The 57,671-nt window shown below is 57.4% G+C and carries 38 protein-coding genes; 16 read left to right on the plus strand and 22 right to left on the minus strand.

The features are described from left to right. Positions 1-653: 653 nt before the first annotated feature. The 5 genes from ACZBJS_RS23545 to ACZBJS_RS23565 form a co-directional block, all read right to left on the minus strand. Entirely contained in the window at positions 654-2,075 is a 1,422-nt protein-coding gene (locus tag ACZBJS_RS23545; RefSeq protein WP_463439287.1) for a M20 family metallopeptidase, read from the minus strand. 74 nt (positions 2,076-2,149) lie between these two features. Then, complete coding sequence (locus ACZBJS_RS23550) at positions 2,150-2,869, minus strand: aspartate/glutamate racemase family protein (RefSeq protein ID WP_463439288.1); 720 nt, start codon at positions 2,867-2,869, stop codon at positions 2,150-2,152. 278 nt (positions 2,870-3,147) lie between these two features. Beyond that, positions 3,148-4,200, minus strand: coding sequence for an extracellular solute-binding protein (locus ACZBJS_RS23555; protein ID WP_463439289.1), 1,053 nt, complete (start codon positions 4,198-4,200; stop codon positions 3,148-3,150). A gap of 424 nt (positions 4,201-4,624) precedes the next feature. Then, a complete protein-coding gene (locus tag ACZBJS_RS23560; protein ID WP_463439290.1) occupies positions 4,625-5,590 on the minus strand; it encodes a 2-hydroxyacid dehydrogenase in 966 nt (321 codons plus the stop codon). Positions 5,591-5,662: 72 nt separating this feature from the next. Beyond that, positions 5,663-6,841 (minus strand): M24 family metallopeptidase, encoded by a 1,179-nt coding sequence (locus tag ACZBJS_RS23565; protein WP_463439291.1) that lies wholly within the window; start codon positions 6,839-6,841, stop codon positions 5,663-5,665. Positions 6,842-7,527: 686 nt separating this feature from the next. Here ACZBJS_RS23565 and ACZBJS_RS23570 point away from each other — a divergent pair. Continuing rightward, positions 7,528-8,004 (plus strand): Lrp/AsnC family transcriptional regulator, encoded by a 477-nt coding sequence (locus ACZBJS_RS23570; RefSeq protein WP_463439292.1) that lies wholly within the window; start codon positions 7,528-7,530, stop codon positions 8,002-8,004. A gap of 853 nt (positions 8,005-8,857) precedes the next feature. Here ACZBJS_RS23570 and purU read toward each other — a convergent pair. From purU to ACZBJS_RS23595, 5 genes are all read right to left on the minus strand, one after another. Further along, complete coding sequence (purU, locus tag ACZBJS_RS23575; RefSeq protein ID WP_463439293.1) at positions 8,858-9,706, minus strand: formyltetrahydrofolate deformylase; 849 nt, start codon at positions 9,704-9,706, stop codon at positions 8,858-8,860. Positions 9,707-9,776: 70 nt separating this feature from the next. Continuing rightward, positions 9,777-12,284, minus strand: coding sequence for a GcvT family protein (locus tag ACZBJS_RS23580; RefSeq protein WP_463439294.1), 2,508 nt, complete (start codon positions 12,282-12,284; stop codon positions 9,777-9,779). Positions 12,285-12,292: 8 nt separating this feature from the next. Then, entirely contained in the window at positions 12,293-12,541 is a 249-nt protein-coding gene (locus tag ACZBJS_RS23585) for a hypothetical protein (RefSeq protein ID WP_463439295.1), read from the minus strand. Positions 12,542-13,297: 756 nt separating this feature from the next. Then, entirely contained in the window at positions 13,298-14,239 is a 942-nt protein-coding gene (gene folD, locus ACZBJS_RS23590) for a bifunctional methylenetetrahydrofolate dehydrogenase/methenyltetrahydrofolate cyclohydrolase FolD (protein ID WP_463439296.1), read from the minus strand. Between the two features lie 1,797 nt (positions 14,240-16,036). Beyond that, entirely contained in the window at positions 16,037-16,237 is a 201-nt protein-coding gene (locus tag ACZBJS_RS23595; protein WP_463439297.1) for a cupin domain-containing protein, read from the minus strand. 884 nt (positions 16,238-17,121) lie between these two features. Between ACZBJS_RS23595 and ACZBJS_RS23600 the strand changes: the two genes are divergently transcribed. The 5 genes from ACZBJS_RS23600 (at position 17,122) to ACZBJS_RS23620 (ending at position 23,416) form a co-directional block, all read left to right on the plus strand. After that, the gene (locus tag ACZBJS_RS23600) at positions 17,122-18,222 is read left to right on the plus strand and encodes an ABC transporter substrate-binding protein (RefSeq protein ID WP_463439298.1); all 1,101 of its coding nucleotides are present in this window, start codon (positions 17,122-17,124) and stop codon (positions 18,220-18,222) included. A gap of 54 nt (positions 18,223-18,276) precedes the next feature. Continuing rightward, the gene (locus tag ACZBJS_RS23605; RefSeq protein WP_463439299.1) at positions 18,277-19,398 is read left to right on the plus strand and encodes an ABC transporter ATP-binding protein; all 1,122 of its coding nucleotides are present in this window, start codon (positions 18,277-18,279) and stop codon (positions 19,396-19,398) included. 1 nt (position 19,399) lies between these two features. Further along, the gene (locus ACZBJS_RS23610) at positions 19,400-20,290 is read left to right on the plus strand and encodes an ABC transporter permease (protein WP_463439361.1); all 891 of its coding nucleotides are present in this window, start codon (positions 19,400-19,402) and stop codon (positions 20,288-20,290) included. Next, the gene (locus ACZBJS_RS23615; protein ID WP_463439300.1) at positions 20,287-21,078 is read left to right on the plus strand and encodes an ABC transporter permease; all 792 of its coding nucleotides are present in this window, start codon (positions 20,287-20,289) and stop codon (positions 21,076-21,078) included. The genes ACZBJS_RS23610 and ACZBJS_RS23615 overlap by 4 nt, the downstream gene beginning before the upstream one ends. Positions 21,079-21,694: 616 nt before the next feature. Beyond that, entirely contained in the window at positions 21,695-23,416 is a 1,722-nt protein-coding gene (locus ACZBJS_RS23620) for an MFS transporter (RefSeq protein ID WP_463439301.1), read from the plus strand. A gap of 835 nt (positions 23,417-24,251) precedes the next feature. On the opposite strand, the gene ACZBJS_RS23625 is transcribed toward ACZBJS_RS23620, so the two are convergent. From ACZBJS_RS23625 to ACZBJS_RS23650, 6 genes are read right to left on the minus strand one after another with little or no spacing between them, the layout of a single operon-like run. Then, complete coding sequence (locus ACZBJS_RS23625) at positions 24,252-25,268, minus strand: FAD-dependent oxidoreductase (RefSeq protein ID WP_463439302.1); 1,017 nt, start codon at positions 25,266-25,268, stop codon at positions 24,252-24,254. Further along, entirely contained in the window at positions 25,265-25,987 is a 723-nt protein-coding gene (locus ACZBJS_RS23630) for a class II aldolase/adducin family protein (protein WP_463439303.1), read from the minus strand. The genes ACZBJS_RS23625 and ACZBJS_RS23630 overlap by 4 nt, the downstream gene beginning before the upstream one ends. Position 25,988: 1 nt before the next feature. Further along, positions 25,989-28,661, minus strand: a complete 2,673-nt coding sequence (locus ACZBJS_RS23635; RefSeq protein ID WP_463439304.1) for an SUMF1/EgtB/PvdO family nonheme iron enzyme — start codon at positions 28,659-28,661, stop codon at positions 25,989-25,991. Between the two features lie 19 nt (positions 28,662-28,680). Continuing rightward, positions 28,681-29,295 carry a hypothetical protein gene (locus tag ACZBJS_RS23640; protein ID WP_463439305.1) on the minus strand — a complete coding sequence of 205 codons (615 nt, stop codon included), beginning with the start codon at positions 29,293-29,295 and terminating at the stop codon, positions 28,681-28,683. A 5-nt stretch (positions 29,296-29,300) separates the two neighbouring features. Next, complete coding sequence (locus ACZBJS_RS23645; RefSeq protein WP_463439306.1) at positions 29,301-30,257, minus strand: 2-hydroxyacid dehydrogenase; 957 nt, start codon at positions 30,255-30,257, stop codon at positions 29,301-29,303. A gap of 15 nt (positions 30,258-30,272) precedes the next feature. Then, the gene (locus ACZBJS_RS23650) at positions 30,273-31,043 is read right to left on the minus strand and encodes an iron-containing redox enzyme family protein (RefSeq protein ID WP_463439307.1); all 771 of its coding nucleotides are present in this window, start codon (positions 31,041-31,043) and stop codon (positions 30,273-30,275) included. A 1,717-nt stretch (positions 31,044-32,760) separates the two neighbouring features. On the opposite strand from ACZBJS_RS23650, the gene ACZBJS_RS23655 reads away from it, so the two are divergent. Beyond that, entirely contained in the window at positions 32,761-33,333 is a 573-nt protein-coding gene (locus tag ACZBJS_RS23655; protein WP_463439308.1) for a GNAT family N-acetyltransferase, read from the plus strand. Between the two features lie 817 nt (positions 33,334-34,150). Further along, a complete protein-coding gene (locus tag ACZBJS_RS23660) occupies positions 34,151-34,660 on the plus strand; it encodes a ParB N-terminal domain-containing protein (RefSeq protein ID WP_463439309.1) in 510 nt (169 codons plus the stop codon). A 203-nt stretch (positions 34,661-34,863) separates the two neighbouring features. Here the strand turns inward: ACZBJS_RS23660 and ACZBJS_RS23665 are convergent, their stop codons facing one another. Together ACZBJS_RS23665 and ACZBJS_RS23670 are read right to left on the minus strand one after the other, a co-directional pair. Continuing rightward, positions 34,864-35,958, minus strand: coding sequence for a KamA family radical SAM protein (locus ACZBJS_RS23665; protein WP_463439310.1), 1,095 nt, complete (start codon positions 35,956-35,958; stop codon positions 34,864-34,866). Between the two features lie 677 nt (positions 35,959-36,635). Next, positions 36,636-37,535, minus strand: coding sequence for a TauD/TfdA dioxygenase family protein (locus ACZBJS_RS23670; RefSeq protein WP_463439311.1), 900 nt, complete (start codon positions 37,533-37,535; stop codon positions 36,636-36,638). Positions 37,536-39,085: 1,550 nt separating this feature from the next. Here ACZBJS_RS23670 and ACZBJS_RS23675 point away from each other — a divergent pair. Continuing rightward, entirely contained in the window at positions 39,086-39,580 is a 495-nt protein-coding gene (locus ACZBJS_RS23675) for an avidin/streptavidin family protein (protein WP_463439312.1), read from the plus strand. Positions 39,581-41,320: 1,740 nt separating this feature from the next. Here the strand turns inward: ACZBJS_RS23675 and ACZBJS_RS23680 are convergent. The 3 genes from ACZBJS_RS23680 to ACZBJS_RS23690 form a co-directional block, all read right to left on the minus strand. Beyond that, on the minus strand, positions 41,321-43,582 hold the full coding sequence (locus ACZBJS_RS23680; RefSeq protein ID WP_463439313.1) for a di-heme-cytochrome C peroxidase: 2,262 nt from the start codon (positions 43,580-43,582) through the stop codon (positions 41,321-41,323). Positions 43,583-43,650: 68 nt separating this feature from the next. Continuing rightward, positions 43,651-45,021 carry a hypothetical protein gene (locus tag ACZBJS_RS23685; protein WP_463439314.1) on the minus strand — a complete coding sequence of 457 codons (1,371 nt, stop codon included), beginning with the start codon at positions 45,019-45,021 and terminating at the stop codon, positions 43,651-43,653. Positions 45,022-45,129: 108 nt separating this feature from the next. Continuing rightward, positions 45,130-48,330 (minus strand): hypothetical protein, encoded by a 3,201-nt coding sequence (locus ACZBJS_RS23690; protein ID WP_463439315.1) that lies wholly within the window; start codon positions 48,328-48,330, stop codon positions 45,130-45,132. Between the two features lie 617 nt (positions 48,331-48,947). On the opposite strand from ACZBJS_RS23690, the gene ACZBJS_RS23695 reads away from it, so the two are divergent. Further along, positions 48,948-49,262 (plus strand): GrlR family regulatory protein, encoded by a 315-nt coding sequence (locus ACZBJS_RS23695; protein ID WP_463439316.1) that lies wholly within the window; start codon positions 48,948-48,950, stop codon positions 49,260-49,262. Between the two features lie 923 nt (positions 49,263-50,185). Here ACZBJS_RS23695 and ACZBJS_RS23700 read toward each other — a convergent pair. Next, positions 50,186-50,827, minus strand: a complete 642-nt coding sequence (locus ACZBJS_RS23700; RefSeq protein ID WP_463439317.1) for a dethiobiotin synthase — start codon at positions 50,825-50,827, stop codon at positions 50,186-50,188. A 784-nt stretch (positions 50,828-51,611) separates the two neighbouring features. Here ACZBJS_RS23700 and ACZBJS_RS23705 point away from each other — a divergent pair. The 6 genes from ACZBJS_RS23705 (at position 51,612) to ACZBJS_RS23730 (ending at position 57,102) form a co-directional block, all read left to right on the plus strand. Beyond that, positions 51,612-51,971, plus strand: coding sequence for a Dabb family protein (locus tag ACZBJS_RS23705; protein ID WP_463439318.1), 360 nt, complete (start codon positions 51,612-51,614; stop codon positions 51,969-51,971). Positions 51,972-52,089: 118 nt separating this feature from the next. Beyond that, positions 52,090-53,487, plus strand: a complete 1,398-nt coding sequence (gene pabB / locus ACZBJS_RS23710) for an aminodeoxychorismate synthase component I (protein WP_463439319.1) — start codon at positions 52,090-52,092, stop codon at positions 53,485-53,487. After that, a complete protein-coding gene (locus ACZBJS_RS23715; RefSeq protein ID WP_463439320.1) occupies positions 53,484-54,068 on the plus strand; it encodes an anthranilate synthase component II in 585 nt (194 codons plus the stop codon). Before pabB ends, ACZBJS_RS23715 begins: the two co-directional genes overlap by 4 nt. Positions 54,069-54,538: 470 nt before the next feature. After that, the gene (locus ACZBJS_RS23720) at positions 54,539-54,781 is read left to right on the plus strand and encodes a hypothetical protein (RefSeq protein ID WP_463439321.1); all 243 of its coding nucleotides are present in this window, start codon (positions 54,539-54,541) and stop codon (positions 54,779-54,781) included. 58 nt (positions 54,782-54,839) lie between these two features. Further along, positions 54,840-55,388, plus strand: coding sequence for a hypothetical protein (locus ACZBJS_RS23725; protein ID WP_463439322.1), 549 nt, complete (start codon positions 54,840-54,842; stop codon positions 55,386-55,388). A 1,357-nt stretch (positions 55,389-56,745) separates the two neighbouring features. After that, a complete protein-coding gene (locus tag ACZBJS_RS23730) occupies positions 56,746-57,102 on the plus strand; it encodes a hypothetical protein (RefSeq protein WP_463439323.1) in 357 nt (118 codons plus the stop codon). Positions 57,103-57,671 lie beyond the last annotated feature (569 nt).

Raw genomic sequence — 57,671 nt, forward strand, 5'->3', positions numbered from 1 at the left:
CGAGATCACCCCATCACCGCGCAACGGCAGCGTCAATCATCCCAACCGCGCTATCCAGAGCATTCCGCGCAAGTCAAGCCCGGGCACCGGTGATCCCTTCGTGACGCTCACCTAACATCAAACGTTCGCTTTACTGCGCTCGGGCGCCTTGGATGCACCGATAGCTGCCTATGTGACGGGAAGTGTGGGGGACCACGTTGTCGATCCCCTCACGCTGGCCTACTTCTCAATCAACTGCGATTGCCCGCTAGTAAAGTGATCCGGCCGCAACTCCCCCGGGAGTTAGGCTGCTCCTCCGCATGCTTCATCGCCGCGCTAGCGGACACGCGCTGGCTCGATCGCCGGCGCATTGAGCGCGATCCCGCGAAAGCGCCAGCAGCCGGGAAAGACGCTCGCTGCCTTGGAGTTCACGCCGTGCCGGCGATATCCAGGGCACAGGCCGCGGCCATCGTCGTTAGCGATAGGCCGGAAGCACGACATTTTGCCGCTGTTCGGCTCGCCTGAAGGCGACACGGGCCATTGACAAAAATTGCTTATTCATTCGCGCATTGATAGTCTGTCGGACAATTCGCCTAATTACAGCAATTCGCTCGAGTTCGTTGCCCGCCTGTGAGGCGCGCCGTTGCAGATTAATTGCGCATTCTAACCGCGCATCAACGCGCGGCTATCTCAAGTGGCAGCACAACCTCTTCCGTAATGGGGTTTTTGAATGGGTTCTTTGCGCGAAACGCTTTAAACTCGCGCTTGGCTGCAGCCAGAAGGCCGATGTCGCTGAAAATATCGACAGCAACACTTGCCATGGCTTTCGCGGCGTGTGTCAATCCCTTGTGTGCCGCCGGCATCTTGCCCTGCGCCACAAGTTGCCAGGAATGTACTGGCGTTCCTACCGCAAAACAGGCCACCCGACACTGCACCGTCGGCACAACCCAGCTGACGGTGCCTACATCCGTCGAGCCGACCAGATGTTCGCCAACATAGTCGAGCGGAAAGATTCTTTCGCTCAACGATTCACCTTCTTGTGGGTTCATGCCATAACGAGCGTACGCAGTCCGCATGTCCTCAGCAGAAAATGTCTTCTGGACTTGCGCGGCATAGGCACGATCAGCTGCATCGAAGCCCGGCCCGCCAAGCCGAAGGAGGTTAGCCTGCATAATCTCCTCGAGCGGACGGTTACCAACAAGATTTGCCTCGCCTGAGAGCTGCTTCACCTCGACGCGCGTTTCCGTCATGAGTGCGGCGCCCTGCGCAATGTTTTTTACCCTGCCGACTAGATCCCACATCTCATTGAGGTTGATCGCCCGAATGAGCTGGCGCACGGAAGCGCGAGCCTGCACGACGTTCGGCGCGTTGCCGCCAGTATCAGTGACCGCGTAGTGGACGCGCGCCGACGATGGCATATGCTCTCGCATGTAGTTTACGCCGACATTCATTAACTCGACCGCATCGAGCGCGCTTCGTCCCAGATGCGGCGCCACCGCCGCATGTGAGGCCCGGCCATCGAAAGTGAAATCTATTTCAACGCAAGCCAGCGATGTCGGCTTGAATACTCCCGTGAAATCGGCCGGGTGCCAAGATATTGCTACGTCGACATCAGAAAACACGCCAGCTCGCACCATGAACCCTTTACCTGAGCCATTTTCCTCCGCGGGACATCCGTAGTAGCGTACGCGACCCTTCTGGCCTGTTGCCGCCAGCCAGTCCTTGATTGCTGTGGCTGCAAGTAAGGCCGCTGACCCGAGCATATTGTGGCCGCATCCGTGCCCATTGCCTCCAGAAATCAGTGGCTTGTGAACCAAAGCCCCAGCCTCCTGACTCAACCCGGGAAGTGCGTCGAACTCGCCCAGAATGGCGACAATTGGACCATCTTTACCGGCTTCGCCCATTATCGCTGTTGGTAAGCCGGCAACATTGGTTTGAACTCGAAAGCCCTGCGCCCGCAGTATTTCCTCGTGCGCCGCCGAGGCAGCACGTTCCTGATAGTTCAGCTCTGGTTTTTCCCAAATATCGTCACTGAGCTTATGGAACGCGGGGGCCTTGTCCTCCGCGATGCGCCAGATGGCATCGGAATTTCTCATTTTCGTCCGTCCTTGGCTTTGCCCACTTCCAACCGCGGCGCAAGAAAAAGCCGGCTTCCTTGTTAATTCGTTTCCTAGGCTGCTAAATTGTAGCCGCTCATCAAGAGTTTGGCGTTCGTTACGGCATCATACACGGGCAATCCCGTCTGCTCGCGTACCTCCTGCGCCACAACTGGAAATCCCGTGCATTCAAATAGTATCGCTTCAATGCCGTCATGTTGCGTACGTATAAGCGCGATTGCAGCTAGCAGATCTTTGGTCAGTTGCGGAACCGTGTAGTCATTCTCCGGTCGCGACATTGCTTTCCATGTTTCAGAATTTTCTATGCCCGCGACCACAATGCGCTCACACGAGCGGAGACCGGCAAGCATCAGCAAATCGGAAGTCAATGGCCGGGAGTCGAAGGTCAAAATCCCAATACGTCCTTTGATCGACGCATCCAGATAGGGCAGCAGTAGCAAGGAGGACATCGACACCGGTACCGACAATGCGTGCGCCATTGCTTTTTGGTACTTGATCGTAAATCCGCAATTGCTCGTGATCGCAATTGCGCCATCACGCACCAAGTCTCTCGCCGCGCTTATGTACGCGGCTTCCAATTTGTCGTCTTCACCGCCAAAAACGACATTCTTGGTCCAAGCGCCCGAAACCTGGCGGCAAATCGTCGGAAATGAAAACGTAGCTGGATTGCTGAGCGATCCGGCCATGGTCTGTGGAGTATTCTGTAACTGCAGTATGCCGAGCGCACCGATTTTCCTTGTCATGTACTTTGCTCCGAGCATTTCAATTTCCATGACACTTTCAATCCAAACGTGTCATCTCTCGGCCCGGATATTAACGGAGCCTCAGATCTAAATCTAACCAATACAGTGCGTCGCTGGCAGGGATTCTGCACAGGATCGGCCAAATGCGAGGCTTTCATCTCATCGACGGCCAAGTAAGGAGCAGAAACAACGCATTGGGACGCTTGTCACGCCAAGAACATCACGGTTGCCGGGTCCCAGCCGTTAGCGCCGCCACGCGCACTACGATAATTGCACGGACGCGAGGCGCTGCCTAGCAGCCCACCCGCTTAGCTTCGAACTATCTTATTGAACTGCTCGATCCGCGCGCTGCGGGTTGCGATCCACTTGTCCCATTCGACTTTCCTTTTCAAGGCATTGCGCGCAGGCGAGTTGAAAAGGAGGTCCTTGCTAAGTTCTTCCGTCAATTTGACGTCGGTCGTTACACCATACCGAAGCGCCTCGGGTAGGCCCAGCATGCCTTGTTCGGAGAGTAGTTGCTGAGCGAACGCATGTGCAGCTTCCAGATGCTTCATTCCTTTGACAATGTTGATATAGACGTTGACCGAGTATACACCTTTGGGTGGGACAACGGTGACGATGGGAACGCCCTTCGTGCGCAATTCATGGGCGCGACCGTCCCAGAAGATGCCCGCATGCGCTTCTTCGTTTTGAAACATCTGCAGCTCGGCGACGGTTGTCTGCGCAAGCGCGACAATGTTCGGCTTCGCGGCGGCCAATATCTTGAATGCTGGCTCGATGTCCGAAATCGAGCCGCCATTTTCGTCGGCCATGGCAAGAAGGTATAGGCTCGCGGTGTCGAGGGTCGCAGTCGGAATGACCGCACGGCCAGCCAAATCTGCTCGGGCGATATCCGAATACGACGTGAGCGGCTGTTTAATGTATTTTGAGTTGTAGACGGGAACGACGGAGGAGACGCTGAATGGCACACCGTAATCGCCGAATTCGCGAAACCCAGGAAGAATCCGTTTGATGTTTGGAACGTCAGACGCCTTGACCTCTTCGATGATGCGGGCCTTAAGCAGCTCGACCATGTAAGCACTGTCCGCCATAAAGATGTCATATGGCGGATTTTCCTTATTCGCGACCAGCTTGACGAGATCCGCTGCTTGGGTGCCGGCGATGAACTGAACTTTTAGTCCGTACTTCTCTTCGAGAGGCGCGGCCACACTCTTTGTGAGGACTGCATCCCAGGCGCCGCCGTACCCATTTACACGCAATGTAATACCGGCAAATTTCTTCGACTGAGCCTTGACTTGAGGTGCGGTCAGAACGCTAGCCGCAGCCGCAGCCGCGGATACTAACAGTTTTCGCCTTTTCATTACCCGATTTCCTCTCTTCTGCTGCCCCTCATGAAGAGGAGGGACGAATACTGGACAGACGCGTGTGCCAGGACAATGAGCAATAATTTCCAATCTCTTGTGTCGGAGCGAGCCCAAAGGACCGGAATCCACTCAAGCGCCGCCTTGCCGCTGGCTGCCCCTCCTCGTGTGCCTTGTGCCGCGCATGTTCGATGCGGAACTCGTAGCCTCACATGCACCATGAAACATGAAACGCAGAAACAGCGCTACTCTCGTTCCGACGAACGACAGCGCCCCCTGATGGCAGGAGGCGTTCAACATCTATTGGTAGGTTTACAACGCTCCACAGCTTCCGCTCATTTCGATTCTGGAGGATTTAGCCAGCCCTCCCCTCTAGGTAGCTTCCCGACGCCGTGTGCCTGGTATTAACTTTGGCGCGCGCGGGTCAATACCCCCGCTTGCGATCGACGACGTTCTCCAGCGCGCCCCCGGCCTCGAAGCGCGCGATCTGCTGGGCGACGTATTTTGAGATCTCGTCGGCGTCGGTGTCGGCGGCGTTGTGCGGCGTCAGCACCACCTTCGGATGGCTCCAGAACGGGCTCGCCTCGGGCAGCGGCTCGGCCTCGAAGACGTCGAGCGAGGCCGCGCCCAGCGTGCCGTCGTCGAGCGCGCGCAGGATCTCGGCCTCATTCTGCAAGCCGCCGCGGCCGGCATTGATGATGACAGGCGCGCCGAGCGGGCTCTGGCGGTTCAGCTTCGCGAACGCGTCGCGGTTGAGCACATGCCTTGTGCCCGGCGTCAGCGGCAGCAGGCAGACCAGGATGTTGGTCTCGCGCAGGAATGCGTCGAGCCCGTCCGCGCCGTGATAGCAGGCGATGCCGTCGATCCGCTTCTCGCTGCGGCTCCAGCCGACGATGCGGAAACCGAGCGCGCGCAGCGCACGTGCCGCGGCAGCGCCGAGCGTGCCGAGCCCCATCACGCCGACCGTGATCGCGTTCGCCGCCCATTGATGGTCCGGCGCCCAGCGCTTCACTCGCTGCGACTCACGCAAGTAAAGCTCCTGGCGATGATGCATCAGCACATGCAGCACGACATATTCGGTCATGCGGTTGGTGAGGTCGGAGACCGCGACCCGCACCAGCGGCACGTCGGGCAGCGAGCGATCGGCCATCAGCGCGTCGACCCCGGCGCCGAGATTGAAGATGACGCGCAGGTTCTTGAATGCCGCGAGCTCGCCCGGCTTCGGCTTCCACACCGCGGCGTAATGCACCTCGGCGGGATCGAGCGCGCCGTCCGGCAGCAGCACCACGCGGCGGTCCGGGCAGACCGCGTCGAACCGCGCCTTCCAGCGCGCCGACGACCAGTTTTCCGAGCCGCCATTGATCAGCAGCGCGAGCGCGCCCTTACCCATCCCGATGTCTCCAACCTCAACCGGCAGCAGGATTGCCGCCGAATACTGCGCCATCGAGCGACATTTAGTGCGCTATTTAATGAACAGGATGCGCGGTGTCGAAGTCAAAGGTTCGTAACCCGTTTCAGTCACAGCAAAAGGCTGCGTTACGGCTACGCTCCTATCGTCCATCCAAAGACCAGGCATCATATGGAAACACATGCCTGGCTGAAGAACTGTTTCATCTCCCTTGCGAAGATTAGCAGTGCGCTCTGCTACCGATGGCGGGTAACCAATTCCAATCGGGTAGCCGAGCCTCCCCTCCTTCTCAAGTCCATGACGGGCGAGTACCTGCGCAAAGGCACCGTGGACTTCCGAGCAGGTGCGACCAGGACGGACACTTTCGAGGCCCGCATTCAGGGCTTCGATGGCGATCTCGGAGAATTTCTCGTAGGCGGAGGACGGCTTTCCGATGCAAATCGTTCGGCTTACATTGATCTGGTAGCGAAGCCGATTCCCATGAACTTCGACGTTGATTGTTGTAGACTCTGGCAGCACCTTGTCTGTCCACGCGGAATGCGGCGCGAGAGCGCGTTCCCCAACACAAAGATGCAGGGCCGAAGAATCGTAGCTGCCTCCGAATTCTGGCGTACCTGAAATCTGCTGGTGATAGACGGCAGCCGCAAGGTCGCATTCGCGTACGCCGGGCTCTGCGGTGTCAATCGCCCGCTTTAGCATCGCATCGCCGATCCGACCGGCTTGACGCATGAGAGACACTTCCGCTGGACTCTTCGTGAGGCGAATCCAATTGACTAGCAAGTCGGCGTCTACGAACTCTGCCTGCGGCAGTGCCCTGACAAGGTCGGCATGTGCGCGCGCGGAGTAGTAGAAGCCTCCCATCTCCACGCCGATTTTCGCCCTTTCATGACCAATTTCCTTTACGACGTCCGCCATGAAGTCATACGCCGACAAGGTGGCCGAGTTTACATACTCATCCGGGAAGGCCCTGATGTTATCTTCTGCGAGATAAGTCGTTATTTTTGCCGAGATGCGGTCCATGAACCGCGTGATAAAAATGGGTTCATCGTGATTGAGCGCGACGATCGCGATTTGTGGGGTATAGAAAGAATAGGCATCGTAACCAGTTAGATAATTCAGATTGGGGGGCTCGGACACGAGCAGAATATCGATACCACGCTTGGCCATCGCTCCTTTCACGGCCGCAACCCGTGCGTCGAATTCGGTTCGCTCAAAGTGCAGTATTTTTTCCATGCTGATTTACCTCAGGGGCGTTGACTGTGTATGCGCGGTCAGACCACGACCTTCCAAGCGCGCGGGATAGCGTTCCGACTGCCTCCCGTCCACGAGCCTCGCGGATCTGTATTTAGATCTCAGGCTATCGCATAGCCTCGCCGTTTTCCTGCTTGCAGGAGGGTGAGCTCGCATAATTTCTGCGTTGTTTTCAATTGCCCAGCAGCTTGCGGCGTAAGATAGATACTAATCGCTCTGTCAATGCGCCTTGCACAGACGAGCTGCGGCAACGGAGCTTCTTCGGGCCTAGCGTTACTCGCGCCGCGCTGCACAAGTCGCTCCAACCCGCCTCTACTGGGCAAGGCGAGCATTCTTTCATCGGTGGCACAGAGCTCCCAACTGGCGCTTCCACATGGTCGAACGGTCGCCGATCGTTTTTGAGGGAGCGCCGCGGCAACTTTGCCAATGCTGGCCGGCCGAGCGTCAAGGCGCAAGAATTGGCCGATACGTGCGTCAAATTTGGATCGTAACGATTCGAAGACACTCGACGCCAGCCTTAACCAGAAATCTGACGTCGCCCCGTTGAAATTACCTATTTATTCGGGATACTGGTGTCACAAAAGGATTTGCGTCGCAGTTTTCTGCCGTTCGGACGATTTCCTGCATTCGGCAGGATATTTTGAGACGAGTTTCGCCTGGAGGCGATTATGCAATACGATCGGATAGATGCCCGCATCCTTGAGCTCGTGCAAAAGAACAACCGTCTAACTTCCGAGGTAATCGGCGAACTGGCCGGGCTCTCTGCTACCGCTTGTCAACGACGACTGAAGAGGCTCCGTTCGGATGGAATCATCGAGGCCGACGTCTCGATCGTTTCCCCGAAGGCGGTAGGAAACCCCATTCAAATGCTTGTGCTGGTGAGCTTGGAGCGGGAGCGCGCAGATATCATCGATAGGTTTAAGAAGGCCATCAAATCTTCGGCTGAAGTCGTCAACGGATTTTACGTCACCGGCGACGCTGACTTCGTCCTCTACATTACCGCCCGCAGCATGGAAGATTACGAACAGTTCACTCGACGATTCTTCTATGAGAATCCGGACATAAAGGGGGTCAAAACGATGGTCATAATGGATCGCGTTAAGGCCGGCTTTGCCGTTCCAATTGAAGTTCCGTCAGAAGGTTGACGCACTTCATCCATCGCACGTGCGTTCGCGCACTTGTTCATCTCTCTCCTATAAACGCTTCCCACACACGGTCTGTCCTCGATGCTGCTGTCGAGCTTTGAGCTGAGAGAGTTCTCCTCGTAGACATTCCAATGGGATTGAGGCCTACGAATCTCGCGCTTCATTCAGTTGCACGCCCCATCCTCCCTGATGGGAACGTCCAAGCCACAGCAGCTCGGCATTCAAGTGACTCAGCTGAGGGTCCGCTGATGAAAAGCGAACTTACCTCGCCCTCGACCACCGTCAGTGCCGAGTTTTATCGCGCTTACGCGAGCGCCAGCAATTTGAACAGGACTACTAGTCGAGTGGAACATCTCTCGTAGCTGATCACGGCGAACTCACGCATGCCCCCGGGACGTCACCGAAGAAGACTCACTCTGAGCAGATGGCCTACTGCGCTTAATCGGTGTGAGCGATGCGTTGAGCCTGCAAATTCCAAGCTGAGATTCGAGAATGCGCTGGCAGTGTGGTCTGACAAGCTGGCCGGAACACCGAAGAGCCGGCTTTCCTGTCGATGTTATTGAGCTTCGCGGCGCAAAGTGGGTTCAGATGGCAGCCACACATCAGCCACCTCGTCGAAACGAGCGACCGGCTAGTTGCCTCCTGCACCGACGGCCATATCGCTCGACATGCAAAGGCGCCCACTCCACCATTGAAATCGTCACCTCCGTGAAGATTGCTAGCGCTCTGTGGCCTCGGTGCCGTGTATCAAGCCGCTCGCAATATATATATACCTATCGCCCGGCGCGTCTCGAAGAGTTGAGCTGCAGCATCAGCGCATCGGCAGGGCAAGCTGGGAGGTCAAAGGCTCCGGTCAGCCGGTGAAGACGACAGTCTTCTTGCCATTCAGCACCACGCGATCTTCGAGATGATGGCGCACGGCGCGGGCGAGTACGCGCCGTTCTATATCACGGCCTTTCCGGATGAGATCGTCCGGCGTGTCACGATGCGAGATTCGTTCGACGTCCTGCTCGATGATTGGCCCTTCGTCGAGGTCGGACGTTACATAATGCGCGGTCGCACCGATCAACTTGACGCCTCGCTCGTGAGCTTGGTGATACGGCTTGGCCCCTTTGAACCCCGGCAAAAACGAGTGGTGAATGTTAATGCAGCGGCCCGACAACTTGGCTGAGAAACCGTCCGACAGAATCTGCATGTAGCGCGCAAGGACGACGAGATCCGTATTGGTCTCCTGCACGATCTCCCAAATTCGTGCCTCCTGCTCCATCTTCGTCTGCTTGGTGACTGGTAGATGGTGAAACGGCAGCTTGGTCAGATCGGTGGAGACGAGATGCTCGCGGTTGTGGTTAGAAATGATCGCCGTTATCTCCATCGGCAGTTCGCCTATACGCCAGCGATAAAGCAAATCGGCCAGGCAATGATCGAATTTGGAAACCAGGAGCATCACACGTTTTTTGGCAGAGCTTCGCCGCAAGGTGAATGTCATGGCGAAACGCTTGGCGAGCTCCTCGATCGACACAGCAATTTCTACTTCTGATCTCGCTTGCTCAAGGCGATCGAAAACAACGCGCATAAAAAAGTGATCGGTTTCGGTATCGTCGAACTGCTGAGCATCGAGAATATTGCAACCGGCGTCGAACAGAAGGCTCGAAACCGCCGATACGATCCCTGGACGATCAGGGCAGGACAAGGCAAGGATCATGGAACGGTCGCACATAGCAGTCACCGCCCGGCGCTGCCTTGTAGGCTGCTCAGAAGGCAGGAGGTAATAGTCATGCCTGAGACCGCGCTCTGAGCAGCTCCGGGGCGACGAGGTCTTCAGTGTTGCGCCATTCGCCCTTAACTCGGGTGCGATTCGTATCGTAGAAGCCGCGAAGGGATGCGATGGCAGCGTGTCTTTCGCCGGCGATTTCTATCTCAAAAGTTCCCTGAGACAGCCATTCGGCACTTACTCCGCTCTCGGAGTGGAGATACCCCATGCCGACGCCACAGCCCAAGGTGTGGCCGAAACCGGCCGAGCGCAGGTAGCCCACGAGCAACCCATTGCGCCAGACTGGCTCTGTTCCGAACATGAGGGGCACCGCCCGGGGCGCTGCTAGCTGCACTAGGCGCCGGAGCGGAATCTTCCCACGCTGTGACTCGAGGACCCTCCGCCCGATAAACTCCTCAGCCTTGTTCCAGGCGATCGTGAATCCCAGTCCCGCTTCGAGCGGCGAATCTTCGTCACTCACGTCGGCGCCCCAGTCGCGGTAACCCGCCTCAAGGCGCAACGTGTTGAGCGCTACGTAGCCGGCGTGGCACAGATCGAGATCGCGTCCCGCGGCGATCAGCGCATCATAGACACCCAGAGCCTGATCGGTCGGGATGTGCAGCTCCCATCCCAGTTCTCCGACAAAGGTCATGCGGAAAGCGAGAGCCATGCCATAGCCAATCTCGATTTCTCGGGCCGTCGCGAAGGGAAATGCAGCGTCAGAGAAATCCGCCGGGCTCACGCGCATGAGCAGCTCTCGCGAACGCGGCCCCATGACGGACAGGCACGCGTAGCCCGACGACACGTCAGTGACAAACACATGGCCCACACGCCTAGCCTGCATTCGCAGCCAGGCGAGATCCCGGATCCGCTGCACAGCCGCCGTGACCACCAGGAACTCCTCCTCGCCTGTTCGTGCGATGGTGACATCGGACTCCATGCCCCCTCGCTCATTGAGCCAAGGGGTGTACACGACACGGCCCACTGGAACGTCAACGTCATTAGTGGAGAGGTGCTGAAGAAAGGAGAGCGCATCAGGGCCCTGCACCAGCAGATGCGCGAAGGAGGTTTGATCAAATACCGTGACCTTGGAACGGGTCGCCTCGTGCTCCGCACCGCTCGCCTTGAACCAGTCGTCGCGAGCAAATGTGGCATGGGCATTCGCCGGCGCCTCAGAGGCGCCAAACCATTGCGCCCGCTCCCACCCAGCGGCCTCGCCAAACTTCGCACCGGCAGCTGCCAGCCGATCGTGTAGCGGCGAGACGCGCACATTACGGGCTGTGACAGGCGATTTGTGAGGCCAGTGCAAGGCGTAAAGGAGCCCAACCGCCTCGCCCGTTCGATCGCGCAAATATCGACGATTGCGCTGGAATGGCATCGCGCGTCGGACGTCCATTTCCCAATAGTCACTGGCGGGCATGCCGGTTGACATCCACTCGGCCATGACTTTGCCCGCGCCCCCGGAGGACTCGATGCCACACGAATTGAAGCCCGAGGCCACATAGAGGCCGTCGATATCGGGTGCAGGCCCTAACAGGAACCGATTGTCGGGCGTGAAACTCTCCGGACCATTGAAAGTCAGCTGCAGCCCCACGTTTTCGAGGGCCGGCATGCGCCGCAGAGCATTGGCGAGGTGAGGCTCAATATGCTCCAAGTCGTCAGGCAGTGAATCGAAACTGAACTCGCGGGGGATGCCCTCCATACCCCAAGGCTTGCCGTTAAGCTCAAAGAAACCGACCAGCAATTTACCCGTGTCTTCTTTTGCGTAGAAGCACGCGTCAAGGTCACGCACGGTGGGAGTATCGTGCGATAAACCTGCAATGGATTCTGTCACGACGTAAAAATGCTCTGCCGCGTGCAACGGCACTGTCCAATTGAGATCGGCAGCCAAAGACCGGCTCCACATCCCCGCGCAGATGACGACTTTTTCGGAGCGGACGTTGCCGTACGCGGTCTCAACGCCGGCGATTCGCCCCTTCTCGGTCATGATGCGCGTCACCGGCACGCGCTCCACGATTTTTGCTCCCCCTTGCCGCGCGCCGGCCGCGAACGCGCGCGCCGTGTCCACCGGATTAGTCTTGCCATCGGAGGCGATCCATGCCGCACCAAGCACATCTGCCACATCGAGCAATGGTACACGTCGCTTGGCTTCTGCGGCATCGATGATCTCGACATCGAGACCAAAGGAGCGCCCCATCGATGCACCTCGCTTCAGCTCCTCAAGCCGGGCAGGTGTCGCCGCAACGGTGATCGACCCACATTGCCGAAAGCCGGTGTGCTGGCCGGTCAGCTCTTCGAGTTCTCGGAACAATCCTGCGGTGTACTGAGCCAGCTTCGCCATATTCTCGTTGGCTCGAAGCTGGGTGACAAGTCCGGCCGCGTGCCAGGTTGTGCCGCAGGTCAGCTGATCGCGTTCGAGCAGCAGAACGTCGCGATGTCCAAGTCGCGTGAGATGAAAGGCAATGGAAAGACCGATAATACCACCACCGACAACGACGTATTCCGCATGGGAAGGCAGCTTGCTTTGCATTAAACTACTCAGAAGAATGACTGCAGGTGGGCCTGAGCGCGGCCCAGGATCAGCTTGTAGAAATGCTTGACGCAATCGATTCGAGATTGGCGACGCGATTCATCACGCAACGTTCGATCCGGATGCTGTTTTCGACGCGCACGCGACGAGCTATTCGCGCGAACTCGAGCACCATTGGCACGCCTTTGCTGATAGCTGATCCCGCTTTCCACTGAATCATGCGTGATAGGGCGCTTGGAGTGCACGAAACTCTGCAAGTTTGCTCTTCCTTCGCGCATTTTGATCCGCGACCGTGATCGACAGGGCACTTCCATCTTTCGCGCGTATATTATCGATCCCTAGATCTGAAACTAACCAAGATTGACCATCGCGGAGCTGAAATTCTGCACCAGGCCGTCAAAGCGCGATGCTTTGTGCCCTCAACCTCGGCCTAACGTGAGCAGTCCAGGCGCGCGAGGAGAGAGAGAGAGAGAGAGAGAGAGAGAGAGAGAGAGAGATCTAGAAGCGGCTTGCACGCGAACGATGGCCAATCGCCCATTCAATGGAAGCGGACATAAATATTGGGCTCGCGGAATCGACAGAAACGTGACTTCAGAAAATGATTGTAGGGGCGGCGATAACAATCATCGAACGTTCGATAGTTACCGAACGCCGATCGTGCATTCTGAGAGGCTTTTGCAGCACAGACTTTACTGCAATCACGCGGTACAGGAATTTTAGCGTATGCATGATGGCCATTTGGCCGCCGTAGCCTAACCCAAACGGGCGGACGTTCTTCGCGGCACGAAAGTAAATTAGAGCGTCTTTTCGCTCGTTGAGTGGCTAGTCATACTTCGTATGCGTTGCATCAGCGGCGATTGCACCAGTAGTTCGGTTTGATGAGTGTTTCAAACGCGACGAAGTTGGCCGGCAACCGCAATCGCGAAAGCAGCGAGATGCGCAAAGGCAAGCGGATTAAGACGCCGACGGCCCCGCTGAATGGTGGCGACGTTCAGATCCTTCCGACTTCCCAGCTAGAAATTGACATGCAGGACTTTGCTGGCTGATCCAGCATGGCTGAATTCGGCCTCAGGATTGACCACCAACGACAAACCGCGGCGCGAAACTGCTGCACTTATGGTGTTGGTGAGCAAGTACGCAACAGTCATGGGCCCGACACCACCAGGTACCGGAGTTATGTAACTTGCGCGCTTACTCGCTTCCGCGAAGGCCACATCCCCGACAATTTTGGCAGCGCCGGTCGATTCGATCGCACGATTAACGCCGACATCAATGACAATCGCGCCTGGCTTGATCCAATCACCCCGGACCAGTTCCGGGCAACCAGCGGCAGCAATGACAATGTCGGCTTTTCGACAGAGGTCCGGAAGGTTGCGCGTCTGGAGCTGCGCACCCGTCACAGTGCATCCGGCATCGCCGAGCATAAGCGCAAGAGGTTTTCCAACGATATTCGAGCGGCCGATGGCGACGACGTCAAGCCCGTTCATGTCATTCACGACAGTCTTGATGAGATGGACAACCCCAAGCGGAGTGCAGGGAGCAAGAGCTGGCCGACCCGCTGCTAACCTTCCAGCATTGTAAGGATGAAATCCGTCCACATCCTTTGCTGGATTGATGGCCTCCAACACGCGCCAACGGTCGATGTGCTCGGGCAGCGGAAGCTGAACGAGGATGCCATCGATGGAATCGTCAACGTTAAGATCCTCGATCAACTCAAGTAGCTCGAGTTCGCCAACATTGTTCGGCAGCAAGAATTGCTCAGACTTGAAGCCAACGGCCTGGGCCTGTCTGACCTTCGCTTTCACGTAAACCGAGCTGGCCGGATCCCTGCCGACCAGCACTACGGCCAAGCCTGGGGTAACATTGCGTTCGGCCCGCAGTATAGCCGCGTCCCGCGCGACGCTAGCCCGCAGGTCCTGGGCGATGGCTTTTCCATCAATTCGGATAGCATTCATGACTGATTTCTCGAGCGTTTATCGAGGTAAGTTGGTGAGTTATCGACGAAGTCAGGATGTCAAGGATTACTACATAACTCCAACGATCGCCGGTCAGGTCGCGCGACGCTTCACTTTTGCTGCATGAACACGGAGAAATCATCAACTGTCGGAAACATCCGGGCTCAACTCGCGAAAAGGATTGTATAGTGAACACGAGCCCGCAGAAACCGCTAGCGCAGATGAGACTAAGGCTTCGTGCGCGTGACCATGCACGTGCAAGCATCCTGTTGTGCTGTCATCGACACAGTTCATCCGTTTCCTTGGTGCTGATCTTCCCTTTCATTCGAGAAGCGTCGGATCGACTTAAGCCTTTCGCGCAAAGATCCACTAAGAGCCACGACGACAACATGGTCGGATTTGCGTTTCGGATTATTTTTATCTCTGGCGCAGAGAATACCGAATACCTAAAGCCGAATTTCCATATTGTTATTACGATCGGCTTCGAAATTCTGCGGCCATTTGGAAAAATTCGTCGTCTCTTTCATTCAGCCCTCCTTTTACTGATGTACGCGGGCAAGGCACGAGAGAGGATGCCCCTTCCAGGGCCCCCTCAAGGAACGGGCGCACCACGGCGCAAATCGCTGCTCGCCAATGTGCACCGTGGTCGGATTAGCGACGGCAGCGCCAAGTCGCTTGTGGTAAGACATGGCGTGCCGGCGGCGAGAGATGTCCGTCACTGGTGTCTAAGCGGGTATCGCCATTCATGCTCAGGCGCAACACAGCGATGGAGCTACTGCAAGCGGGCGTCGATTGCTCGGTAATTGTTTTGTGGCGCGGTCATGAATCGATCCGAACGATGCAGGACCTACCTGATGCCCAATCTCGCATCAACGAAGAAAATTCACAAGCTCAGGCCGTACACTCACCGCAAGCGACCCCACTTCCAGCCAGGTGGCCGCCTGCTCGCCTTCCTTTGGGGGCGCTCCAAGACGCCAGACTAACGCCGAATGGAACCGGGACGACCACCGCTCGACCAGCCGGCGCAGCTCGGCGCCCCTCTCAAACTTGAAAATTGGATCGACCATGATCGACCCGGCTACATGGCCCCACGGTCGGAAGGCAGGGCATGATCGCTGGAGCCAAGAAAGCCATCGCGTCCGTGTTGCTGATTTCGAACCGTCCGGCGGCTTGTCCTTGTCGTAGGCATTCATTGTCGCAAAGACTTGAGATGGCCCCCCGCAGTCGAAGCTGTCGGCCCGAGCAACTTGAATTGTCAAGGCGCGGCTTCTTCCAGGTCGATCTTTCGATGAGGCCCCGATGGGAGAATTCAATGGACGAGAGCGATGATTCGTCATCACGCTCCAGTAAAAACGACCATGGCGCGAATCTTCGACATCTCGCCGGTGTACTCGTCTTCAGTGATGTTGATCCTGGCCACCTTCCCGTAGGCCCGAAGATCGCCTTGCATTGGGCCATCTGGGGGGAGCCCAAGAAACGATCGTGGGCTGGTCAGCTTCAAAGCCGAGTCTGAGCGCGGGAATGCGATCACCGCTAAGCTGGCGACCTCCAAGAATGGGCGAGGTCGTTGATAGGACGAGTTTCCGTCTTGCCTATCGGCTAGCGCAAATCCTTGACCGGTGAGGGCGCTGGCATAGGGCATGTGAGCGTAGAAGGCGGCAGCCGCTTTGGGATTGTGCGATGGATCGGGCGTGGATGCAGACCGCGCTGCATCGAACGTGGCCGCTCGCGATTTTGCCGCCACAGCTCGCTTTCATAATCGAGCTGGCGGGACGTTAACGGGCTCGAGCGGCCCCCTCACTTGAGCTTGAATCTGTTCACTTCCTCGAAGAACTCGATGATCTTCGTGCCTTCGGGAATCCGGGCACTGTGCACGGCACCAGATGGAATGTAGTACTGCTCTCCGGGTTGGTAGGTCTGCGTCCGGCCATTGATTGTCAATTCGATCTGTCCACAAAGCACGGCTCCCCACTGCGCTTTATGACTATGCGCCGGCACCTCCAATGCCTGGACGATATCGAAGAGACTAGCTGCCCATTCTCAGACTGGAGGGCGGAGGACCTCACGACTGAAGTAGGAAAGGAAATATCGGCTTCAGGCAGCCGAGTGATGATCTCAGGAAAGATCATAGCATCCCCGCTGATTGATTGAGAAGTGAATGTTACCGGGATGCAAGAGCCGCATTTAACTCATATTCAACGTGGCCTCGCAGATATTCTACTCGCCCGGGACTTGACAGGAAGGGCAGGTGCGACCTGATCGCCGGCCGCGTGCGTCGAAACGGGGCTGGCGCGAGCCTCGGGGGCGCCATCCGACGAGTGAAATCTTCGTCTCGATAGCACGCAATTTTGCGCGCCCGGATCGGCGAATGCCCGGACACCAAGACGATCAATTTATCCGAGGGCACCAAGCTCAAATACGACGGCTCCTGACGCCGCGCCCCCTCTTCTTGCGGCAGAAGGGCGTTCGTACTTGCCATCGGGATGAAGCAATGGCGCACCTTCAACCTGGCTCTCTCGCGCCCGGCCTTGGCAAGCGGTTTGATACTGGACGTGAGCTCAAGCGGGAAATTCTGAATCTAACCGCCAAAAACCGCGCCCAGTCCGACATTTCGAAGAATCTCCTCGATCCTCGCGCACCTTTAGTCGAATTTCTGCGCAAGTGGTCCTTACGATGCCCGTGCAACGGGTACCCAACCAGCCAATTCTGAGTGGTGAGCGGAAAGGAAGGATCCGTTACGACGGAAGAGCGAGAGGCGTTCATTGGGCGATCGAATCTGATCGCAAGGTCACTTCCAATTTTCGTCGCAGCTTCAGACTGAGCCCAATACTCGGCGAATCGACCGAAGCCGCGGCTGCATTTACACGGTGAGGGAGACTTTCGTGGTTAACCCAATCTCTATCGACCGCCGGCGCGCGCTTGGCCTGATCAGTGCCTCAGTTGCGGCACCCTTCGTCATGCGGCCAGCGGGCGCGCAAGCGGCTTTGCCCGATCAAAAGATTCCCGACATCCTGAAGGGCTCAGGCGAAGTGCGCATCGCAGGCTACGGCGGTATCGGTCAGGAGGCGCAGCGGAGAGCCTACTTCGAGCCTTTCGAGAAAGCGACCAGCATCAAGGTGCACGACGTCACCGACGCCGATGGGGCCAAGGTCAAGGCGATGGTTGATACCGGCAATGTCGAATGGGACCTGGTGCAGGCGGGTCGCGGCACGATTATGAACCTGATGAAGACCGGCGACTATTTCGAGAAGGTCGACTATTCGCTGATCGACGATGGCGTGGGCAAGGAATTCCGCTTCGAATATGGGCTGGACATGACGGTTTGGTGCATCGTACTGGGCTACCGTACCGATGCATTCAAAGCCACCACGCCCGCGAACTGGGCCGATTTCTGGGACACCCGCAAGTTCCCCGGCCCCCGCGCCATGTGGGGCATCGGCCCTGGCGCTCCGGAGATGGAGATCGCGTTGCTCGCGGCGGGCGTGCCGCCCGACAAGCTCTATCCTCTCGACGTCGACAAGGCGCTGGCCAGCTACGAAAAGATCAAGGATAGTGTAGCCAAGTGGTACACCACAGGCGCTGCACCCGGGCAGATGCTGACTGACCGCGAAGTCGTCATGACCACGGCCTTCAACGGCCGCACGATACCACTGCAGCAGCAAGGCTTGCCGATCGGCGTCTGTTGGAATCAGGCGATCGCCAAGCGCGATGCCTGGGGCATCCCCAAGGGGGCCAAGAACAAGGCCAACGCCATGAAATTCATCGCCTATTCGACTATGGCGATCCCACAGGCGCGTTTCTCAATGGCAGCCCCCTATGGGCCGGTCAATACGGGCGCCAACGAGTATATCCCGCCCGAGCAACTAAGGCTGCTGCCGAGCGCCCCCGAGATCGAGAAGCAGCTGGTGTCCTACAACTACGACTGGTGGCTCGAGAACCAAGCCGCGGCCAACGCCAAGTTCGCCAAGTGGCTGCTAGGCTAGCGCATCCTTCTGTCGATCCGAGTGCAGCGGGCACTCCTGGGAATACCGCAATCTATGAAACAAGCATCAAGCCTTGTGACTTCGCCGCAGGCGGATAGTTGTAGCCGCGGCGCTCGGGTGTCTCTCACCCATCTGGAGAAGAACTACGCAGGCCTCGCGGCCGTCGCCGGCGTCTCACTCGATATCTGCTCGAGTGAATTCCTCACCCTGCTGGGCCCCAGCGGCTCCGGTAAGACCTCGACGCTTATGATGATCGCGGGCTTTGAGGTTCCGAGTTCGGGCGACATCTCGATCGATGGGGTATCTGTGGTCTCCGAGCCACCTTATCGCCGCAACATCGGGATGGTGTTCCAAAACTACGCCCTCTTTCCGCACCTGACTGTGACCGAAAATATTGGTTTTCCGCTGAAGCAGCGCGGCGTGCCGAAGGCGGAGCGGGAAAGGCTGGTCGGCGAGGCTCTGGAGCTTGTCCGCCTTCCGGGCTATGGGGCACGGTATCCACGGCAGCTGTCCGGCGGGCAGCAACAGCGCGTGGCGGTAGCACGCGCCATCGTCTTCAAGCCACGGCTACTCTTGATGGACGAGCCCCTCGGCGCGCTCGACAAACAGCTGCGCGAGAATCTGCAGCTGGAGATGAGGCGGCTGCACGCCGACCTGCGCATCACCTTTATCTACGTCACGCATGACCAGGAAGAAGCGCTGACCATGTCGGATCGCATCGCCGTCATGAACGAGGGAAAGGTGGCGCAGATCGGCCGACCGGAGGACCTCTACAACCGCCCTTGCAGTCGCTTCGTCGCGGGCTTCATCGGCGAGTCCAATTTCATGCCAGCCATCGTGCGGGGCGTCGAGAACGATGTCGTGGTGGCCGAGTGTGCAGGGGTGCCGCTGCGGGCCTACTCCCCGGCGCGGCCGGCGAGCGGTACAAAGGTCACCCTGACGACGCGGCCCGAGCGCCTGCGTTTTTCCGACAGGCTTACAGAATCCGCAGTCAACCGAATGAGCGTCACCGTGATCGAGGCCGTGTTTGCCGGCGAGCGCTGTCGATATCTGCTGCAAGCCGATGACGGGACCTCGATCGTGCTCAAGGAAGCTACCAGCGCTTCGGTCCTCCGACGGTCTGTCGGCGAGCGCGTCGAAATCGCCTGGTCGGTAGCGGACACTATCCTTGTCTAAGATGGCGCATCACTCGATCATGGTTCAGCCCCCGCAGGCGGTAAGGCGTGGCAGAAACCATGCACTCCGACAGAGTGTGTCCCTGCTTCTCACGGTACCGCTCTTGCTCTTTATGCTGGCGTTCTACGCCGTTCCGGTCGTGACGATGTTGATGCGCAGCATCAACGATCCCACGTGGTCGTTGAATCACTACGCTTCGCTGCCCGCTGATACAGTGTTCCTCAAGACCTTCTGGAATACGCTCAGCACATCGGTGATCGTCACGTCCGCAACGCTGTTGCTGGGCTATCCTGTCGCGCTCGCACTGGCGCGCGCACGCTCGACAGCACCCCTCATCCTGATCTGCATCATGCTGCCGTTCTGGACTTCCGTGCTCGTGCGCAGCTATGCATGGATGGTGCTGCTCGGCCGCCATGGCCTGATCAACGAGGCGCTGGTGGCGCTCGGGCTCATTGAGGAACCGATCCGGCTGCTGAACACGACGCTCGCGACCGAAATCGCCATGAGCCACATCCTGCTGCCCTACATGGTCCTGCCGATCGCCAACGCGCTGCGGCAGATCGACCCATCGCTGGCGCGCGCCGCCTCAGGACTGGGCGCCTCGCCCTTGGGCACCTTCCGCCAGATCACCCTGCCGCTGTCGATGCCCGGCGTGATGGCCGGCCTGCTGTTGGTGTTCGTGCTGGCGCTCGGATTCTACATCACGCCCGCCCTCGTGGGCGACGCGCGCGACGTCACGCTCTCGATGCTGATCGCGCAGCAGGTCGACCAGTTGAAATGGGGCTATGCGGCGGCACTTGCCGCCGTGTTGCTGGCGAGCGCGCTCGCGCTGATCGCGCTAGCCCGGTGCCTGCCAGGTGTTGGCGAGGCCTATCGGATGAACCTGCGATGAGCGTTGTGCGACTTCTGGCGGCCCGCCTGCTGCCAACGACCATCGTGGGCTTGATCCTGCTATTCCTCTCCTTCCCGATCATCGTGGTCTTCATCGAGTCCTTCTCCTCGGCGCCGTATCTCACATTTCCGCCGCCCGGCTTAAGTTTGAGGTGGTACAGGGCCTATTTCGGCAGCGCGAACTGGCTGGAATCGACCTGGCTCAGCGTCTGGGTGGCGGGAGTCGTTGTTGCGTTTTCCACCATCCTCGGAACGCTTGCGGCAATTGGCATTGTCCGCCTGCCGCGGCTTTTGCGCGTGGCAGCGATCGCGCTGATCCTTTCGCCTATGATCGTGCCGGTGATCATCGTCGCAATCGGGGTCTACTACGCGTACGCTCGCTTTGGATTAATCGGCTCGCCGATAGGAATAGTCCTGGCGCACACGTGCCTTGCCGTGCCCTTCGTTGTGACCAGTGTTAGCGCCAGCCTCGCCGGCATCGATCCCAGGCTCGAACAAGCGGCGCTCAGCTTGGGTGCCACGCCTAGCGGCACGTTTTGGCAAGTGACCTTCCCGCTAATCCGGCCAGGCGTGCTTGCCGGCGCATTGTTTGCATTCATCACCTCCTTCGACGAGGTGGTCGTCGCGATGTTCCTGTCGGGATCCGGCGCCATCACCTTACCGCGGCGCATGTGGGACGACATACGCTTCGAGATCAATCCCACAATCGCCGCCGTATCGACGCTCACGGTCGTCCTGGCGGCGTTGCTGCTGCTCACTGCGCACTTCTTGCGCAAGAGATCTGGGTAAAACCCATCGCTCTCAATCCTAGCCACGCACGCGGTCAGTCTCGCAATACCTATCTTCCCCTCAAGACCAGATCGTTCTTTTCAATAAAAGCTCGGGACAGTTGAACGTGTCCTTTCAGTTGGCTCCGCCTCCTCCAATAAACAAACTCCGCTGCGTCAGAATATGGATGCGGCCCTTGTCAAAGGCGCCTATTGTAGGCACGAACGCGTCACGGCTTCGACGAAGTGCCGCACGACATGGCACGATGCCGTCGCGGTTCTATTCCCATTTACGTCCGACGCATTGGGAAGAGATTGAGCGATGGCAACTTCGATGTCGAAGACCCTCAAGTGATGCCCTCATTTCCGACGTTCTCCGATCCCGCCGCGATTTTTGTCGCCGTGACATCTCATATCAGAGCAGCGCGGCGGCTGTTTTACGGGATTATGCAAGCACTCGTAAGATTGTCGTGAAAATTGCAAGGATACTTCGTGACAATTGCGGACGTCATGTCGCTTTTCGCACAAGCCCCCCAATAAGCAGAAGCAGGAAGGCGCTTTCCCGGGTGGGCACTTCCCGATCGGACTATTATTAATGCGCCTCAGGATGAAACATCGTCAGCGAAGCAGTAGCCGCCATGAATGATTCGCCCAAACCGCAGGCATGTCGCCCCGATGACATTGCGGCGCCCTTGCGCTATGTTACTTTTCGCCGAGTTTGGCTGGCCAGCCTATTGTCAAATCTCGGGATCTTGATTCAAGGAGTGGGTGCGGCTTGGTCGATGACGCAAATGACGTCGTCGGCCGACAAGGTCGCGCTCGTGCAGACCGCGCTTATGCTGCCGGTGATGTTGATTTCGATACCGGCCGGCGCCATTGCCGACATGCACGACCGCCGTCTTGTTGCTTTGGGTGCCCTCTGGATTGAGCTTTGCGGCGCAATCGCGCTGGCAATGTTCGACTGGGCTGGTCTCGCGACTCCAAACCTTTTGCTCTTGTCTTGCTTTCTAATCGGTAGCGGCATGGCATTAAGGGCGCCAGCCTGGCAATCCTCTGTCAGTGAGCAGGTGCCGGCCGAGGCACTGCCCGCCGCAATTACCCTTAACAGTATCAGCTACAACATCGCGCGCAGCTTCGGGCCAGCGATCGGTGGCATTGTGGTTGCGAGCGCCGGTTCGCTTGCGGCCTTCGCAATCAGCGCCTTCCTATACCTGCCACTAGTGGTAGCGCTGTTCCTATGGAAGCGTGTGCCACAGCCATCGCGCCTACCGCCAGAGCAGCTGACCCGCGCCATTGTTTCGGGCGTGCGCTACATCACAAATTCACCGTCAATCAAGATCGTGCTGACCCGTACCATACTGACTGGGGTTATCGGCGGTTCCATTTCCGCCCTCATGCCGCTAGTCGCGCGTGATCTCTTGCGAGGTGGTGCGCAGACTTATGGTGTTATGCTTGGCGCGTTTGGTGTCGGCGCTATTGTCGGTGCGCTCGGTATTGGCGAGATGCGCAAGCGCATGACCGGCGAGGCCGCTGTGCGCGCCTGCACATTGTCAATGGGCGGCGCAGTAGCGGCAGTAGCACTGAGCCGTGACCCGCTTCTAACCACGTTCGCACTGGTTTTGGTCGGCGCAGTTTGGACGATGTGCGTGACGCTCTTCAACATCGGCATTCAGCTCTCCGCGCCGCGCTGGGTAGCGGGTCGTTCGCTTGCGGCGTTTTATGCTGCGTTCGCCGGCGGCATCGCCATTGGCGGTTGGGGTTGGGGCTGCCTCACCGATGCTGTCGGGGTTGAGATTGCGCTGCTCGTCTCTTCCGCGCTCATGCTCCTTTCCCCGCTGCTTGGGCTCTGGTTGCCCATGCCGCGAACTGGGGGCGATCGCCAAGACGCCGAAATGCTCGCCGATCCGGAAGTACAGCTAGCGCTCACCGGTCGCAGCGGCCCAGTGGTCGTGGAGATCGAATATCGGGTAAGGCAGGAGAATGCCCGCGCATTCTATAATATCATGCTGGACATTCAGCTTTTCCGCCAACGCACCGGCGCGTATGGCTGGTCGATTGCTCGTGATATCTCCGATCCCGAACTTTGGACCGAGCGCTATCACTGCCCGACGTGGCTCGATTATTTGCGCCAGCGCAACCGCTCGACTCAAGCGGAACGCGCACTTGATCGCCAGGCGGGTGCTTTCCACATCGGCCCAGAGCTCATGCGGGTCCGCCGCATGCTGGAGCGTCCATTTGGATCGGTACGCTGGGTCGATGAAGCGCCCGACCGCGGCACCGGGCACATCTGTCCGGTGACTGCCGGCATCGGCGTAGCAGGTTTTCGTCGGAAGCCCAAGGCGCCTGAAGTAACTGACTAGACGAGACATTTGCGCTGCGCGCGAGTGAAGATGACATTGTCGACGACCGTTCGATCGTACGGGCCAGCAGCGAGAGCTTGAGTCGCTGATGTGGACCTCATTGCCGAAGTGGAATGCTCCACGGGAGCAGCACGCGAGGATTGCGCACTCTAGCGGTATGCACTAAGCGACGCACACAGATAATCCTGCATTAGCCGAATTCGAGCGGTTTCAATTGAGTGGTCCCAGGGTAAACGTCTTCCGTGGAGTCGATCGCCGCTCCCGTGAGCTGAAGGGGACGGCAATCAGATCATCAGATCCCACCTCTATGGATGCGGATGAGGATAGCGTCCGATCGAGCAACCTCCGTCGCAGGAGCAGGTCCGTGCCGGTCCAGGTCCGAGAATGGGAAGCTCGGGAGCAACCCAGACGCGGCGCCGGGAAACGGCGTGGCGATCCGGGCTTTCGCGGTCGCTTCCACTCCGACAGCGACGGTCGCTCCAACTGTGCCGAAGGATTGTCACCCGGCGACAAATGGTCAAATGGTCTCCTACGAGAGAGACTAGTCCGGCCTCGGCGGCAATACTGCTTCAGTCGGCGCGCAGCAACGCGCAATCGAGAGCTTCGGGACGGGGCGATGCACATCACCGGCGCTGTCGACGCCGCGTCACTTAAGGCTTAAGGCTACAATCGCGACATTGGGCTGGGCCATGGCAGCGATGATCCGCATTCCGTCGGACGTGTCGGATGGATAGCGACCGGCCCCACCGATACCCTCATTACGTCAAGATCTGAGCGACCGCCGAGCTTCACGCATCCGGAAGTCGTCCTTATTCGCGTTCAAAATAAGAATTGGTCATCCGATAAGGGCCGACACAGCGGTTGCGCATCCCCAAGAGAGACTAAATCCGGATCCGCCATGCCCGTAATTATGAACGACGCATGTACCCGTCTCTAACACCTCTCGTTCAAGCCGGATGCCAGACGGCCGCACTGGCCGCACCCCGACGACGAGCTGTCGGGGCCCTTTGCTTGCACTTTCCCGAACCCAAGGGACGTAGCGGCCAGCGCGGGCCACTACGTCGGACCACTTGATCGTTTCGACAAGGTCATTCAGGCCAGCCTCCGCACTACCGCCAATCATAACCTCACCACCCCTGGGTATCACGTAAGCCATCCCAGCTGGATGATCGTCGTCTCCAACATACTCCGTGGGCGAGCCGTCATTGGATGCAACCACAAAATATTGCCCTTTGTACGGTTCGAACGCTTCGTCGTTGACGAGGCTTGCAGCCCCCAATCCGGTGCAGTTTACGACGATATCGTGTTGGCAGCTGAGCTCAGCCAGGCGGTCCACGTGTTGTCGCTCGAACTGCACGTTCCGCTTCTCGGCCTGCTCGACTAGCCAGTTCAGATAAGCCGACATTTTCGCCGCCGGCGCCTTCAATCGGTACCCCCATTTCACCGGAGCATTCGAGACTGAGCTAATGCGGCCATAGAGCCCGTCTTCCGGCTCATTAAATCTCCGCAGCTCATCCTCCGTTAAAAATGCAAACTCGGGCGGAATATGGGACCAGCTCGGCACATGCCTCGGCTGAGTTCTAAAGAGCTCAACGCCACGAATGATTTCGACGCCGGATTCTGGATAAAGACGGGAGATATCAAGCAACCGTTGCAGCGTCACCGAAGACCACTCAAGTACCTCTGCGGTTTCGGGAACAAGATACACGTGCCACACAGCCGTGGCTTTGACCGAATCAGTATCGGTCCCGAACTTGTCAGCGATAATCCGAACGTCATACCGGCTGGCCAGCACGATTGCAGTGGTAAGACCTATGACACCAGCGCCCACGACGCAGATCGACTTTGTCATCGGTGAGCGCTCCTATTTTTCAAGAGCACGCGCTGAAACGCCTTGAACAATTTTTCCGCGGCCACGGCACGATTTCTGCGCAACTCCGTTGCTGTCTGTGTCACAACATGATCCGCAGGTATCAAAGGAGACCCTCCCTGCGAGAGAGCAAGAATCTGCACTTTACATGCAACTTCCACATAATGCTGCAAATAGACCGCTTCCTCGATGTTCGGGGCCACAACGAGGAGCCCATGGTTGCGCAGTAGCACAACTCCTTCTGTCTCGAACAGTCGCATGAGCGCGGGGTCAACCTCTGCTTCACGGAACAGTCCTTGATAGTCGATACAGATCGTTTCAGGGATGAATTCGATAGCGGTCTGCGAGACTGGAAGTAGTCCCGCGGGGCTTGTACCAACAGCTAATGCATTTTCGGAATGCGTATGTATCGCGCTACCGGGTCGCGCTCGGACCTTATGGATCATCCGGTGAAGCTTGTATCCATCGGCATTCACTCCCAGTTTTTCTGGAATCAGCTTGTCAGCCTCGTCGAGAGGAACTGTGATCCAGTCCGATGGTCTTACTTCAACAGCAAGAACACCATCGGGATTCATGGAAACAAAGATGCGTCCTCGGCCGTCGATCCATGCGGTCGAAATGTGGTTGAATATTGTGTCGACGTAATTCAGCTCTCCAAGTATCCGCCATGCATCCGTCATCTTCGCGTGGACGAGATGCATATCACTCCCCTCGCTCGGAGACGCAAAGTCTTATTCCGAGATCTTCATATGCGTTGTATGGGGGATCAAAGCTTCTAAACGTTATTTCTGCCGCTTCGGTCTCGGACGATAGCCACGAGGACCCGCGCGCAACCCGATCATCCAGGCCACAGACGTCTGCTTTCTGTAGGAACGCCTCTTCACTGTATGGCTTTGCTCTTGAAAGCGTCCATTCCCAGACGTTGCCGACGATATCATGAAGACTATCCGAATTGAACGGAAATAGCCCTACTGCGCAGGGCCGAAGGGCTCTCGCCTCCTCGGCACTTTCTGCCGCCCGCAAATGAGCGTTCTCGTAAGGAAGTCCCTCGGTCCAGGGATAGGGTTTGTCTCCACTCAGTTGCCGGGCGACACTCTCCCACTCGGCTTCGATTGGCAGGCGCACTTGTTGACCTTTGTCCAATCCTCCCTCCTTGCGAAGCCGGGCATCGATCCAGCTTGCATAAGCCAGCGCCTCCCACCAGTTCACCCCGACAACAGGTTGATTGGGCCCGTTATGTGAAGGGGCGGACCAGTACATCGGGGTAGATCGCTTGATCATTCGTTCGCATTGATCCGGGAAGTCTTCGGCAATCAGGCGCTGCCCAAGCACTTCACTCGTGAGGTGTGTCGGTGCGACGTCCCGAGCGCGGTTCAAGACGGCATTGCGTACGTCATCATCGCCGATTGCCCACGCCCATCCCTCGGCACTCTGCCAGTGCTCCCGCTGCTTGTAGCCTCCGTCATCCAGGAACTGCTTGTACTCGGCGTTGGTCACTAAAAACGCCGACAACGCAAAGCGGCTCAGCACGCCCTTGATCGGGGGTGAGGCAGGAACGCTCGAATATTTCGTTATTCTCGTGATATGGTTGGTCGATCGCCCAATCTGTCTGGGTCCGGCCTCTACCCAGAATAGCCTCGAACTGAACTCGGCCTCGAGCCTCGGGTCACCCAACGTGCCCAGAAGATCGCCCACGCGCATCCTCTTCGAGAACTGCAGCGAACGCCTGCTCAGCCACTTGAGCAGCTCGGATTGGCTCGCCAGGATCCTCTGTTTGAGGTCCCGCATTAGCCTCTGACCATGCGTGACGGATACGACTTCGCTGAGCATTTCAGCTCGGGCCAGAGCAGCTTCGATCGTGCGGCTTCCAGGTCCTCCTCTCAACTCACCAACGAAAGCGTTTATTTCGTTCTTTCCTTCTTCGCTCGCCGCCCGCAGTCCGGCCCAATACCGTATCGGCGGATGCCACTTCTCGAGCAACGCGTAACCGCGTCGTTGGGTGACCGGCCGCTTCGCCAACGCATAGCCGGCCAGCACCTCGCGAAAGACATTGTGCGCAAAGTCGTATTCATTTCGCCGCAGCAGAGGCAGGATTCCGTGGCCACGCCGAATGTGAGCCGCAATGCTCGTGATAAGGTTCTCTCGGGTTTCGAAGGGCGTCGCCTCGGAGAAGGGGCATGTATTTTTTGAGACGAGCCGAAGATCCTCGTCATTGAGGATCTTTGCCCCACCCTGTACGAGCCGTTCTTGAGCCGTGAAGGCGGCTTCCGCCAACGCGTCTAGAATCCAGCTGCCATGATCGGTGACGAGACGTTTTTGGTCCCCGAACAGATGCTTCTTTAAGAACAGCCGGTCAACAGCTCTCAGGCACAACTGACTGACTGAGGACGGGGTATCCCGGCTCTCGTCCGAATAGATCGTTTGCAAGATATTGAGCATCAACGGCGTCAAACAAACAGCACCGAGCTCAGAGTTCGTCGCAATTGCGCTGGCAATATCAAGCTTGCGCTTCTGCAGGTCTGCCGTATCAAGGCCTTCTTCTGCGCGCAGTCGAATCGCAACATCGTGCCAGCGAGCCACTGCTTCCCGTGCCTGTTCCGGCGAAAAATTAGAGATCTCAAACAGGGCCGCCGGCCTTATCTTGGTTCGATCGTCCTCGTACCAGTCGAAGACGCGACTGGTCACAATTGTGCTGAGGGGACCTGTACGGAAGCTTTCGTTGTTTGGGATGTTGACGCTTCGTATCAAAGCGGCAGCTTGAATCCGAGTTGGGATCTGCTCGCCGGCTCCATGGGTCATTGGGAGCTCGTCCAGGCCGTCGAAGATCAACGTGGCGGTCTTCAGGGATTTTTCGAGCTCGAGTAGCGCCCCCTCCTCTAGCACCAGATCAACGGCTCGCAGCGCGCACTCCACGATGGCCCGCTGGTTGGTCCTGTCTTTTAGCTTCAAAGACGCAAGCGGCACATACAACGCAAAGCGGTTCAGCTTGCTTGCTAAAAATTCTTCGGCAAATCGGGTGGTCAGAAAACGAGCAAGGGTCGATTTTCCGTATCCCGGATGGCCAATCACGACCGCACATTGCTCTGGGGTCGTCCAGAGAGCATTTATATCCCGCTCGACACTTCGTTCGTCCGCTGTTCTGAACGTCGGCGGCACCCATAGTTCGCGGAGATTGCTGCGCCGGGCAGCAGCTCGAGCAGACCGATCGAACACGAATTCGCCCGGATCTCCGTACTCCAGGCTATCCAGCTTCGCAATCGCCGCAGCCAAATACCGCGCTTCGCCGTCGGCAACTGATCTTCGACTAGGATTCGGTGTTTGCGCTACCCTGACCACTTTCTCTTCAGGGGTTCGCTCCCTTCTCGGGCCGTCCATCTGTTCCTCGCAATGTCTTCTACGAATCCCGCATACGCGGAAATTCGCTCAGCGCCGTCAGACTCCCGGTCGCACAACGCTTCCAATAACCGCCTTCCCGAGACATAAAATACAGAACAGGTTCTGGAACCTGGTTCGGCTCCCGATCGTCCAATAGCGGCACATTGAATGTGTTTTGGTTGGGCAAAATTGGCCTTTGCGTATCCAGCAACGGCCGGCCTTCAACTTCGACCCGCCAAACGTAGATTGGCGCCTTTGTCAGGTTTTGAATTTCGAGATCCCATTGGCGGCCCCTCACCACATCCGTGACCTCTTCTTTCACTACCTGCGACGTAAGCCAGCAATAAACCGCAGTTTGTTCATCAATTGATTTCTGCTCCTGTTCCTTCCGGTTCTTCCCAAGCTGCCATAGGAGTGAAGCCAACGCGGTCATGACGCCGAGAAACGTGGCGCTACCGGAGATGACCTGTCCCCAGGAGCCGAATTTCTGATAGTCAACTGCCCCGAGCCGAATCCCCCAATAATTGAGAGTGCCGAGCATCAAACATGAGAATAGCAGCAGCAGAACCGCGACCCAAAGTGCCGCGAAAACAATCTGGTCGGTCGTGCTGCGGCGCAGTTTACGATGGCGCATTTCGGTCACCGGACTCGATAAGGGTCCTTGCCGAATTTGATCATGTTGATGATTGATGCCACCGCCCGATTGGCCATTGCATCTCGCGCATCGTTCGTGAGCGACGCAATATGGCCTGTTATCATCAGCCGTGTCGGTATGTGCAGCTTGGCTGCATCGGCGATCTCGGCCTGCTCGTAGAACCCATCGAACGCTGCATAACCGAGCTTTCCTGACGAGAGGGCGTCCAACAAGGCCGTCGGGTCAACAATCTCGGCACGCGCGCTGTTGATCAGAATGAGCCCGGGCTTGAACTTGTCAAACTGCTTCCGCCCGATCAAACCTCGCGTTTCGGCATTGCCCGGCGTCATGACAATCAGGACGTCGACACTCTCCGAGAGCTCGTCAAGCGACCGGTAGGTCAACCCAAGGCGCGCCTCTTCGGCTGGTTTTCGCGTTCTCGAAAAGTATGAGACGGAACAATTAATGCCCCACCTCAGAATTTCGGCAATACGGGTGCCAATACCGCCGATACCAACGATACCGACATGCAGATTAGCCAAATCTCTTTGTTTTGCTTCCTTCCCGGACTTCCCCTCAGAATACGCGAGCGCATATTGGTGGATGCGGCGAGTCGAGTTCAATAGCAGACCGATCGTAAATTCGGCAACGGCATTGCTCAGAGTGCCGGGCGTGTTGGTGACTGCGATCCCACGCCCCTCAGCCGCATCGGCATCGATAAACGATTGATACCCCATCCCGAGGAAGGCGATGATCTTGAGTTTCTTTGCGGCTTGAAGTGCCTTTGCTGATGCAAACTCATCTCCGCCCAAGAGATATCCCGCCTTGTCGGCCAGCGCTGCCGCGAGTTCATCTTCCGACAGCAGATGGGTCGGGTTGTCGATTGAAAATCCCGCTTCAACCAGCGGCTTCAGCAATTCCTGGCGGACGCTAGTGCCGGTTACCAAGATCTTGTCTGGCATAGTCATTTCCCTTTGCTAAATGCTCAGCTGCGCCTCGCGCAGCAATTCGTCATAGTAGCGCACCCTCGCGCTGACGCCGTGCGCTGCGCCGGCCAGATACTGCTGCGCGTCATAACCTAGCTTTTCAAGCGCGGTGGCCGCTTCAGCGATGAGACGGGTATGCGCCTCGTCTTCGCCAATGTTCGCATGAAGGAAGCTTTTGTACTCTGCTGATGGCAAAGCGATATCAAAGCAGGCCTCCACCGCTCGATACTCGGCCAGAAGCATTTGCTCATTTCCGACACCGAGAGCGCCAAGCGCTCGCATTGGGTCAGCCTCAGTTTCCTGCAACTCCTCGATGAAAGACGCTACCGCCAAAGTTACTTTCACCGGTCGATTTGATAGCCCAATGGATCTACACAAATTCCAAATGAGCCAGGGGTGAGAACGATCTGCAATCCCGGCCCGCACGGGGCTGTGTTCGCCATCGATGACCGGCATCAGGAGTGACCGAACATGAACATTCGGGATCCCGGCAATCACTCTAAGCAAAACTTGCGAAAACGGATTGGTAACAACAGCCTCTTGGCTCGCCCACAGCGCTAGCGCATCCGGATTTTCCTTTGCGTACGCGAAGAAGGGATGGGCCTCTATTCTAGCGCGCCGCTCGATCGCCTCCGCTTCAGCAACGAATGGAGCAATGGGCCAAGGAACAATCGGCTGGAAATAGTCCTCCACCGGAAACGTCGTCTTTGGCCAAGCGTCCCTATTCATATTTCCCTCAGTATTTTTGGCGTTGCCCTTCATCGCGAGCTCATCGCATGATCAAAGAACGTATTCACCCGCGTTCCCATCGTCTTTCGCAGCACTCCAATCTGCTCGAGACCCGACGCACGCCGGTCTGACAGGTTGTGAGCTCGTGGCTCGCGCCGTCAAAATGTCCCCAACGCCATCAATCATGCAGGAGCAGCGTGGCCCTCAGGATTAATTACTGACCTATTCAGCCCAACATCCCTTCCCCATACCGGCCTTGCCGACCGACCCTACCTTGGAAACTTTCGCAGATGGCTCGTGGATGACGTGGCGCGGTACATTTTCGTTTCGGTCGCGGGTTCGACATCGCATCTGCAGCTCGCTATGAACGAACTCTTGTAATTGGAACGAGGGTGAGAAGTTGCGAGACAAAAGGCAAAGCGGCGCAGGAATTCAGCGAATTTTGGGCCATTGCGCAGAATGAAGGCCAACAACATCGATCTACAAAACTTGCGAAAACGCGATCCGTCAGATGGCACATTAAGAATGTCGTTAATCGGAATGGCTGCGCCCCGGGCAGGCAACGCGGGAGGCGGGTTCCAGAGAGTTCACCGACTTCGCTTCGCGTTGCATTGAACGGGCGGCTTGGCGGCACCAGCGGCGCTAGACCATCCGATCAAGGGTCGGGCCGAAGAGAAGGATTCGACGGGGAGGCAAGCAGCCCAGCTTTTGAGCGTGCAAGGCCGGGCTGGAGCAGCGCGCCCATTACCGCTATCGCGATTTTCGGCCGGTAAAGGGCGCTCAACCGTAGCTGCCGCCTAAGAAGCTGCCGTCCGAAATCCTATCGAAAGGCTAAAAAGCAGGCTTCGAAAAAGCCAGATGATACCGGATTGAGAACGGCAGACGGTCTAGGCGAGGATAGAACAGGAAGGGGCCTGGATCTGGGTTCTCTGCTTATCGATTGTGGGACCGTGTTGTCGAACTGCAGCCTGAACTTCCGGCGGCAGGGGAGGATCAAGAGATTGGACCAGGCCGCGGTTGTCCCAAGCGGCTCTGGATTTAACGGTGCCGGTCAGGCCTATAGCCGAAAGCTCGCGCTCCACCGGAGTGCTGGGCACGGCAGCAGAGGATCATCTCTGGACACCACGCCTGATCTCTGCTGGTAGCAAGGACCAAGACTTAAAGGATCGCGTGCGCCGGGCTGGTGACCGACAGTTCAGCGACAGCGACAGCACGGCGCCCTCGAAACTCTTCTGCCTTGAAAATAAGATAGCTCGCGGATGACGCAGCGACGGACGCAGCTGCGAGCGCAATCAGCCTGAACTGTCGAGCCTGCGCTCTCCGCTCCGCGTTGATAGAGCAGATCTGTCGCCTCGGTCACCGCCTTGCGAGCCCAATCGGGCGCATACGCGTCAATCGCAGCACGCACAAGCCTTGAGCCGCGAGCCAACAGGCGAACAGTGCTCATGTGTAGGCCGCCTCCGGCTCGCCGGCGCCCGACCGTGCTTTCCTCAAATAATTAAACGTCCCTATCGACCCTGATAGTTTCGAACCGCAACCCGCCATATAGACTTCAGTCATACGTCAATTACTTGACCTCGCCGGAAGGCGATCGGAGATGAGGTAGTGGTCGCAACAGGTACTGCGCTGGCCAGGGCTGTTGAGCAAACCTGCCATACTTTACTTCGCTGAAGTTTTGATGCCCACGTCTGGCTCTTCAACGCGGTAACGCGATGCCCCGGCGCGGATATCCGGATCGCTACCCTAGGGGATGCCGTCGCGGCGACCAGCGCAGAAGGGACCGACCGAGGACCAACAAGGGAGTGTGCAACGAGAGTACCGCCGACAGCCTTATGTATCGGCTTGGCGCGTCGCCAGCCAGTTCGATCGGCTCGCGCTTTCTGGATCGCGGCCTCATCCGTCGAGGTTGCTGCGACGCTGTTGCAACAGTCAGTTACATAAGGAACGAAAATGCCGGGGTAATGAGGATTACGCGGGTGTCATCACAGGCGTCGGCAACAGCCGACCCATTGCCGTGGTGTTACAGGACACCCAGACTAAGCGCGCTCTCGGCGGTGCGATCGGACTTTCATCGGCAGGACTGCTGTTCCTGGACTCGTTCTTTCTACCAAGGCAACTGCGCGGAAAGGGCTTAGGAAACGCGATCTTGAAGACGTTTGAAGAGGAGGGCCGACAGCGCGGCTGCCGATCGGCCTTCCTTTACACCGTCAATTTCCCTGATTTCTACGCTCGGAATGGATGGAAGGCCTTCGGCCGAACCCCTTGCGACCGACCCGGAGCGTTCCGCGTTTTTATGACCAAGAACCTGGAAGCGCACTCATAGCGTGCTTCACGAGAACGGTGGAGGGCCGCCCGGGTTAGACGCTTGGAAACGGCACGCCCTCGGCCCCTCGTCTCGATATCGCGGCCCGGCCTTTGGGGCGCACGCGAGCGGATCAACGCCTCGTGCACAATCGCGATTTCGTGAGGACGGCGTGTCTTGTCACCGCCAGCCCGCGCAGGACATCTGGAGCGCCCTAGCCTCACCAATGATCCTGGGTAAGCGCTAAGTGCCACCGCCACCCGGAAGGATGCCAATGCGAATTCCGGCAAACCGATTGCCGTAATGCCACTCTCGGGCAACTGCGGAGGTCCTACGCTAGCGACAGCTACTCTCCAAAAATGAAGTGATTATCGCGGCTGCGGCTCGGCGGCCGCAATCAGCTCAGTCAGCGCACGCCTGACAGTCGAGGACCGGGCAGCGGCAAGCGGCGCGCTAAAATCGCATCTGCGGCGTCGGAGGGTTCCTCAAGGCGTAGTAACGCTGAAGATGCCCAGTATATTGACCCGCACCGATGGCGCCTGTCCTGCTGCCGCGACTGCATCGAACATTTTCGATCGAGCCGGCGGCCGTTATCGGCGTTTTGCGTAGATGATGATACAGACCGCGCCGCGATCTTTGAAAATATGAGGCAATGGGAGGCCCCTCTCCAGCCGGGCATCAGATAGTTGCGTCCAGTCGCAGTGGCGCTCAAACTGGTCCCGTCTGTGATACCGCTCAATACCGGCGACCCGCGTTGGCTTGCGGCAGGCGCTCTATCTTTAGATCCAGCGCCACCGCCATGCCTTCCGACGGGCCCTTGAAGAACGGAGTAGGAGTTATGCCCAAACCGGAAAGCTTCCCGATCGAGAAGATCTACGTTCCCGTAAAAAGGAAGAAGACGATTAAGCCCGCAATTGTAGAGGAAATCGCTGGAAGTATTCTGGAAGTCGGTCAACAAGCGCCTATTCTCGTTCGGCCCGACGAAGATCGCTTCATTCTGGTCGAAGGGCTGCATCGGCTCGAAGCATGCAAGGCGCTCGGTGAGACAACCGTTATCGGGATCCTGGTCTCTGCAGAACAACAAAGGACACTCCTGTCCGAAAGGCCGGAAACAGAAGCCGAGCGCGACAAGATGGCGCGATTGAGAAAGCTCCGTCTCGAGAGAGAAGCCGCAGAAGCATCGGCCATCGACTTGAGGGCTGTCAGCAAAACGGAAGTGCCGCGAACCAGCTCGGCGGAAGCTGTGCGTGACAATCCAAAGAAATCACCACGCCGTAGTAGAGGATCGTCACCAAAAACGTTGTCGGAATGGATCAAGCAGCAAAAGCGCGACGGTGGTCGCTATTGATTGCTTCCGGCACGAACTTCACAATGGGCGGTGATCTCGTACAAGCATATGTAGATGCCTGCCCTACGCGCAAGACTCGCGTCGGACATCCGCTTAGGTCTCCTTGACGTTTGCTTTTGAGGCACTCCCGACCTCGCTATTTCCAGTAGCCGGCGCGCCGTACTCGTTCCGAATTCGTAATCAACTTTGCGCGCGGTTAGATCTCATTGTTCTGGCAGATCGTCCAGCCAGCAGGCCGACTCGACGTGAGGCCGCGAAAAGATCTGTCCGATCTTCTCGGGAACTTTGTTCTGGTGATATCGCATGTAGACGCGGCCATCGTCTCCCAAATCTAATATTTCGATCTTTCCTGTGTAATGAGACATAATGTATTTGAATGTCTTCTGGATGCCACTGAGACGCTGGTTGACGCCGCGCGCAATCTCTATTCCCCGTCGGAGTGCGACTTGAAAATGGGATGCGCCCTTCACCGGCCTGGCTTGGAAGAGGTAGTAAGGGCGCACTCCGATTTCGTGGCATTTGGCGAACGTTTCGGCCAGGATTTCGGGATCATCGTTGACTTTGGCGAGGAGCACGGCCTGATTGAGGAATTGCACGCCCTGCGCTCGCAAAGTGCGAACCTTCTGCTCAGCATCGGACGAGATCTCCCCCACGTGATCGAAATGCGTGACGATTATTGGAGTTTTACCTGACTTGTGAATCCGCTCGAATAGCGCAGGCAGCGCGGTATCTTCAAACCGCCTTGGTTCATAGGCCAGCATTTTCGTGCCGAATCTGATCGAACTCAAATGGTTGATAGGCAGCAGGTGATCAAGGATGCTGTCGAGTTTGGCCGTACTAAGCACGAACGGGTCGCCTCCCGAGAGTAGCACGTTCGTCATCTCAGGATGACGCGCAATATATTGCGCGACCTGATCGAAGTCCGGCACGACTTCGTCGGACGCCTTGCCGACGATCCGCTTGCGAAAACAGTAGCGGCAATATGAACCGCAGCGCTCCGTCACCAGCAACAGGCCGGTCTGAGGGTACTTGTGCTGCAGTCCCGGCACGACCGTGTTGTCGTGCTCGCCGCTCGTATCCAAGGTGCCTGGGCTCTTGAACTCCTCGACCGAGGGCTCCACAATACGCTTCAGCTGATCGTAGTACCCATTATTCGCGATCTGCTCGCGATAGAACTTTGTGACATGATAAGGCGTGATGTTGTTGATTTGCAGTTCGCTTTCGCTAACGACGCGCGTTTCTTCGATGAACTTCAGTACGTGTGCACTGCAGTCCATCGGATCAGCTATGGTTTCCATTGCGACACCTCGTCTGTCCTGATCAACGCATTTGATCCGCTACGATCCGTTCATCTACACTACAGCATCAATAGTGGGTCGATACCTACCTGGTTGGTGAGGACTATCAGACTCGAGAGTTGAGAGAGGCAAGCTCGTATCGCCAGATATCGGCGCGCTGCCAATAGTGGCGCAGCAGCGAACCTAGATCGCTGCCATTAGTGGACCGCTCAGTGTGCCGAAATATGCGACAAGTGCACGCAGGCCTTTGCTGCGCGTACAGACACGATCGCCGCCTCTTCACAAGCGAGGTGGACGCCATCCTTGATTGCGGAGGATACTCATTGAGAGTTCTTCATCGATGGTCAGGGCGCTGATCTGCCGATGCCCCACATTCTCGAGGTCCTTCAGTCGTGCGAGGTCGCTTTTAGACTGAATAGCGCCGCTCGACCATCGCCACGACCGCTCTATCCTTTCGCTGCCCAGCACAGATAGCGTCGCAACAATTGGCTCGCATTACGGCATGCCGGCGTTCTCACATGCAGGCCTGCTCGCGCCCTCTCAGCAATTTGAAGAAGCAAATCGCTGGCGCCGGCCGGGCCGCTCCGGCGGGATTACAACAAACCGAAAGGCTCCCGCCCCACACTAGATGGTTCTATTGAACCCCAGTGTCTTAGAAACCGGACATGCGATCCCTGCTAGGCAGCCTCAGCGGCCCGTGATTTCGGCCTTCTTATAAGGGGCAAGCCGGCATCAATCGCAGGCCGGTCCATAGCCAGATGAGGACTGCCGATTTCATTGATGGGGTACTGCTCAGTCGCGCGATTATCCCAGATTGCAACGTCGCCTGATTTCCAGTTCCAGCGCAGGGTGTTCTCCGGCGCAGTAAGATAGGATTGAAGCAGTTCAAACAGTCTTTGGCTGGGATAACGCTGCAAGCCGACAAAGTTCTGCACGGAACCGCCTAGTGTGAGCATGCGCTCGCCGGTCTCCGGATGAACGCGAACGATCGGATGTGTCGTTTCGTAGATCGTTCCGGTGGATACGTCGTCCAATCGCCTCTTGTCGATTTCCGTGACGCCTTCCGCCACAGCGTAATCGAATGCGGCGCGACGCACAGCCCAGAGGTTATCGGCAAGCATCCGCAGGGGATCGGGAAGATCAAGGTAAGCAGCCGCAGTGCTCGACCAGGCGATGTCACCGTCAAAAGGCGGGACCGCGGCACCTCGCAGCACTGAGATCTTCGGACGGCCGGCACTGAAGACGTCGTCATCTTTCATCTGCCGGACATAACGATATAGGCGATCAGGGAGCGTTTCCGGGATTGTCGACTCTTCCTGCGTGCCCAGCATTATGGGATGCGGTATCAGCGAGCCGAGCAGAAGGGCGAAACGCTGTTGCTGGGCATCATCGAGATGCCCCTGATCACGAAAGAAGATGACCTTATGTTCGAGCAGCAGCCGCTTAATGGCTCCGATGACCTCGTCTGGCAAACCGTCCGATAGCGCAACGTTCTTGATTTCGGCGCCAAGCCGCTCCCCATGCCTGACGATGTCTGCTCGTGGAATGACGTTATCAACGATCACATTGCTACTCATGACGGCGCCTCTCTCTGTGGATGTCTAAACAAAGCCCCCGAGATTGGTAATGATGCTGTGCGAGTTGACGAGCGATCTTGATGAACCTATCCGAATTGCCTGATCCAGGCCGCGCACCGAGCCAAGCAGGATTTCGGATATGGATCACCGTCATTTCACAGTCTGACTCCCTCTGTGCGTACGCATCCAATCCGGATTCGATCGAAGAACGCTCAGGAATAACGCAGTCGGATCGATTGCGGATCGATCAACAGCCTCGCTTGGACACCAGAAATCATAGAGGCAATCCATGTCTGGTCCATGAAACGAAACCAGCTTTGTTTCCCGATCTTCAGCAACATTCGCTCGTCGCCGAATGAAGCCTTGAAAGATATTTGACACGACGGTGGATACGCCACTGAAGCGATCCATATGGCCTCATCCGCACGACATTGGACGAATGCATCATTCGGCGATCTGCACTCATTGAACAGAAAAGGGCATTCTCACCCTATTGTGGTTAATTTATATAAAGCAACTTATGCGTGCGCGCAATCCTTGTTTGCGGCTTTGAGTTTAAGATGCGCGCGCGTTTCATCTGTTTGTCACCTCGGGCTCTGAATTCGTCCGAATGAGCGACGTGCAAAATTTGAACGCTGCAACTGCAGTTGCAGTTTAACAACTGACTCATTCCCACCATTTGCGGATCTGCGGACCGTATTGAGCGGTCCAGCTGTGACTTGCGTCTTTGCTCTGTCCGTAGGGTGTGGTCGCAGATTACCGCTGAAATAGAAATAGTGTGCGGACCAGCAGGAATACTGTGCGCGACAACAAGGGACTGGAGTGGAGCGCCAAATCGGACCAACGCGGTATTTCCTTCGGCTCTGAGCCGAACGGAAATGGCGCCCTCCAGCGGATATTAGCGTCGTCGGATTCGAGCCGCCCTTCGAGTGGGGCCGTAACAATGCAGCGCCAGGTCAGGATCTCAGGACTGCAAACCTCAAATTCGCTGCGCTCTTTTTGATCTCCCCACCCCTATTGGCAGGTCGACGCTCAAGCGACGTCAGATAAGATCGTAAGTGAGGGCAACTCTTAATGATCGCCCTAGGTCTCCCCCTCTCCAGCGACAACTGCAGGGCGCGTGATCGTGGTCACACACGCAAAATAAATGCACGCTTTCCGGGAAGGCGACGAAAGAATGCTCCAGCAGCAAAACAAAGCGGCCACACGGCCGAGCCAGGGCGCAAGATGCGCGCAACTGGGCCAGCCTTAGTAGCCGAGGATTCGTCACGAAAGCACTACTTGCATGGGCCTATTGCAAAGACGCTTTAAGCACCACGCAGTGCTTCCGCTCTTCTTCCTCGCGCTGACACTGAGCTCGTAACCGCTACACGCAATGAGGCCCTTTTTCTCGGGGACCACTCCCAAGCAGAACAGCACGAAGCCAAGCACAATTTGTGGAAACGACGTTTCATGGGCAGTTCTCATAAATTTGGGTCGGTACCCGTTCATGGATGATCGGCTCCTTACGAAGTTCCGTGGAATGGACGATGTAACAGGAGACTTGGAAAATGACGCGATGGATGGCTTCGTTATGCCTGTGCTTTGGAGCGTTACAGCTAACTCCGGCCGAGGCGCAACCTATCTGGACTTGGACCAATCAATATGGCTCAACGCTGAGCGTCGACAGCTTTAACCAGAGTACAGGCGCAATCGCCGGCACTTACACGAACAATGCAAGCAACAGCTGCGACGAAGGTGTGCCTCAAGCAGCAACTGGCTGGCTTGCTCGGTCCAATCAAGGCACAGCGATCAGTTTTACCGTGAACTTCGCTGGATGCGGCTCGACCACCGTTTGGACGGGGCAGCTCAATACCGCGTCGGGCTTTCAAGGGCTTTGGCTGCTCTCACTTGCAGAGCCGGTTGTATGGAATGGCGTCAGCGCCGGCGCCGACAGCTTCACATTCAAGACGGGCGACAGGGCACAGTTGCTATCCAGTGGCGGGGTGGCGGCTGAGAGCAGCGCAGGCGAGAAACTCTCCAACACGAAGAAGAGCCCGAAGTGACATCGAACTCCACTTGGCAGGTCTGACTGCCCAAATACTGAAGCAGACGGCCAATGTAGGGTTCGAAAGCGAACGTGCGACCGACGGGAATGATCCGCCCAGTTCATACGCATGAACCGAAAGCTGATCGCTTGTCCGCTGCACGCCTTCCGGAGGCTCGCTGACTTCATGGGCAGCGTGCCGCCGCGTTAGTATGCTTGTTTGTCAAAGCTGCAGGATCGCGCAGCCGGCAAGACGAAAGTGGCGACACCTTTGCGACTTTCTCCTGCTTCCCATCGGTCGTGCTCGGGATGGTGTGCCAATCAGGTTAGCCGCAAACACCCTATCGCTCCATCTTTCTCGCGCCCTCGACCACTACGCGTTCAAAGCGCGCTCCAGGATTTCGTCCGGTATCCAGAACTCCGCGTGATTTGATCGGAGCCAGCACATCACTGGCGCAGTTGATCTCGGAACTGCGATTCCGGTCGACGTGACAGTTCTCGACAGAATTGATCGACTGAACTGATCCTTTGAGGAAGCATGGTCACGGTCGATCTTCTCGCTTTTTGAGCCTCCTCGCGTGCATGCGCGCTATCTCATCCGGCCAGAATAGTCATTGCCGCACTCCAGTTGGTCGTGTTATCGGCTCGCAAGCTGTCCACGCTCTTCCCGGGGTTGCCCCGGTCAATTGCAATGCACGCGGTCCGCTTCGGCAGGCCTGCCTGTTGCAGCGTTAAACAACCTTTCTTACGCGACCTCACGCCATCTCGCGTAAACCCACCCGTTTCGGATCCGCTTGCACGACGGTGCGCTCCGTGAACGCTTCCGGTTACAGAGGCATCTTGCTGATGGATCTGATCGGCGTGCTTAATCCTCTTTGGTTGAACCGGCAGGTTCGTCGGCACCGCTACCTTCAGATGAATGCCGACGGGAACCTTGCTGCAGCCACATCGAGGGAGCGCTTGTCAATGCGTTATGGCCGACTTGCCTGAGAACATCGACGGACGTCTCGCCTCGAGCGGCGGCTTCTAGAATCTTGGAAGCGACATGCGTTCGGATGCCAATCTCATGACGGGACAGCCCTTTGCAAACCTCATCCAGAACTCGACGGAGACAGGCAGTCATTTCGGAGTCGAGCATGGAAGGTCTCCTCCAATGAAGCGATGCAATGGCTACACCGCAAGCGCGAGTTTCACGACATAAATATTATCAATCGCCGGCGTAAACGGAAAGAAATGGCCCTACTGAGTTTCCTCACTTAAGGTTGCGCGATCTTACAATAGAACGGCGCAGCGCGTCATCAAGCCTGATGTCTTTGGCGAGATTGCCGACACATTCGGACGAGTCGTTCGATAACGTGATGGCCTCCTCGGCGCCAAGCAGGGCCTCGCGGCTGAATCTATCCGCTCAGATATCCACTCGCGGGGTGCCATCAATGATTGGCGATCTATTCGATCTCGCGAGCCCGGCAAAGCTCCGTCGATTGCGCAGATAGTCCACGGATCCAGTTGACGTTCCGAGTAGATGTCGGCGCATTCTATGCCGAGCTCGAGCACGCGATGCCCTCCCGCGTTAGCAGCACCGAAGAACACCAAAGCTCGACTGCTGCTGGCCCCCTTGCCTGATTGATTGATCGGCCAAGCTACGCGCGCTTCGGGCGCTACTGGCACCGAACAGAGGGCCGGCGCCGTGTCCGATCCGCGGAATGGCCTGCTCGCCAGCCTGATGGGCGAACGCCGGCCTTCCAGGCTAACGTCTGCCCTACAGCGTCTTCAAATACTCAAGCAACGCCCGCCGTTCGGCGTCGGTCAAGTCCGGACCGATCACGCCAGGCGGCAGCTTCGTGATATCGGTTTCTGTGCCCTCGAACGAATGCCCGCGATTGCTGTTCCCAAGCAGCGACACGTTGAAGTCTGTCAGACCGGCCGCGCAGGCCTCGCTCGCTCGCACTTTCGTAACAAGCCCGACGTTGACTGGATCGAACTTGCGGCTGCCGACGCAGAAAGAACTCGGCCGCCGGCCCTGTGGCAACAACATGTCCTTGAGCGTCGGCACGGACCCATTGTGCAGGTATGGGGCCGTTGCCCAAACCCCGTCCAGCGGGCGTGCTCGGTATTGAGGTTCAAGAGCAAGGACATCTTCATCCTTGCCGTTACGGCTCACCCGCGCTCCAAGATATGCTCGCGGGTTTTGGCAGTTTTTCCTCGGCCCCCACATCTGCTGCTTGGCTTGTTCGGAGGAGTTGTTCGCGACGTTCCATTGATCGATGGTCTTGCCCACCACGTCCATCAGCGCGAGCACAAACAGGGGATCTGCCGACCGGTCGTCTGGAAGGCCGCACCCCCAGGCTTTGTTCAGATCGTTCACTGGATCGAGTCCGAGCGACCGGGGTAAGTGAACGCGTCGCGTCGCCAGGACACTGGATTGTTGAGGATCGGTCCCGATCACATTAACTGGCAGCTGAACGACGTTAAAATAGTGGCGTCCGCCGATCTCCACCCAATTCTTCTCGCCCTTAGCCGAGCGATCTGGGTTCTCCAGCTTCCAGAACGAATCCTCCGGCCACTTGGTATCGAATGCGCCATCATTGACCGGTCCTCTGTGGCATTCAAAGCAATGCGAGCGATAAAGATCGCGACCTTTCGCAACGAGTTTTTCGTCGATGGCCCAGGCCGGATCGCCTCGGAATCTGTCTTGCGCGTCCTTCCATCGTGGCGCAACAAGCCCGTTGAATTTTCTGTCGCCCCCCTCGGCTGACGAAAAGGGATCGGTCCCACGCAAAAGCTCCTCAAAGCGCGCGATGTCCGATAGATGGATGGATGATTCGAAGAGCGGCCGTCCTGGTTCGGACGCCCTCATATTGATTTTCGCGGTGACGCCGAGCGCCTCGCCGGAATTACGAACAAGTTCGTTGAAAACAGAGGCGTCATACTGCGCCCAAAGGAAGTAGGGCGTGTCCCAGATTGGCGGAAAACTCACAGGCGCGTCGTTGCGCACGAAGTTGCCCTTGAGTAGCGGATCTGGGAGTTCTCCGGTCACAGGATCCAGAAAATTGGTATAGAAGACCTGGTTGCCGATCCGGTTCAAGGCATCAAGGCGCCCGAAACCCTCATCGAGATCGGCTAACCCCTGCCGCGTGAAAAGACCATCGCTTGCAGCCTTTTGCTTCTTGATCTTTTGAAATGCTAGCTCCAGACCACTTCGAAGCTTCTTGCGGTCGACGCTTCTGCCTTCAATGCTTTCCAGCCGGCTGGCGAAGCGTTCGAACCTCCACGGCAGGATCAGCGTATAGGCGATCGACAGCCCGATGACCCCTTCAACCTCGCCGAGATTGACCATCGCCGGCCCGCCATCGTAACGAATGCTGACATTCTTGTACTCGAGATGACCGGTATGACAGGCCGCGCAAGTTAGTCCGATCTGGTCTTCGTAGAGCGCTCCCGTTGTCGGGTCGATGCCCCCCTTCAGAATGGCGAAACCTACCGGCAAACCGGTTGGATTGTCAGGCGTGCCCGCTGTCCAAGCGGCGCCCGCGTCCCTCGCATCCTCATGATAGCCATATGCAGGTGAGTCCGTGGCAAAGTCCTTTGAGCTCGGGCTTGGGATGAAACCTAGGCGTCGCAGATAGTCGGTGTCCGTCAAGCTCGTGTAATGGATCGACAGCTCGGGCCGTTCCAGAGCCAAGAACCATCGATAGGGGACGGGAATGGTCGCCGTCCCCTGAGACGTGTGGTGGAACCAGTAGCGCTGTCGCGAACTCCAATTCTGGGGCAGCCAGTATGCGCTATCGATCTTCGATGGCGCGGGCAGTGTGGCCGGCAGCAATTGGGCAACCAGATTTGAGCTATTTTTGACCTTGAGCGCCGCATCGCGAAGCTTGTCTGGCACGAAGTACGCCATGCCTGCGAACACCACCGCGGCGAGTATGATCACAACGAATACGACCGCGAACAACAGACTGACGATATGAGGCCGACGCTTCAGCCGGCCACCAATCCAAGAACTGAACGAACGTGCCCCCATAGCAACCTCTCCCTAATCCCAAACTGCTTGCCGGCCGCGCGAGCACGGCCGGCGGTCGATGGCGCTTCTTACTTGTTCAGCAATTGGCTATTGATGAAGGCGACGACGTCAGCTGTCTCGGCTGCGGCCCGTCGCGTTATGGTCGCGGCCGCCGGGCCACCATGCAAGAACGAGGGAAACCAACCGAAATTGCGAACATTCCAATCTTCTTTCGGTAGAACGGCTCGGTTCACACCAGGCACCGTGAAGCCTTGTACGTTCCTGGCGAGTGGCTGCGCCGTCTCAGTGTGACAGCTCACGCAGTCCGTATTGAAGAAATGGCTCTTCTTCGTGTCCGCAATGATATTGACGATTTCGAGTACGCGGCTACTGGGGACGCTGGCATCGATAAAATCGGCCGTGGAGACACCCCTGCGATCGGCTGGCGGCAGGGGAGGATTCTGCAGCGCCGCGTGGCGACAGGTAGCTGGATTCTCGTTGTTCGTGACAGGCCGCGGGACGACGTGCGTTTCGCCGACTTTGCTGAACATCTGCGCGGCATGAAGACCATCGAGGGTCGGCCCGGGCACTGCTATCAGCCCGGCCTTGGGCACCCTTAGCATCGAGACGAAAACCCAGGGTTCGGGCGGTGAAATGCCCATGACAGCCATGGTGTTGAGGCGCTGCGGCGAGAGATGCTTTTGCAGCAACGCTTTGACCGCATCACGAAACGGCTTTGCGGATGCACCGACAAGGCCCGGGTGCACGTTCATGTCACCTGCTGTCGAGACCTTGACATTGCCGAACTTTCCCGCCGCAAGTTGATCACGCAAAGTCGCAACGTCACGAACGATCGCCTTGAAGGCTTCGTCGTCAGGTTTGAACCGCGGGAACGGCGCACAACCACCAAGAGGTGGATCGGGTTCGAGGTTGAAGCTGAATATCAGGTGACCGGCGGTGTCATGGACCTTGAAGCCTTCGGGTCCATTGGTTACCGGCTGAATGATCAAGCGGATTTGCGGTTGTCGACCAAACTGGGCGATGACATCAGGAGATAATCCCGGAGCTCCCGGGTCGATCCGGATGCCCGCAACGAACCAGGCATCGATCTTTTTAACGGCATCAGACAGCTTAATGCTGCGTACACCTGAATCCGGCACGCCCGGCTGTTCAGGATTTTCAGCGTTTGCGATAAAACGCGCGAAATCCTCATCGGACAAAAGCCGCTGCGGAGACCCAGTGGGGCCAGCGAGATCGGACACCGCGATCAGACCAGCGAGGTCTGCTGGTGCCTTTGGTGGAGGAAACAGGATGGACACGTCGTTGGCCGAAAGCGGCTTGGATAGCGTCTGGGCCGGGGCATTTCCGGCTCCCGAAGCAACGGCAAATAGCAGCCCCGCTGCGGACAAACTTGTAAACAGCCGACCAAACTTCGACCGGCGGATTGCACCTTTTCCCATTGTCGGCACTTTCCCTGTAAGGCTCAACGTTTGAATGTCAGATGTAGAAAGCGCCGCCTTCGAGCTTCCGCTCTCGGCAATACGGCACCTACCGGCGGATCAGGTTTCTCACTCGCTACCGTAGAATTCGCTTTGCCAGGTCTTGAGTTGAGTAGGATGTAACGCCTCCTCAATGCAGCCGAGGAACATCTGGCTTCTTGCATTGACACGCTCCCTATCAGCGGGGGCATGATCCATGTCCGTTTGCAGCGAACGCACGGCGATCCAGTCCTTCGAAGGGTCTTTGAGCAGTTCGAACATTGTTCCGTCCTGGTAGGGATGGAGCCGGAAGTGAGCGAATGCAACCTTGGCTGAAATCTTCGCATCACGCAGTGCATCGGGAAGCGTGAGGAGATCAAGCCCCGGCAAATCTCCGAGCGCTTGCATTTGATTCTGCGCTTCCTGATATTGCTCGCGTCCCACCAGTTGATACATCCCTCGTGGACGAAACAGCCAACCGTCTTCCGTTCCCACCTGGTTTCCGAACGGGTTGCCCTCGTAGGCAAGGACAAAGTTGGCCAATTCCTTGGGATGGTTGAGCAATGCGTCGATCGCGACGGGCGCCTTGTTCGCCGCTGCCAGATTGGCATTGTTCTTTTCTATCCGATCGCGCCATTTGCGCGGAAGCTGCGCGACGGCGCTGTAGGAGAAGTTTTCGCTGCTGCGCGTAAAGTCGGCGCTATCGTAGGAGATTGCCCCGAGGATATAGGCCAGGATATGCGGATCGGTCTCCTCGATACGGTCCCATTCCTGCAGCAAGGCTTTGACCTGCTCGGCCTGGAAATACGCCATATAGCTCTTTCGATATGGCGGCACGGGTGCCGGAGCCGGCAAACCGTCCTTGATCGATTGCGCCAGCTGGTGCTCGTACGCAGAAGCCCTGTCCTGGTACTTCTGATAGCCACGCTCCTGCAACCACTTCGTCTCATAACAGGCAAGTAATGGCTGCGGTTTGATCTTTGGAGCGGGCCGGTATTCCTTGTCCAACTCGTCGGCGTAAGCAGCCTGGGCGAGCTTGGCATCTTTGAGCGTTTCAAAGGCGGACGCGACAGATCCGTTCAAAAGATGAAACAACTTCACTTGGAGGCAATCGGCATTGCTCTGCTTCTTACGGGATTGATCGAAGTCATCCTTCGGCACACAATCCCAAAAGCGGCCGCTGCTCAGCGAGATGATATCTTCGGTTTTCTGAGATAGCGTCCAGCCAAGGGGCAGGTTGTAAAACGCTCCTGTGATGTCGATTCGACCGAACGTTGGAAAGCGCTGCACGTTTTGCGTCACATCTCTCGTTGGCTGGCGATCGATATTGTTCGCGTGGTTGAGCGCAACATAGGTCCGAGAGCTTCGCGTGCTCAGAAGCGCGCGCACCGGCTCCATGAGTTCACCGAACATGAAGGAACCGTGGTCTCCGAATTGACCGCTCACCAGCGACAGTAGATAGATCCTAAATTTTGGTGCGTCAGAGGTGCCCTTGATGCTGTTGAGCCGCTCAATCAAATCGAGCGCGGTCTCTATTCCGGAATTCTCGACATATCCGCCGTCCACCAGGCGCGCCTGCGGATTGGCGGTAATACAATCATTCCTCAAGGGGACCGTCGCTGCCGGCGTCACCCACGGAAACCGCGCGCTCGTAAAGGCCGCAGTGCTAAGCGGAATCCGCAGCGAGTGGCTCTTGACAGTTTGATCGGCTCCGGTGCCGGCGCGATCGAGGCTCGAGAGAATACACAGGTCTTTGTCTTTGGCATGAAGCGGATCGATATCAAAGGGAGAGATCACAACCCGTTTGCCGCTACCGGCATCCGTCGTGTTCAACAACAATGCCGGCATATTGTTGGAAGGTGTCCAATGCGACTGAAAGTCGGACTTTAGCAGATTGGATTGATCGCCCGCGCCCTTCTCGGCCTTGAGCATTCTGTCCGCAGCATTCTCCAGCGTGTATTCCAGAAAACGCGCCCGATCAAAACTTGGGATAGCGACTGGAGAAAACAGCTGGGTGAAATCGGTAAATAGAAAACCGGCAACCAAGGGCGAGAGGAAATCCGTCTCCAAGACGCTTGCAACCCGTTGTTCTATCGGCCCCGAAGCATCGATATCCTCGGCCCGGCCGACGCCGGCCAGAAAGTCCGCGATCTTCGGGCATGTCTTTGCGTCGGGAGCGATCGTATCAAGTGGCGCATTGTCGGCATGAAGCGCAGCCGCGAAAATTGCCGAGCCGACGCTCCCGCCGGAGACGCCGCTTATCGCGAACAGATGCTGCCGAAATGCCGGACAGAGATCCTGCATCCGGGCTAGAAAACGCGCCGCATTGTTGGCTGCGTAGATCCCTCCGCCCTGGGCGGCCACAATGAATACGGGATATTCTCCGAGCCTTTTGGCCTCCGCTATCCGCGAGCTTTGCAGAAGCCACTCACGAAATGCTTCGACTGCAGAAATACGCGTCTTCTCTTCCGGTTGGAAGGTTGCGCTGGCGACAGTGCGCAGGCCATGGTCGTCGCTTCCAAACAAGGAGGCAACCAGGAACAAGCCTCCAAAGACGACCGGGATGAATGGGAAATTTAATCTGATCGTCAGCAGCGCAAAGTGGGTGGTCAGACCAACCACGCACGTCGTGAAGAGAGCGATCACGCCGAACGATCCGGCGAGCTGCGCAAGCCTATCGGGAAGCAAAACGAATCCCGTCGTCAGAAGAGCGATGCCGCCGATCGTGAGCGCGAGAAATCTGTAGCGAATGAAATAGGCGTTGTTCGCCCGGCTCGCAAGCTCAGTCGATCGATCTCTCGATCCCATCCGCCAAGCGAATGCAACGAAGCAGGCGAGCAGGACCAACATGGCGAAGGCGAGGATGAGCAGCATGTTCCGCTCGAACGCGAGCGCCTGGTCCTGAATGCGGAAGATACTTCCGACTTCCTCGACCTCGCCGATCTTTTCGGCCGGCCGCGAGACGATTTGACCTGCGATCGCGGCGACGATCGGAAGCGCTCCGAGCACAATGGGCGCGAGTTTTATATAGAGAGCAAGCCTGCCCGTAGCGCGGGGGATTAGAGGCAGAGTTGCGATGGTAAGCTGAAATGCAGCCACCCAGATCGTTATCGCGATTACGCCAAGGGCAATAAACTCCCTGACCGTCACCCACCCAATATCGTCAGCGGCTATTCGGTAGAGCTCCTGAATCTGATCCGGCAAATAGAGCAAAATTGAAACAGCTAGCGAGAGAACAACAATCCACCGCAGATTGCGCAACAATGTAAAAAGCTGCTCGCGCACAGTCATCGCGTCATGTCCTAACGGAGATAATCCTAAGCGAGCGAAATAGACCTAGATTCCAAAAACCTCGTAACCGCTCTCATAGAAAGCATTACGCCGGACATGACGCGCGGCCCTGCAATAAACTGGACACGTGTTGAACGATGGACACTTAACCTACAGTAGTGGGTCGCTTTATCGGAACATTCTGTTGGGCGGTCAAGAGATTTTCGATGCGGATGACTAGATCAATGACGCCGATGTTCCACACCTCGAATTCATAAGATGCGCAGTTTTTCTTCACCCATTCGCTCAGAACGCGAGAAATCCGCACACTCGCCGCCCTGCTCCTTGATCGATCCTAGTCCTTGATCATCACAGGAAGATGTACGGCTCAACGCTTACGGACACTGTCCGCTCCGGCAGCGGTTGACACCTGCGCATGTAGATCGGCGCGCACAGCCTGTGTACCCGCGGACACCGGCTCACACGGCGCCACTCAAAATTGCTCGTTCAGATTGGAAGTGCTTGCCAAGACCGGCCTTTGTACAAATCGCACAAACCATTTTCGCATCAGGGGGTGTTGGCTGCGCCACGACTCGATTAGGTAGAGCCGTGACCAACCCAACTGGAGAAACGCACACATGCTTACCGACGGTTTTTATGTTGCCAAGTTTAAGACACCAAAGGGGGCAGGCGCGGGCGTGGTCATGCTCTCCAATGGCCAATTGCGTGGCGGAGACTCGGCGATTCTTTACAGTGGTACCTATCAGCAAAATGGAGATAGCTTTAGCGCGACGATTTCCACCAAGCGCCACTCCCAGGGCATGCCGTCGGTCTTCGGTGTCGACACCGTGACTATTTCACTGAGCGGTAAGTCCTCAAATGGATCCGCGTCCTGTAGCGGCAGCGCAGCAGGCGTGAAGTTCGAGGCAGAATTGCACCGCGTCGCTGATTGAGAGCGGTCAAGGCATAACCGCGCGGCTATCGCACGATCGTGCAAAGGGCTGGCGTTTCCGAACTCGACATCCGTCTCTTGGTGAACCACTCGCTCGGGCGCAAATGCCTGCCACATTAAACTCGTCGCGTGGATGAGGTAGCTCGGTCCCATCGGCTGGTCAGACGAATTCCATTGCCACTACGCCTGCAGGGATCAACCGCGAACACAGGTTGGGACCGAGTTCGGCCTTGACCGGTCAAGCGCAAGAGGGTGGGCACGGCGGCTATCGATCTAGTATCGGGCGAGACCCATGGCGCCGCCGTTTGCATGCGTCGCTGTTTGCAGGCACCGTCGATCGTCAGACTAAACCTGCCGCTGGCCACCTGTGCTTTGTCGTTGGCTGCCGCGATGAGCCTCCGACTGACAACACAGATATGAAGTGCACCTACGGCACGCAATCGCTGCGATGTGCTGGTATCGGGCGATAGACTCCCGGAAATGTCAAAAATGATCGCGGGACCTTGCTCTAGCAGCTCTCGCCGCCGGCCTCGGGTTCATTGCCGTCGTGAAACAAACTTCATACCCAATTCTCCGTGGTAAGCCACCGCCTCACGCTAGGCGCCGAAATGAGCGGATGGCATCGCCCTGCCAAGCGTTACTTCGCTCTGAGATAGCTCACTGGGCGATTTGTTGTCGAAGACTGTCCCGCATTCCGCGTTCGCGGACGAGACGAAGCGTCGTAGGCCGAGCGGGACGTTCGTGCTCACCGCAGGCATCGAAGTGCAGCACGCGGTTAAACGCCGGGATCAGTTCCTTCGGCTAACATCGCATAGCCTCCATGCGGACCGCATCACGACCATAAGCCCATCGCCGAACATGGTCCCTCTCATCTCCTCTTTCAGCGCGTGTTGCCTGCCCGGACGCCAGATCGACGTTTCTACTTTAGCGCCGTGGTTTGAAATCATCGAGCCGGAAAGACGTCTTGAACTCAGCTTGCAGTATCTCTGCCGATAGAGGAGAAATCCAGGGCAGTCGGCCTAACCATCTTACCCGGCCAATCTCGCAAACCGCTCTGACGGCATCTGAATTCTTTTCCCCCATAAAGGCGATCCCGAGCACGTCAATCTGACGCCTTCGCAGAGCCTCTATGGATAGCAGCGATGAATTGACCGTTCCGAACGCTGTGCTGGCGCAGAGCACAACGGGAAGCCGCCATCTCTCGAAGATGTCAATGTAAAGCGTGCCGCAGTTCAGCGGCTCCATTAGCCCGCCCGCGCCCTCGATGACGAGCGGCTGCCCACCGGTGTCCGGCACGTCGAGGGAGTCCGTGTCGATGCGAACCTCGTCAAACTCAGCGGAACATTGGGACGAAGCAGCCGCTGGCAGACGATAACGCTCTGGCAACACACGGCCGGCCGGAAGACTGCCAAGCCGAGCGACGCGTTCGGTATCCGTCTCTCCTTCAACGCCCGCCTGACTCGGCTTCCAAAAATTCGCGCTGAGGAGATTGACGAGCCCTGCGCAGAAAACCGTCTTTCCAACCCCGCTGCCCGTACCGGCTACCACAATCCGCTGCTGACTCATCGAGCCTAACCTCTTATCTCATTATCTAGAACCATGGTCCGCACGTGATCTCAGGACATTCAGTGTCACGAAAACCCACAAAGCTGCATAGTCGGCAAGACTGCCTCACATTTTGGAAGATCCGTAGCCAGCGATCGGCACAGCTAATCCCAACCTAAATGAAGCACAGGCTCTTTCGGCGACCTCACATTTCTCCATGGGCTTAGAGCCGCGGCTCACAATTCATGCAAGACACCTATGGCAAGCGGCTGCCCTGAAGCCCCTGCCAGTCTCCCCCTATGCGAACTGATAGGCTGCATCGTCGACAATTGCCGAAACCATCCTCTCTAAGTTGCGCTTCGTGTGTTGTGGCAGGCTAAGATTGCTATCCGCCGATAAACACGGTCCAAATCAGACAGTGACATTCGCGTTGGAGGCGACGTATCCCAATGGGCACATAACGGTACACTTCGGACGCTCGCTGTCCGACATGGGCAAGTTCGCTTGGTTTCACATTTGAAACTCAAGGGTCTTTTTCTTAAAATATCCACGGCTCATGAGCCGCAAGGAGGCGATTTTGCGCGTTCTCGGCTTCGCGGCACGAGTGTCCATGCAGGCGCCCGAGCGGCTCGCCGATTCACATCAAGCAATCGGGATGGTCCCGCCAAAGTGCAAGTCGCCTCTGCCCAAAAGAAACAGGCAGCAGAACCGCCAAGGTCACCGTTGCTGTGAGCGATTTTGCAGCATTGCATGGAGCTTGATCGCGATGTAGGAACGCCTCCAGTGAGACACACGCTAGCGGCCCATGATCCGTCACATCGTCTTCTTCTCAGCCAAAAATGAAACCAGTATCGACCAACTCGTCGAAGGCCTGTCGATTCTCACCTCAATCCCACATGCACGCCGGCTCGAGGTTGCGCGCAACCGCAAGAGCGACCAGCTCGGTAATGATATCGACGTTGTTGTTTATGGCGAGTTCGGCAGCGAGACGGACCTGGCTGCGTACAAAGCGCACGATTTGTACCGAGAAGCGATCCGACGCGCACGGCCACTGCGAGAGCTTCGGTTCGCCGCTGACTATGAGCTATCAACAGACGTGGATTTCGCTGGAGCCGCAGGTCTAAGCCAAGTTGTGCGGCGCAGCCGACCATCTGGCTGCGGCTAACTTCGATGACCAGCCCCGGAGGCGTGGCACGGACGGGACGGAAATTGCCCCTCTTCAGAACGACGTCACAATCGGTGCGGCCTTCACAGCCTGCTGCGCGTTGGTAACCGATAGCTCCATGTACGTCCGCGAGATGCCGTGGATTGGACCCCTTCAGGCGCTGCGATGCCTTGCGCAGGAGCCGCAGCCTACCTTTCTTGATAGTGCGGCGGAGCATGAGCTGCTTGGGCGGTACTCATATTTGGCCTGCGACCCGTTTGGCACCTATTCCGTCGCCGATGGACAGGCGCGTTGGAATGCAGAGGCGCTTACAGGCGACCCATGGGCTGTCCTCCGCAGCCTTCTCGCTAGATACCAACAAGTGCATCACCCGAATCTCCCTCCGTTCCAGGGCGGCGCTGCCGGCTTCCTTGCGTACGATCTGAACCGAACGCTGGAGCGGCTGGCGGTGTCGTCAATTCGCCCTCTCCGGTTCCCTCAATCGGTTCTACATTTCTACGACGTGGTGGTCAGCTTCGATCACCGAGACCATAAGTGCTGGATCGTCTCGACAGGGTGGCCGGAGCAAGACCCCGCTCGCCGAGCTGAGCGAGCGCGCCGTCGCGCCGACGAGTTTGCATTGCTGCTTGCCAGGCCACACCTGCCGGGAACTATCATCCCCAGCGCTGCGGGCGCATGGCGTTCGAACTTTAGCCGTGAGGGTTTCATAGCAGCGGTCCAGCGCGTCATAGAGCTCATTCGCGACGGAGAGATATTCCAGGCGAACATCGCGCAATGCTTCAGCGCCAGGGTGTCGCCCCTGTTCGATCCGCTCAGCTTCTATTGCCAACTCCGGTCATTGAATCCGGCGCCGTTTGCGGCCCTCCTGCGCTACGACAAGCTGACAATTGCATCGAGCTCGCCTGAACGATTTTTGAAACTCGGCGGACGGCAGGTCGAAACGCGCCCGATCAAGGGAACAATCGCGCGCTCCGCCGATCCGGAAGAGGATCGGCGCCGCGCCGAGGTTCTCGTCGCGTCCGAAAAGGATCGCGCCGAGAATATTATGATCGTTGATCTGCTGCGCAACGATCTGTCACGCGTTTGTACGGACGATTCGGTCGAGGTTGCAACCCTCTGCAACCTGGAATCCTATGCCTCGGTCCATCACCTGGTCTCAAGCGTCGGGGGCGCGCTTGCTGCAGGTCAAGACGCTGTCAGTCTGCTTCGCGCCTGCTTTCCGGGCGGCTCCGTGACAGGCGCTCCAAAGGTGCGCGCGATGGAGATCATTGCCGACGTCGAGCGATTGGCGCGAGGCGTCTATTGCGGAGCGATCGGCTTCATCGGCTTCAATGGACACATGGACACCAACATTGCGATCCGCACCGTGATTGTCGACGACGATGGCCTGGCCAGGTTTCATGCGGGGGGCGGAATAACCGCGATGTCGGATTCCGAAGCGGAATATGAAGAGACGCTTGCCAAGGCTCAGCGGCTGTTCGATGCCTTTAATGCTGATCTGTCCGGTGTATTTTGATCTTCATCATCGACAATTACGACTCCTTCGTTTTCAATATTGCGCGCTACTTCCGCAGACTTGGTGCGGAAACCGAGGTTGTCCGGAATGACGCCATCCGCTGCACCGATCTTGTTGCGCTCAAGCCACGCGCAATCGTCATCTCTCCCGGCCCCTGCACGCCAATGGAGGCCGGTATATCCACGGCCGTAGTCCGCGAATTTTCGGGTCGCATCCCAATTCTTGGAATCTGTCTCGGGCACCAGTGTATTGGGAGCGTTTTCGGCGGACGGGTTGCGCGCGCCCGTTGTCCTATGCACGGCCGGGCCTCAGACATAACGCATGACGGCCAAGGACTATTCAAAGAGCTCCCGTCTCCGCTCTCTGTTGGACGCTACCATTCTCTGACGATTGAATTCGGCCAATCAGACGCGCCGCCTCTCCTGGTGACAGCCCGTTCAGATCAAGGTGAGATCATGGCTTTGTCACATCGGCAACACCCAACCTATGGAGTGCAGTTCCACCCGGAGTCGGTACTTACCCAGCAAGGTCACATGTTGCTCATGAATTTCTTGCGATTGGCCGAGAATTTTCGCGCGTGAAGTCGGGGATTTTGTCGCGCAAGTGGCAGTCTACTTTGCAAGATTAGACGGCAAGCTGCGCGCCTTTTGAAGGTAGCGCTGCGCAGCGACGAAACAGCTCCGACCTTTTGAAGATGTAACAAAAAAGTAGAAAGAGCCTCAGTCGGTACGCTGCGTACGCAACTTTTTCTTTTGCTGCAGGCTGAATTGAATTACCTGGAGCCAGCACGCGTAGACCTCTTCGCATCACCTCCATTCGGTGAGTCGGGATCATCCTTTAGCCCAAATCGCAAAAATGTTTATCCAGATCCGCCAAGAGATTGGCGGTGCCTTGCGGTAGTCTCGCTACCGCTGCCCTAACGGGCGTTTCCTCCCTTGACTTGGCCGCCGGTCCTATGGATCGGCGGCTTTCTTCGACATCGTGTGAACGCCCTGATTTCGATAGTGTCAATCTGGAGCTCTACGATGCGGGGTTGGAGAGGCGGCTTGGGTTGAAAGAATTCATGGAACACAGAGGCGTGCAGTTCAGCATTCGAGAAGCGTTGCCGGGGGAGTGGCGCTACAGTTTTGAGGTCGATGGCAAGACGACCACAGGCAAGACCCGAACGCGGTTGCAACTTCTTGCAGTCCGTCGGGTCAAGGATCGCATTAATCGTGAACTGAATCGCAGAGCCGAACATGGATCTGATATAGGAAATTTTCAGGCGTCGACGCGCTTCCGACGTAAGCGGTGATGATTGCCTGCAAGAGTAACGCGAACGTGCTAAAGAAATGGAGACTGGGATTTGAGCCATGTCGCGCAAGGAATCTGGGCGGCGGCGCGCGACTAAGTCAACCCCCGGAACATCGACCTCGAATGAAATAACCAGTCATCTTACTTGGAACGGCCAGGTGTCCTTATTGCTGACGAAAGAGAAGCAAATGACTGAAAACGCCAACACTTCGGTAATTGATGAGCACATGGCACTTGTAGCCCGCATAATGGCGAAATTTATGTCCACTGGGCTCACCGTACATGACATCGACAGTCGCGGCGCCGAACTATTTCTGGGCGCATCAGTTAGTCAGGAAGATTTCATAGCCGCGCTACGCTGGATGATAAAGGAGCAATTGATCCACAGCGACGCTGTCAACGAAGCCGGTCGCGGAGCTGTGTTGATGGTTAGGCACGCACAACTCAGCGCGAAGGGACTCTCCGTTGTGCGGCAGAAGTTGTCTACCGGGGACACCATCGAAAAGCGGATCGAAAAAGCCGACGCCGGAGGCAAGGACTGGAGTAGCATCGGCGATTTAATTGGTGGAGTTGTTGGCGGCTTCTACAAGTCACTCGGATCAGCATAGGCTCGGCAAGCGCGAGATCCTATTTGGTTGGGAAAACCAACGCACGAAACAGTCGACGCCCAAGGAATGGCACAGCATGTCGTCTTGAAATGGACGGACGAGACTGTCTAACGGCTGCAACCTGACCGCTATCCGAGCTTAGGCGCCCTCACGGCGCGGCTCGATAGCAGGCATTACAGCCACCATCGAGTTTCGGTCGCGTGTCGCTCGGATGTAACAGTGTAATTGAACCAGGACAGACGGCAGCGGTCATTCCAGCGGCAAAGAAAACGCCGCGGGCGACTTCTTGTCTCGCTCGCAACCTGTTCGTCCCTTCGGCGGCAGAGTCGGAACCGAGACAGCTGCGGCTATCTCGGTCTGACTTATGAATTGGGCGAGATTAGCATCCGATGACCACTCCACGTAACCGAGGGCCGCAATGGCCACGGCTAACGGGATGAGCATGCCGACCACTAAGGTAGCGGCCGTTCGCGACCAGTTTTCGCTGCTGACTAATGGCATCGCGAATTCCTCCGACACCGGAGTTGTGACTGTGGCTCAATTCGTTACTTCCAAATGTGAACCACTTTACAGCTCACGCGCGCTTGAAGAAGCAGCCCCGGCCCCCTCGACTTTGTCGACTGTCATCGGCGTGTGGCTTGGTTCGTGCAAGACGGAGATGGCTGGGAATTTCAGCGTCCCAGTTCAGGAAGAAAGCGCCGCCGGGCGTGCATTTTTGAAACCGGCGGCGCCTTTTCTTGGGACCGAGCTTTACCTCATCGCTTGCCGGCCGATGTGGCGAAACCGCTTCGGCCGCGAACGACTCCAGCGGCAGTCCCGCTGGCTGCGCTGGCGAGCAAGACCGGCACCTTCGCGTCCCGCCCCCCTCCGTCGTCGCCCCGTTCTCCTCCCTGGGTCGTGGTAGGGTGTCTGCTTTTCTTAAAGGTATTTTCAGGGAGCGCTTACGCTTCATGAGCAATACCAATTATCCGAGGCAGCGCGGCCGAGATACTTCGGGATCGACAGCTTGGGGCTATCGGGCCGGTGCTTTGCCCAGGTACCGGCCTCAGAGCGCATTTCTCATGGCATCTTTCAGGCACATGAGCGCGAGTGCCCGTAAGCGCACCCAGTTCGCACGCGTCTCGGCCGATTCCTTGTTCGCCGAGGCGTCCCCATGGCGTTCATTAGCGGCTTCTCGCGAAGCGCGCTTCGGCGGGATCAACGTTCGTATGTCCTGGCGCACCACAGGCAGAGACGTCTCCCCGATAATCGCGCACACTACTTTCGGCTATCCGGCGACCCACGGGCTTGCTCTCCACTAGGAGTTGCGCTTAGTAGCGAGCGGCTGGGGAGGCTTTTTTTGATGAGAAATTTTGGAATGGTGGCGCTCGCCGCCGCCTTGGGTGGTTGTGCGTCATCGGCGTCGGATATCACGCCGAACTACGTTTCACCTGTGATGTATCAGTCCTACACCTGCCAACAGCTCGCCCTGGAAGCGCAGGGCGTATCTGCGCGCGCAGCTGCCCTCTCGGGTGCTCAGGACAGCCAGCGCACAAAGGACACAATAGCGACGACAGCCGCAGTCATCGTTTTCTGGCCCGCAGCGTTCCTGGTTGGCGGTGACAAGCAGACCGCGGCCGAGCTCGGTCAGATGAAGGGTCAGATGGTCGCAATCGAACAAGCCTCGATCGCTAAGAAGTGCAATATCCAGTTTCAGAACAAGCCGCCGACCTGACGCAGCGCGTTTTTCGAAACCGCACGCAGGGAAACCACTGGGTTAAACGTCACGCCATGGCCGTCCCGCCCCTCGCCGCCATTGCCGTACTGCTTTGTCTTGCAAGGCCGGCAGCCGCGGAATGCGGAGAACGAGGCGGCCCTGGTTATCGTGGCCCGAATGGCAAATGCGTCGGATGGGCTGAGATGGGCCGCATATGCGGCACTCCGCCCGAAACTCGATGTAGGCCTGAGGCTGTAGCCCCGCACGCAGCCGAAGCAGCCGGTCACGGCGCCAGGATCGAGGAGCTGCGCCAGCCGCAGAAGAAGTAATAGGCTCCCGCGCCGCAAGCAGAAGAAGTGCTGCCGAGGTCTGCTTGGGCTTTGGATTTAGACTTGGCGGTTTCGATTGCGCCAGCAACATGGCTGGCGACCCAATCAACAATTTGCCGACGGCGCCGCTAGTCCTGACGAGCTAGCTAGTGAGCCGCAAACGCACTCGTCAGAGGGCCCGAAAAATTCCAGAAGATGCGATGCACCGGAACCGAAAATGAATCGATCGAGTTGATCTCCTAGGTGGGCAATTGCGGA

Source organism: Bradyrhizobium sp. KZN70725 (assembly GCF_055264925.1).

What these genes read in the sequence shown, in the direction of transcription:
- ACZBJS_RS23610 (WP_463439361.1), top strand. Translation starts at nt 19,400, where the DNA reads ATGGCGCATCACTCGATCATGGTTCAGCCCCCGCAGGCGGTAAGGCGT.
- ACZBJS_RS23570 (WP_463439292.1), top strand. Translation starts at nt 7,528, where the DNA reads ATGCAATACGATCGGATAGATGCCCGCATCCTTGAGCTCGTGCAAAAG.
- ACZBJS_RS23690 (WP_463439315.1), bottom strand. Translation starts at nt 48,330, where the DNA reads ATGACTGTGCGCGAGCAGCTTTTTACATTGTTGCGCAATCTGCGGTGG.
- ACZBJS_RS23580 (WP_463439294.1), bottom strand. Translation starts at nt 12,284, where the DNA reads ATGCAAAGCAAGCTGCCTTCCCATGCGGAATACGTCGTTGTCGGTGGT.
- ACZBJS_RS23675 (WP_463439312.1), top strand. Translation starts at nt 39,086, where the DNA reads ATGACGCGATGGATGGCTTCGTTATGCCTGTGCTTTGGAGCGTTACAG.
- ACZBJS_RS23545 (WP_463439287.1), bottom strand. Translation starts at nt 2,075, where the DNA reads ATGAGAAATTCCGATGCCATCTGGCGCATCGCGGAGGACAAGGCCCCC.
- ACZBJS_RS23685 (WP_463439314.1), bottom strand. Translation starts at nt 45,021, where the DNA reads ATGGGAAAAGGTGCAATCCGCCGGTCGAAGTTTGGTCGGCTGTTTACA.
- ACZBJS_RS23670 (WP_463439311.1), bottom strand. Translation starts at nt 37,535, where the DNA reads ATGAGTAGCAATGTGATCGTTGATAACGTCATTCCACGAGCAGACATC.
- ACZBJS_RS23660 (WP_463439309.1), top strand. Translation starts at nt 34,151, where the DNA reads ATGCCCAAACCGGAAAGCTTCCCGATCGAGAAGATCTACGTTCCCGTA.
- ACZBJS_RS23560 (WP_463439290.1), bottom strand. Translation starts at nt 5,590, where the DNA reads ATGGGTAAGGGCGCGCTCGCGCTGCTGATCAATGGCGGCTCGGAAAAC.
- ACZBJS_RS23725 (WP_463439322.1), top strand. Translation starts at nt 54,840, where the DNA reads ATGTCGCGCAAGGAATCTGGGCGGCGGCGCGCGACTAAGTCAACCCCC.
- ACZBJS_RS23565 (WP_463439291.1), bottom strand. Translation starts at nt 6,841, where the DNA reads ATGGAAAAAATACTGCACTTTGAGCGAACCGAATTCGACGCACGGGTT.
- ACZBJS_RS23645 (WP_463439306.1), bottom strand. Translation starts at nt 30,257, where the DNA reads ATGCCAGACAAGATCTTGGTAACCGGCACTAGCGTCCGCCAGGAATTG.
- ACZBJS_RS23695 (WP_463439316.1), top strand. Translation starts at nt 48,948, where the DNA reads ATGCTTACCGACGGTTTTTATGTTGCCAAGTTTAAGACACCAAAGGGG.
- ACZBJS_RS23620 (WP_463439301.1), top strand. Translation starts at nt 21,695, where the DNA reads ATGAATGATTCGCCCAAACCGCAGGCATGTCGCCCCGATGACATTGCG.
- ACZBJS_RS23615 (WP_463439300.1), top strand. Translation starts at nt 20,287, where the DNA reads ATGAGCGTTGTGCGACTTCTGGCGGCCCGCCTGCTGCCAACGACCATC.
- folD (WP_463439296.1), bottom strand. Translation starts at nt 14,239, where the DNA reads ATGAATGCTATCCGAATTGATGGAAAAGCCATCGCCCAGGACCTGCGG.
- ACZBJS_RS23650 (WP_463439307.1), bottom strand. Translation starts at nt 31,043, where the DNA reads ATGAAGGGCAACGCCAAAAATACTGAGGGAAATATGAATAGGGACGCT.
- ACZBJS_RS23680 (WP_463439313.1), bottom strand. Translation starts at nt 43,582, where the DNA reads ATGGGGGCACGTTCGTTCAGTTCTTGGATTGGTGGCCGGCTGAAGCGT.
- purU (WP_463439293.1), bottom strand. Translation starts at nt 9,706, where the DNA reads ATGATCCTTGCCTTGTCCTGCCCTGATCGTCCAGGGATCGTATCGGCG.
- ACZBJS_RS23630 (WP_463439303.1), bottom strand. Translation starts at nt 25,987, where the DNA reads ATGCATCTCGTCCACGCGAAGATGACGGATGCATGGCGGATACTTGGA.
- ACZBJS_RS23730 (WP_463439323.1), top strand. Translation starts at nt 56,746, where the DNA reads ATGGTGGCGCTCGCCGCCGCCTTGGGTGGTTGTGCGTCATCGGCGTCG.
- ACZBJS_RS23635 (WP_463439304.1), bottom strand. Translation starts at nt 28,661, where the DNA reads ATGGACGGCCCGAGAAGGGAGCGAACCCCTGAAGAGAAAGTGGTCAGG.
- ACZBJS_RS23665 (WP_463439310.1), bottom strand. Translation starts at nt 35,958, where the DNA reads ATGGAAACCATAGCTGATCCGATGGACTGCAGTGCACACGTACTGAAG.
- pabB (WP_463439319.1), top strand. Translation starts at nt 52,090, where the DNA reads ATGTACGTCCGCGAGATGCCGTGGATTGGACCCCTTCAGGCGCTGCGA.
- ACZBJS_RS23555 (WP_463439289.1), bottom strand. Translation starts at nt 4,200, where the DNA reads ATGAAAAGGCGAAAACTGTTAGTATCCGCGGCTGCGGCTGCGGCTAGC.
- ACZBJS_RS23625 (WP_463439302.1), bottom strand. Translation starts at nt 25,268, where the DNA reads ATGACAAAGTCGATCTGCGTCGTGGGCGCTGGTGTCATAGGTCTTACC.
- ACZBJS_RS23655 (WP_463439308.1), top strand. Translation starts at nt 32,761, where the DNA reads ATGCCGTCGCGGCGACCAGCGCAGAAGGGACCGACCGAGGACCAACAA.
- ACZBJS_RS23550 (WP_463439288.1), bottom strand. Translation starts at nt 2,869, where the DNA reads ATGGAAATTGAAATGCTCGGAGCAAAGTACATGACAAGGAAAATCGGT.
- ACZBJS_RS23705 (WP_463439318.1), top strand. Translation starts at nt 51,612, where the DNA reads ATGATCCGTCACATCGTCTTCTTCTCAGCCAAAAATGAAACCAGTATC.
- ACZBJS_RS23700 (WP_463439317.1), bottom strand. Translation starts at nt 50,827, where the DNA reads ATGAGTCAGCAGCGGATTGTGGTAGCCGGTACGGGCAGCGGGGTTGGA.
- ACZBJS_RS23605 (WP_463439299.1), top strand. Translation starts at nt 18,277, where the DNA reads ATGAAACAAGCATCAAGCCTTGTGACTTCGCCGCAGGCGGATAGTTGT.
- ACZBJS_RS23640 (WP_463439305.1), bottom strand. Translation starts at nt 29,295, where the DNA reads ATGCGCCATCGTAAACTGCGCCGCAGCACGACCGACCAGATTGTTTTC.